The organism is Rhodococcus sp. 15-2388-1-1a (assembly GCF_002259145.1).
In the GTDB taxonomy this organism is placed as follows: Bacteria; Actinomycetota; Actinomycetes; order Mycobacteriales; family Mycobacteriaceae; genus Rhodococcoides.
In genome coordinates, this window is the sequence record NZ_NPFP01000032.1 from 115,344 (window position 1) to 173,014 (window position 57,671).

The 57,671-nt window shown below is 64.7% G+C and carries 50 protein-coding genes and 4 tRNA genes (1 of these 54 only partly in view); 23 read left to right on the forward strand and 31 right to left on the reverse strand.

The features are described 5' to 3' along the window. Together CH302_RS18780 and CH302_RS18785 are read left to right on the forward strand one after the other, a co-directional pair. On the forward strand, positions 1-742 hold the 3' portion of the coding sequence (locus tag CH302_RS18780) for an MFS transporter (RefSeq protein ID WP_037193164.1). It extends 629 nt beyond the left edge of the window; only the last 742 of its 1,371 coding nucleotides appear in the window; its start codon lies off the left edge, out of view; the stop codon is at positions 740-742. Next, positions 739-1,551, forward strand: a complete 813-nt coding sequence (locus tag CH302_RS18785; RefSeq protein ID WP_230596349.1) for an N-acyl homoserine lactonase family protein — start codon at positions 739-741, stop codon at positions 1,549-1,551. The genes CH302_RS18780 and CH302_RS18785 overlap by 4 nt, the downstream gene beginning before the upstream one ends. A 77-nt stretch (positions 1,552-1,628) precedes the next feature. Here the strand turns inward: CH302_RS18785 and clpX are convergent, their stop codons facing one another. The 6 genes from clpX to CH302_RS18810 form a co-directional block, all read right to left on the reverse strand. Continuing rightward, on the reverse strand, positions 1,629-2,909 hold the full coding sequence (clpX, locus tag CH302_RS18790) for an ATP-dependent Clp protease ATP-binding subunit ClpX (RefSeq protein ID WP_027497577.1): 1,281 nt from the start codon (positions 2,907-2,909) through the stop codon (positions 1,629-1,631). Positions 2,910-2,995: 86 nt separating this feature from the next. Beyond that, entirely contained in the window at positions 2,996-3,142 is a 147-nt protein-coding gene (locus tag CH302_RS30170) for a hypothetical protein (protein ID WP_155292938.1), read from the reverse strand. 64 nt (positions 3,143-3,206) lie between these two features. After that, positions 3,207-3,848, reverse strand: a complete 642-nt coding sequence (locus tag CH302_RS18795; RefSeq protein ID WP_008715342.1) for an ATP-dependent Clp protease proteolytic subunit — start codon at positions 3,846-3,848, stop codon at positions 3,207-3,209. Between the two features lie 47 nt (positions 3,849-3,895). Next, positions 3,896-4,528 carry an ATP-dependent Clp protease proteolytic subunit gene (locus tag CH302_RS18800; protein ID WP_032379221.1) on the reverse strand — a complete coding sequence of 211 codons (633 nt, stop codon included), beginning with the start codon at positions 4,526-4,528 and terminating at the stop codon, positions 3,896-3,898. Between the two features lie 100 nt (positions 4,529-4,628). Beyond that, positions 4,629-6,008 carry a trigger factor gene (tig, locus tag CH302_RS18805; protein WP_037193166.1) on the reverse strand — a complete coding sequence of 460 codons (1,380 nt, stop codon included), beginning with the start codon at positions 6,006-6,008 and terminating at the stop codon, positions 4,629-4,631. 112 nt (positions 6,009-6,120) lie between these two features. Then, positions 6,121-6,194: transfer RNA gene (locus tag CH302_RS18810), tRNA-Pro, on the reverse strand. A gap of 169 nt (positions 6,195-6,363) precedes the next feature. Between CH302_RS18810 and CH302_RS18815 the strand changes: the two genes are divergently transcribed. Continuing rightward, a tRNA-Gly gene (locus CH302_RS18815) sits at positions 6,364-6,437 on the forward strand. A 109-nt stretch (positions 6,438-6,546) separates the two neighbouring features. Continuing rightward, entirely contained in the window at positions 6,547-7,317 is a 771-nt protein-coding gene (locus CH302_RS18820; protein ID WP_037193167.1) for a hypothetical protein, read from the forward strand. Here the strand turns inward: CH302_RS18820 and CH302_RS18825 are convergent. Both CH302_RS18825 and CH302_RS18830 read right to left on the reverse strand, forming a co-directional pair. Beyond that, positions 7,314-8,108, reverse strand: coding sequence for an Fpg/Nei family DNA glycosylase (locus tag CH302_RS18825; protein WP_037193168.1), 795 nt, complete (start codon positions 8,106-8,108; stop codon positions 7,314-7,316). The two genes, CH302_RS18820 and CH302_RS18825, sit on opposite strands and share 4 nt — an antisense overlap. Continuing rightward, positions 8,109-8,588, reverse strand: coding sequence for a ribose-5-phosphate isomerase (locus CH302_RS18830; protein WP_037193169.1), 480 nt, complete (start codon positions 8,586-8,588; stop codon positions 8,109-8,111). Positions 8,589-8,604: 16 nt separating this feature from the next. On the opposite strand from CH302_RS18830, the gene CH302_RS18835 reads away from it, so the two are divergent. Beyond that, positions 8,605-9,267 (forward strand): DUF429 domain-containing protein, encoded by a 663-nt coding sequence (locus CH302_RS18835; RefSeq protein WP_082323741.1) that lies wholly within the window; start codon positions 8,605-8,607, stop codon positions 9,265-9,267. Between the two features lie 80 nt (positions 9,268-9,347). On the opposite strand, the gene CH302_RS18840 is transcribed toward CH302_RS18835, so the two are convergent. Then, positions 9,348-9,965 (reverse strand): mycothiol-dependent nitroreductase Rv2466c family protein, encoded by a 618-nt coding sequence (locus tag CH302_RS18840; protein WP_037193170.1) that lies wholly within the window; start codon positions 9,963-9,965, stop codon positions 9,348-9,350. Between the two features lie 158 nt (positions 9,966-10,123). Between CH302_RS18840 and pepN the strand changes: the two genes are divergently transcribed. Next, positions 10,124-12,697, forward strand: a complete 2,574-nt coding sequence (gene pepN, locus CH302_RS18845; protein WP_037193171.1) for an aminopeptidase N — start codon at positions 10,124-10,126, stop codon at positions 12,695-12,697. A gap of 91 nt (positions 12,698-12,788) precedes the next feature. Here the strand turns inward: pepN and CH302_RS18850 are convergent, their stop codons facing one another. The 3 genes from CH302_RS18850 to CH302_RS18860 form a co-directional block, all read right to left on the reverse strand. Beyond that, positions 12,789-13,265: a DUF5130 family protein gene (locus CH302_RS18850; protein ID WP_037193172.1), complete on the reverse strand. Its 477-nt coding sequence runs from the start codon at positions 13,263-13,265 to the stop codon at positions 12,789-12,791. Beyond that, positions 13,252-13,503, reverse strand: a complete 252-nt coding sequence (gene ctaJ, locus CH302_RS18855) for an aa3-type cytochrome oxidase subunit CtaJ (protein ID WP_037193173.1) — start codon at positions 13,501-13,503, stop codon at positions 13,252-13,254. Before ctaJ ends, CH302_RS18850 begins: the two co-directional genes overlap by 14 nt. A gap of 81 nt (positions 13,504-13,584) precedes the next feature. Then, positions 13,585-14,247: an HNH endonuclease gene (locus tag CH302_RS18860; protein WP_170945983.1), complete on the reverse strand. Its 663-nt coding sequence runs from the start codon at positions 14,245-14,247 to the stop codon at positions 13,585-13,587. A 231-nt stretch (positions 14,248-14,478) separates the two neighbouring features. Between CH302_RS18860 and CH302_RS18865 the strand changes: the two genes are divergently transcribed. Together CH302_RS18865 and CH302_RS18870 are read left to right on the forward strand one after the other, a co-directional pair. Beyond that, positions 14,479-15,438 (forward strand): mechanosensitive ion channel family protein, encoded by a 960-nt coding sequence (locus tag CH302_RS18865; RefSeq protein ID WP_052047912.1) that lies wholly within the window; start codon positions 14,479-14,481, stop codon positions 15,436-15,438. Between the two features lie 50 nt (positions 15,439-15,488). Then, positions 15,489-15,884 (forward strand): globin, encoded by a 396-nt coding sequence (locus CH302_RS18870; RefSeq protein ID WP_037193178.1) that lies wholly within the window; start codon positions 15,489-15,491, stop codon positions 15,882-15,884. A gap of 19 nt (positions 15,885-15,903) precedes the next feature. Here CH302_RS18870 and CH302_RS18875 read toward each other — a convergent pair whose 3' ends face one another. Then, the gene (locus tag CH302_RS18875; protein WP_037193621.1) at positions 15,904-16,371 is read right to left on the reverse strand and encodes a cupin domain-containing protein; all 468 of its coding nucleotides are present in this window, start codon (positions 16,369-16,371) and stop codon (positions 15,904-15,906) included. 211 nt (positions 16,372-16,582) lie between these two features. Here CH302_RS18875 and CH302_RS18880 point away from each other — a divergent pair, with 211 nt between their 5' ends. Beyond that, a complete protein-coding gene (locus tag CH302_RS18880; RefSeq protein WP_037193179.1) occupies positions 16,583-18,166 on the forward strand; it encodes a glycoside hydrolase family 13 protein in 1,584 nt (527 codons plus the stop codon). Here CH302_RS18880 and CH302_RS18885 read toward each other — a convergent pair. The 8 genes from CH302_RS18885 to CH302_RS18920 all read right to left on the reverse strand — a co-directional run bounded on the left by CH302_RS18885 (position 18,163) and on the right by CH302_RS18920 (position 29,617). After that, positions 18,163-18,852, reverse strand: coding sequence for a hypothetical protein (locus CH302_RS18885; RefSeq protein WP_037193180.1), 690 nt, complete (start codon positions 18,850-18,852; stop codon positions 18,163-18,165). The two genes, CH302_RS18880 and CH302_RS18885, sit on opposite strands and share 4 nt — an antisense overlap. Further along, the gene (locus tag CH302_RS18890) at positions 18,845-19,309 is read right to left on the reverse strand and encodes an acyl-CoA thioesterase (protein WP_052047860.1); all 465 of its coding nucleotides are present in this window, start codon (positions 19,307-19,309) and stop codon (positions 18,845-18,847) included. Before CH302_RS18890 ends, CH302_RS18885 begins: the two co-directional genes overlap by 8 nt. Positions 19,310-19,373: 64 nt before the next feature. After that, positions 19,374-24,212, reverse strand: coding sequence for an NAD-glutamate dehydrogenase (locus tag CH302_RS18895; protein WP_037193181.1), 4,839 nt, complete (start codon positions 24,210-24,212; stop codon positions 19,374-19,376). A 139-nt stretch (positions 24,213-24,351) separates the two neighbouring features. Then, on the reverse strand, positions 24,352-24,762 hold the full coding sequence (locus CH302_RS18900) for an acyl-CoA thioesterase (RefSeq protein ID WP_037193183.1): 411 nt from the start codon (positions 24,760-24,762) through the stop codon (positions 24,352-24,354). 1 nt (position 24,763) lies between these two features. Then, the gene (ettA, locus tag CH302_RS18905) at positions 24,764-26,443 is read right to left on the reverse strand and encodes an energy-dependent translational throttle protein EttA (RefSeq protein ID WP_032402531.1); all 1,680 of its coding nucleotides are present in this window, start codon (positions 26,441-26,443) and stop codon (positions 24,764-24,766) included. 125 nt (positions 26,444-26,568) lie between these two features. After that, positions 26,569-27,042: a single-stranded DNA-binding protein gene (locus CH302_RS18910; RefSeq protein WP_037193186.1), complete on the reverse strand. Its 474-nt coding sequence runs from the start codon at positions 27,040-27,042 to the stop codon at positions 26,569-26,571. 165 nt (positions 27,043-27,207) lie between these two features. Then, positions 27,208-27,858, reverse strand: a complete 651-nt coding sequence (locus CH302_RS18915; protein ID WP_230596351.1) for an IMPACT family protein — start codon at positions 27,856-27,858, stop codon at positions 27,208-27,210. A gap of 10 nt (positions 27,859-27,868) precedes the next feature. Beyond that, positions 27,869-29,617, reverse strand: coding sequence for an ABC transporter ATP-binding protein (locus tag CH302_RS18920; RefSeq protein ID WP_037193187.1), 1,749 nt, complete (start codon positions 29,615-29,617; stop codon positions 27,869-27,871). 130 nt (positions 29,618-29,747) lie between these two features. Between CH302_RS18920 and CH302_RS18925 the strand changes: the two genes are divergently transcribed. Further along, a complete protein-coding gene (locus CH302_RS18925) occupies positions 29,748-30,173 on the forward strand; it encodes a MarR family winged helix-turn-helix transcriptional regulator (protein ID WP_052047913.1) in 426 nt (141 codons plus the stop codon). Between the two features lie 13 nt (positions 30,174-30,186). Here the strand turns inward: CH302_RS18925 and CH302_RS18930 are convergent, their stop codons facing one another. After that, positions 30,187-32,265, reverse strand: a complete 2,079-nt coding sequence (locus tag CH302_RS18930; RefSeq protein WP_037193190.1) for a cytochrome c oxidase assembly protein — start codon at positions 32,263-32,265, stop codon at positions 30,187-30,189. 44 nt (positions 32,266-32,309) lie between these two features. Beyond that, positions 32,310-33,467: an XdhC family protein gene (locus tag CH302_RS18935; RefSeq protein ID WP_037193626.1), complete on the reverse strand. Its 1,158-nt coding sequence runs from the start codon at positions 33,465-33,467 to the stop codon at positions 32,310-32,312. Between the two features lie 160 nt (positions 33,468-33,627). Between CH302_RS18935 and CH302_RS18940 the strand changes: the two genes are divergently transcribed. The 3 genes from CH302_RS18940 (at position 33,628) to CH302_RS18950 (ending at position 36,039) form a co-directional block, all read left to right on the forward strand. After that, a tRNA-Arg gene (locus CH302_RS18940) sits at positions 33,628-33,700 on the forward strand. Between the two features lie 72 nt (positions 33,701-33,772). Further along, on the forward strand, positions 33,773-34,915 hold the full coding sequence (locus tag CH302_RS18945; protein WP_037193191.1) for a N(5)-(carboxyethyl)ornithine synthase: 1,143 nt from the start codon (positions 33,773-33,775) through the stop codon (positions 34,913-34,915). After that, the gene (locus CH302_RS18950; RefSeq protein WP_052047862.1) at positions 34,912-36,039 is read left to right on the forward strand and encodes a methyltransferase; all 1,128 of its coding nucleotides are present in this window, start codon (positions 34,912-34,914) and stop codon (positions 36,037-36,039) included. The genes CH302_RS18945 and CH302_RS18950 overlap by 4 nt, the downstream gene beginning before the upstream one ends. A gap of 66 nt (positions 36,040-36,105) precedes the next feature. Here CH302_RS18950 and CH302_RS18955 read toward each other — a convergent pair whose 3' ends face one another. From CH302_RS18955 to CH302_RS18965, 3 genes are all read right to left on the reverse strand, one after another. Next, positions 36,106-36,339 carry a hypothetical protein gene (locus CH302_RS18955; protein WP_032394788.1) on the reverse strand — a complete coding sequence of 78 codons (234 nt, stop codon included), beginning with the start codon at positions 36,337-36,339 and terminating at the stop codon, positions 36,106-36,108. Positions 36,340-36,362: 23 nt separating this feature from the next. Then, entirely contained in the window at positions 36,363-37,547 is a 1,185-nt protein-coding gene (locus tag CH302_RS18960) for a fatty acid desaturase family protein (RefSeq protein WP_037193192.1), read from the reverse strand. Between the two features lie 61 nt (positions 37,548-37,608). Next, positions 37,609-38,721 (reverse strand): ferredoxin reductase, encoded by a 1,113-nt coding sequence (locus CH302_RS18965; RefSeq protein WP_037193194.1) that lies wholly within the window; start codon positions 38,719-38,721, stop codon positions 37,609-37,611. A gap of 172 nt (positions 38,722-38,893) precedes the next feature. Between CH302_RS18965 and CH302_RS18970 the strand changes: the two genes are divergently transcribed. After that, positions 38,894-39,544, forward strand: a complete 651-nt coding sequence (locus tag CH302_RS18970; RefSeq protein ID WP_230592413.1) for a TetR family transcriptional regulator — start codon at positions 38,894-38,896, stop codon at positions 39,542-39,544. Positions 39,545-39,573: 29 nt separating this feature from the next. Next, complete coding sequence (locus CH302_RS18975) at positions 39,574-40,398, forward strand: alpha/beta fold hydrolase (RefSeq protein WP_037193197.1); 825 nt, start codon at positions 39,574-39,576, stop codon at positions 40,396-40,398. Here CH302_RS18975 and CH302_RS18980 read toward each other — a convergent pair. Beyond that, positions 40,395-41,717, reverse strand: coding sequence for an MFS transporter (locus CH302_RS18980; protein ID WP_037193199.1), 1,323 nt, complete (start codon positions 41,715-41,717; stop codon positions 40,395-40,397). The genes CH302_RS18975 and CH302_RS18980 overlap by 4 nt on opposite strands. Before the next feature lie 83 nt (positions 41,718-41,800). Here CH302_RS18980 and CH302_RS18985 point away from each other — a divergent pair, with 83 nt between their 5' ends. Genes CH302_RS18985 through cmrA form a run of 3 tightly spaced genes read left to right on the forward strand, consistent with a single transcriptional unit; the run spans position 41,801 to position 45,197 of the window. Next, positions 41,801-42,328 carry a PadR family transcriptional regulator gene (locus tag CH302_RS18985; RefSeq protein WP_037193201.1) on the forward strand — a complete coding sequence of 176 codons (528 nt, stop codon included), beginning with the start codon at positions 41,801-41,803 and terminating at the stop codon, positions 42,326-42,328. Continuing rightward, on the forward strand, positions 42,325-44,370 hold the full coding sequence (locus CH302_RS18990; protein ID WP_037193203.1) for an NADPH-dependent 2,4-dienoyl-CoA reductase: 2,046 nt from the start codon (positions 42,325-42,327) through the stop codon (positions 44,368-44,370). The genes CH302_RS18985 and CH302_RS18990 overlap by 4 nt, the downstream gene beginning before the upstream one ends. 23 nt (positions 44,371-44,393) lie before the next feature. After that, positions 44,394-45,197 carry a mycolate reductase gene (cmrA, locus tag CH302_RS18995; RefSeq protein ID WP_037193205.1) on the forward strand — a complete coding sequence of 268 codons (804 nt, stop codon included), beginning with the start codon at positions 44,394-44,396 and terminating at the stop codon, positions 45,195-45,197. 48 nt (positions 45,198-45,245) lie between these two features. Here the strand turns inward: cmrA and CH302_RS19000 are convergent, their stop codons facing one another. Continuing rightward, on the reverse strand, positions 45,246-46,970 hold the full coding sequence (locus CH302_RS19000; protein WP_037193629.1) for a helicase HerA-like domain-containing protein: 1,725 nt from the start codon (positions 46,968-46,970) through the stop codon (positions 45,246-45,248). A gap of 95 nt (positions 46,971-47,065) precedes the next feature. Between CH302_RS19000 and orn the strand changes: the two genes are divergently transcribed. The 3 genes from orn (at position 47,066) to CH302_RS19015 (ending at position 48,906) form a co-directional block, all read left to right on the forward strand. Beyond that, complete coding sequence (gene orn, locus CH302_RS19005; RefSeq protein WP_082323762.1) at positions 47,066-47,677, forward strand: oligoribonuclease; 612 nt, start codon at positions 47,066-47,068, stop codon at positions 47,675-47,677. A gap of 78 nt (positions 47,678-47,755) precedes the next feature. Then, a tRNA-His gene (locus tag CH302_RS19010) sits at positions 47,756-47,831 on the forward strand. A 313-nt stretch (positions 47,832-48,144) separates the two neighbouring features. After that, on the forward strand, positions 48,145-48,906 hold the full coding sequence (locus CH302_RS19015) for a M23 family metallopeptidase (protein WP_037193207.1): 762 nt from the start codon (positions 48,145-48,147) through the stop codon (positions 48,904-48,906). 19 nt (positions 48,907-48,925) lie between these two features. On the opposite strand, the gene CH302_RS19020 is transcribed toward CH302_RS19015, so the two are convergent. Next, the gene (locus CH302_RS19020; RefSeq protein WP_037193631.1) at positions 48,926-50,119 is read right to left on the reverse strand and encodes a L,D-transpeptidase; all 1,194 of its coding nucleotides are present in this window, start codon (positions 50,117-50,119) and stop codon (positions 48,926-48,928) included. A 259-nt stretch (positions 50,120-50,378) separates the two neighbouring features. Here CH302_RS19020 and CH302_RS19025 point away from each other — a divergent pair, with 259 nt between their 5' ends. Beyond that, on the forward strand, positions 50,379-54,530 hold the full coding sequence (locus CH302_RS19025; RefSeq protein ID WP_037193633.1) for a bifunctional nitrate reductase/sulfite reductase flavoprotein subunit alpha: 4,152 nt from the start codon (positions 50,379-50,381) through the stop codon (positions 54,528-54,530). On the opposite strand, the gene CH302_RS19030 is transcribed toward CH302_RS19025, so the two are convergent. Together CH302_RS19030 and CH302_RS19035 are read right to left on the reverse strand one after the other, a co-directional pair. After that, complete coding sequence (locus tag CH302_RS19030) at positions 54,524-55,450, reverse strand: alpha/beta hydrolase (protein ID WP_037193635.1); 927 nt, start codon at positions 55,448-55,450, stop codon at positions 54,524-54,526. The genes CH302_RS19025 and CH302_RS19030 overlap by 7 nt on opposite strands. 43 nt (positions 55,451-55,493) lie before the next feature. After that, positions 55,494-56,612, reverse strand: coding sequence for an endo-1,4-beta-xylanase (locus tag CH302_RS19035; RefSeq protein ID WP_037193208.1), 1,119 nt, complete (start codon positions 56,610-56,612; stop codon positions 55,494-55,496). A gap of 169 nt (positions 56,613-56,781) precedes the next feature. Here CH302_RS19035 and CH302_RS19040 point away from each other — a divergent pair, with 169 nt between their 5' ends. Continuing rightward, complete coding sequence (locus CH302_RS19040) at positions 56,782-57,489, forward strand: GAF domain-containing protein (RefSeq protein WP_037193209.1); 708 nt, start codon at positions 56,782-56,784, stop codon at positions 57,487-57,489. Positions 57,490-57,671: the final 182 nt, after the last annotated feature.

Genomic DNA, 57,671 nt, shown 5'->3' on the forward strand with positions numbered 1-57,671 from the left:
CTTCGTGATCCGCCGCTCGCTCGACGAGACCCCGGTCTTCGAGGAAGAAGTGGCCTCCAACGAACCGCAGCGCCTGCCCGTGACCGAGCTGCTCAGCGAGCATCGACCGGCCGTGGTCCGCGTCATGCTGGCCGCCATGATCGCCTCCGTCAGCACCATCTTCACCGTCTACGCCCTGTCCTACGCCGTGAACACCGTCGGCCTCGAACGCACCCCCATGCTGTGGGTCGGCGTTCTCGCCAACGTCGTCGCACTCTTCGCGTTGCCCTTCTTCGGCGCCCTGTCGGATCGCATCGGACGCAAGCCGGTGTTCCTGTTCGGCTCCATCGGTTGCGCGATCCTGATGTTCGGCTACCTGTGGTCCATCTCGAGCGGCAACTACGTCCTCATCTTCGTCTTCGGCATCGTGATGTTCGGATTCGTGCACAGCGCCACCGGCGGCGTCTGGCCCTCGTTCTACGGTGAGATGTTCCCGGCCCGGGTTCGCCTGACCGGAACCGCGCTGGGAACCCAGATCGGTTTCGCCATCGCAGGATTCGCGCCGACCATCGCAGGGGCGATCGCCGGAGCCGAGGTCGGTGCGTGGCTGCCCGTCGCGATCGTCACCGCGGTCTTCTGCACCATCAACGTCATCATCGTCGCGACTTCGAAGGAGACCTTCCGTACCCCCACCGACGAGCTCGGTGTCCCGACCCGCACCACCGACAGCGCACGCGTCGCGTCGATCTTACCGAGATCGTGATCGACGCACTTCGACCTGCAGCGGCGGGCACCTGGACGGTGCTCGCCCTGCAGTATGCCGGCCGAACAGCATTGCGCAGCAATCTCTTTCACCAACGTGACGAGCGCAGCACCGAAAACCAGGCGGTGGCCTACTACGTGTGGCTCGCCCTGTCGGACACCCGCACGGTGCTGATCGACGCCGGAATTTCCCCCGCCACAGCAGAATCGATGGACGGGCTCGACTATCACGGGTCACCCATCGACCTGCTCGGCGAACTCGGCCTCACACCGAACGACATCGGCACCTGCATCCTGACCCATCTGCACTACGACCACACCGGGGTCGTCGCGGAACTTCCGACCGCGCGATACGTGGTGCAGCGCAAAGAGCTCGAATACTGGACCGGGCCGTGGGCCGCCCGCATCACCCGAGAACAGTGGTTGCACTCGGGAGCCGACACCGAACACATCGAATCCGCCGATCGAGGCGCTCGGCTCGACCTCGTCGACGGCGATCTGGACCTGTTTCCCGGGCTGTCCGTTCACGCGGTCGGGGGACACACCGCAGGCATGCAGGTGGTCAGGGTGAACACCGAGCGTGGCCCGGTGGTGTTGGCCTCCGACGCCAGTCATTTCTACGAGAACATCGAGGACGACAGCCCGTTCGCGATCCTGCATGCTCTGCCGGACATGTACGGGGCCTTCGACCGAATCCGGGAGCTCGCCGCGGGCACCGGCATCGTCGTACCAGGCCACGATCCACTGGTTCGACGCCGATTTCCCGCCGTGCCCGACGCACCGGGCGCGCACGCGGTGATCATCGGCTGAACACAGCGAGAAACGACAAATCCCCGACCTCGCGATGAGGTCGGGGATTCGTCGTTCAGCTGATGGATCGGCGCGTATCAGGCGGACTTGTCGCGGCGCTCCGGACGTTCGGGCTTGCGCGGCACGATGGTCGGCAGCACGTTGTCGTTGACGGTCTCGGCAGTCACGACGACCTTCTCGACGTCGTCGCGGCTCGGGATGTCGTACATCACCGGAAGCAGAACTTCTTCCATGATGGCGCGCAATCCACGAGCACCGGTTCCGCGCAGGATCGCCTGGTCTGCGATTGCCTCGAGGGCCTCGCTGGTGAACTCGAGCTCGACGCCGTCCATGTCGAACAAGCGGCGGTACTGCTTGACCAGCGCGTTCTTCGGCTCGGACAGAATCGTCACGAGCGATTCCTTGTCCAGGTTCGTCACCGACGCGATCATCGGCAGTCGACCGATGAACTCGGGAATCAGACCGAACTTGATCAGATCCTCGGGCATCACCTCGGCGAAGTGATCCTGCGTGTCGATCTCGGCCTTGGAGCGAACTTCGGCTCCGAAGCCGAGCCCGCGCTTACCGACCCGATCGGACACGATCTTCTCGAGTCCGGCGAATGCACCGGCGACGATGAAGAGCACATTGGTGGTGTCGATCTGGATGAACTCCTGATGCGGATGCTTGCGACCGCCCTGCGGCGGCACGCTGGCCTGGGTTCCTTCCAGGATCTTGAGCAGCGCCTGCTGCACGCCTTCGCCGGACACGTCGCGCGTGATCGACGGGTTCTCGCTCTTGCGCGCGATCTTGTCGACCTCGTCGATGTAGATGATGCCGGTCTCGGCGCGCTTGACGTCGTAGTCCGCGGCCTGGATCAGCTTGAGCAGGATGTTCTCGACATCCTCGCCCACGTAGCCGGCCTCGGTGAGGGCGGTGGCGTCGGCGATGGCGAAGGGCACGTTGAGCATCTTGGCCAGGGTCTGCGCGAGGTACGTCTTTCCACACCCCGTCGGTCCGAGCATCAAGATGTTCGACTTCGCCAGTTCGACGGATTCGCCTCGCACGTCGCGCGCCTTGTCACCGGCCTGAATGCGCTTGTAGTGGTTGTAGACCGCGACGGCCAACGTGCGCTTGGCAGCGTCCTGACCGATCACGTAGTTCTCGAGAAAGTCCTTGATCTCGGAGGGCTTGGGGAGGTCGTCGAGCTTGACTTCGCTCGATTCGGCCAATTCCTCTTCGATGATCTCGTTGCAGAGGTCGATGCACTCGTCGCAGATGTACACCCCTGGTCCAGCGATGAGCTTCTTGACCTGCTTCTGGCTCTTGCCGCAGAAGGAGCACTTCAGCAGATCGCCACCGTCACCGATGCGTGCCATTCGGAGGTTCCTACTTCCTTGTCCGCGTACGACCCACGCCGACCGGGTGTGGCCGAAACCTTCGTGGGCTACTTCTCGGTCTGTCGTCATGCCGACTTCGGTCGACCGAGTTCTTGGATGCGACGGTACCCGTGTTCGCCGAACATGGGCGGGTTGTTTCCGGTGATTCGCCACCCGATTTCGCCGAATGCAGCATTCGGGTCGTCGATCGCGACCGCCGGGCGGAGTTTCACACTCACACCCGGCGTCGGAATCTTCTGCCGGACCGATCCGGTCCGACCGGTGGTACTCGCTCTGCTACTTCTGCGCGGAGAGCTTGCGGTACTCGAACACGGTGTCGATGATCCCGTAGTCCTTGGCCTGCTCTGCGGTGAGGATCTTGTCGCGATCGGTGTCCTTGCGGATGACGTCGGGATCCTTGCCGGTGTGGCGGCCGAGAGTGGTCTCCATGAGTCGACGCATGCGCTCGATCTCGGCGGCCTGGATCTCCAGGTCGGACACCTGGCCCTGAATGCCACCACTCGAGGGCTGGTGAATCAGCACGCGTGCGTTGGGCAGTGCTGCACGCTTGCCGGGAGTGCCGGCGGCGAGCAGGACAGCGGCGGCAGACGCGGCCTGGCCGAGGCAGACGGTCGCAACATCGGCGCGGACGTACTGCATCGTGTCGTAGATCGCCATCAGCGAGGTGAACGAGCCACCGGGCGAGTTGATGTACATGGTGATGTCTCGGTCGGGATCGAGTCCCTCGAGCACCAGCAGCTGTGCCATGACGTCGTTGGCGGACGCGTCGTCGACCTGGACGCCGAGGAAGATGATGCGCTCCTCGAACAGCTTGTTGTACGGGTTCGATTCCTTCACGCCGTAGCTGGAGTGCTCGACGAAGGACGGCAGGATGTATCGGGAGGACGGCAGCTGATTGGGGTCGAACAGGTTTGTCATCGTTTCTCCAAGATGTAAGTGATCGAGGGTCGCCGGGAGCGGCCGAATTACTCGCCGATTCCGCCGGCCTGCTGCGCGCGGCTGACGACGTGGTCCACGAACCCGTATTCCTTGGCTGCTTGCGCGGTGAACCACCGGTCGCGATCGGAGTCCTCGGTGATCTGCTCGACGGTCTGGCCGGTGTGCTGAGCGATGAGCTCGGCCATCTCACGCTTGGTGTGCGCGAACTGCTCGGCCATGATGGCGATGTCGGAGGCGCTGCCGCCGATTCCGGCCGAGGGCTGGTGCATCATGATGCGCGCGTGCGGCAGCGCGTAGCGCTTGCCCTTGGCTCCGGCCGAGAGCAGGAACTGACCCATCGAGGCAGCCAGACCCATTCCGTACGTCGCGATGTCGCACTCGGCGAATTCCATCGTGTCGAAGATGGCCATACCCGCGGTGACCGAGCCACCGGGCGAGTTGATGTACAGCGAGATGTCGCGGGTGGCATCCTCGGCGGAGAGCAGCAGGATCTGCGCGCACAACTTGTTGGCGATGTCGTCGTCGACCTGGGTACCGAGGAAAATGATGCGGTTTTGAAGCAGACGCTCGTACACGGAGTCGCTGAGATTCAGGCCTGCTGCGGCCGAAGTCATGACGGGACTCTGCTCGTGCGAAGCCGCCGGATTCTGAACAGTCACGGTACCTGCCTTTTCATAACAAATCGTTGGTTCCTGACACAGACACTAACGAAAGACGGCGGCTCCGGAGTCCCGGAACCGCCGTCGTTCGCTGTGAGCGTTACTTCTCTTGTTCGCCCTCGGAAGAATCTGCTGCTTCGACCTCGTCGGGAGCATCGGCGGGGCTGCCGAACAGCTCGGCCGTATCGACGCTCGCACCGTTGGTGTCGGTCACGGTGACGCGCTCGACGACCGATGCAAGGGCCTTACCGCGCTTGACGTCTGCGAAGACGGCACCGAGCTGGTTGGCCTGCTGCACCTGCTGAATGAACTGCTCGGGCGGCATGCCGTAGCGCTGCGCCTGGAAGATGATCCGCTCGGTGAGCTCTTCCTGCCCGACCTGCGTGTTCTCGGCCTCGGCGATCGCATCGAGAAGGAGCTGGGTACGCACCGACTTCTCGGCACCTTCCTTGACGTCCTTGTCGAATTCCTCGCGGCTCGAACCCTGCGATTCGAGCAGCTCGGCGAGTGCTTCCTCGTTGTGGTCGAGGCCGTGGATGGCCTCGTGCACCTGGGAATCGACCTCGGCCTTGACGACGGCCTCGGGAGCCGGGATGTCGAGGGTCTCGAGCAGCGTCTCGAGCACCTTGTCGCGGATCTGACCGGCCTGCTCGACCTTCGCGACTCGCTCGACGCGCGTCTTCAGATCGGCCAGCAACTCGTCGAACGTGTCGAACTCGCTGGCGAGCTGAGCGAACTCGTCGTCGGCCTCGGGCAGCTCGCGCTCCTTGACGGACACGACCTTGACCGTGACGACAGCTTCCTTGCCCGCGTACTCGCCGGCGACCAGGGTGGAGGTGAACTCCTTCGACTCGTCGGCCGAGACGCCGATGATCGCGTCGTCGAGTCCCTCGATGAGCTGGCCGGAGCCGACCTCGTGGGACAGTCCGCTCGCGGTTGCCTCTTCCACGTTCTCGCCGTCGACAGTGGCCGAGAGGTCGATCGAGACGAAGTCACCGGACTGGACCGGGCGATCGACACCGGTCAAGGTGCCGAAGCGCTGGCGCAGCGACTGCAGCTGCTCGTCGACGGCCTCGTCCTTGATCTCGAGCGGATCGACGACGACGCTGATGGTCGAGTAGTCGGGCAGATCGATCTCGGGACGCACGTCGACCTCGGCGGTGAACGTGAGCTCGGTGCCGTCCTCGATCTTGGTGATCTCGATCTCGGGCTGGCCGATGACCTTGACCTTCTCGTTGGTCACGGCCTCGGAGTAACGGGAGGGAAGAGCGTCGTTGACGACCTGCTCGAGAACTGCCCCACGGCCGACGCGCGCTTCGAGCAACTTGGCCGGAGCCTTGCCGGGACGGAAGCCGGGGAGGCGGATCTGCTGAGCCAAAGCCTTGTACGCGCGGTCGAAATCAGGCTTGAGCTCCTCGAAGGGCACCTCAACGTTGATACGGACTCGCGTCGGGCTCAGCTGCTCGACGGTGCTCTTCACGGAACATGCTCCTTCTGGTAATTCTTGCTTGCTGGTGGTGCTTACGGTGCTGGCTTGCGGTCTTACCTCGCTCGCCGCGAACACGGCGAACCGTGCCTGCGGCCCTCATTTGTCGGGGTGACAGGAATTGAACCTGCGACCCTCCGCTCCCAAAGCGGATGCGCTACCAAGCTGCGCCACACCCCGTCGTACCCACACCATTGAACAGCAACCGATAGTAGCCCCTCATCGGCGCCCCACCGAAGGCGTTCGGCCGAACCTGCGCGGCATGCCGGTTTGGAATCCGGCAGCGGCGTTGGGTACAGTCTTGAAACGCAGGCGACGGAACTGGCGATCCCACGACTGTTGTTTGCACGCCGATGTAGCTCAATGGTAGAGCCCCTGTCTTCCAAACAGGCTACGCGAGTTCGATTCTCGTCATCGGCTCCATCGAGAAGCCCCGCACTGTCAGTGCGGGGCTTTTTCGTGTCCGCGTACCCTGGACGGTGTCCGAATTGTCCGTACGAACCGGGCATGCACCGTCGGCGGAAGGCCCGCAGTGGAAATAGTCCTGATCATTCTCGTCGTCGCCGCAGTGGCCCTACTGGTGCTGCGAAGCAAGAAGAACTCGGCCGCAGCGGCCGAAACCGCGCTGGCCGACGCGAAGGCCGATGCCCGCCAATCGATCGAACGCCTCGGCGGGCAGGTCTACAACCTGATCGGCACCGACACACCGTCCAAGCAGGCCCTGGCCGACGCGTCCGAGCGCAACATCGCTGCCGGTTCGCAGATCGACCAGGCCACTACCCCCGAACAGGCTCGACTGGCCAAGCAGACAGCGCTCGAGGGGCTCTACTACATCCGCGCCGCGCGCCTGGCGATGGGAATGGACCCGGGCCCGGAGGTGCAGGGCATCGACGGCCAACAGCAGGCGGGTCGAGTCACCGAGGATCGCAAGGTCGACTTCGAGGGCCGTGAGATCGCGGCGTCACCGGATCCGTCCGATCGCACCCCGAACTACTACCCGGGTGGCCGAGTCGCGGGCCGACCGGTGCCCGCAGGCTGGTACTCCGAGCCGTGGTGGCGGCCGGCCCTGGTCGCCGGCGCATGGGGAATGGGTTCGATGTTCCTGTTCTCGGCCATGTTCTCCGGCATGGCCGGAGTGCCCGACGAAACCGCAGCCGGCGGGGACATGGGAGGCGACGGTTCGGACGGGGGTTCGGGCGACGACATGGGCGGCAACGAGGAATACGGCGCCATGGACGACGGCGGCGGCATGTTCGACGGTGGCGGCGACTTCGGCGGCGGAGGCGACTTCGGCGGGTTCTAGGTCGCCTGACACACGGGGCACCAGAACAGGTTTCGCGCCTGCATCACCGAGTGCAGGATGTCTGCTCCGCACACCCGGCAGGGATATCCCTGCCTGCGGTAGACGTACGAGCGTGGCCGTCGTGCACCGTAGGTGTCGCCGTGATCGTCCTCGGGCCGAATGGTGATGATGCGACCGCGTCGAACACCGATCTTCATCAGCTCGACGAGGTCGAACCAGATCGCGTCCCACTCGGATCGGTCGAGGTCTTTGCCCGGTCGCATCGGGTTGATCTCGTGGCGGAACAGAATCTCGGCGCGGTAGACGTTTCCGACACCGGCCAACACTTTCTGATCCATCAGCAAAGTGCCGATTGCTGTGCGCGACTTGGAGATTCGCGCCCATGCCCCATCCGGGTCGGCGTCCTTGCGCAGCGGGTCCGGCCCCAGGCGCGCCACCAGGGCGTCGACCTGCTCCTCTGTGTAGATCTCACAGGCCGTGGGTCCGCGCAGATCGGCACCGTACGTCTCCCCCACCATGCGCAGCCGCACGGCACCCACCGGATCGTTGAGCGGCACAGCCTGTTCGGTGAACTTTCCGTACAGGCCGAGATGGATGTGCACGATCAGATCGGACTCGTATCGGTGCAGCAGATGCTTGCCCCAGGCCTCGGCCTTCTCCAGTACGAGACCGTCGATCAGCGCGGCACCGGAAGTGAAGCGCCCCTGTGGGCTGCTTGCCTGGACCGGTGCCCCGCCGAACCGTCGTTGATGCAACCGAGCCAGTCGGTGCAGGGTGTGCCCCTCGGGCACCTACTCGGGCTTTCCCGGCACGACGGGTGCCTCGCCGCTGCGCTCGTACTCGGACAGGATGTCGATGCGGCGCTGGTGGCGCTCCTCGCCCGAGAACGGCGTCCCGAGGAAGGCGTCGACGATGGCGAGTGCTTCGGGGAGGGTGTGCATGCGGCCACCGATGCCGATGAGCTGGGCGTCGTTGTGCTCGCGGGCCAGCTTGGCGGTCTCGACGCTCCACGCCAGCGCGCAGCGTGCGCCCGGCACCTTGTTGGCAGCGATCTGCTCGCCGTTTCCGGAACCGCCGAGCACAAGGCCGCGGCTGCCCGGATCGGCGACGACGCGGCGTGCTGCGTCGATGCAGAATGCCGGGTAGTCGTCGACGGGGTCGTAGTCGAAGGCACCGCAGTCGACGGGCTCGTGCCCGGTCGCCGTCAGGTGTTCGATGATCTGATTCTTGAACTCGAGGCCGGCGTGGTCGGCACCCAGGTATACGCGCATGCCTAGAGTCTGACAGGTGAACTCCGAAGCCGAGAAATTCGCCGGTGTGGACGGCGCGAAAGGCGCGTGGGTGGTCGCGTTCGTCACCGGGACGACCTTGACGTGGACCGAGTGCGCGTCGGTGACGGAGGTGCTCGAGGCGACACGGGACTGCGCACGGGTGGGCGTGGACATGTCACTGTCGTTGCCCGAGCACGGCTATCGCGTCAGCGAGCTGGAGGCCAAGACGTTCCTGGGCCCGGCACGCAGCTCGATATTCCACACACCCGTCGTCGGCGTACTCGACGCCGCGTCGTACGACCAGGCGTGTTCGATCTCGCGGGCGATCACCGGCAAAGCCATCAGTAAGCAGACGTGGCACATCCTGCCGTCCGTGAAGGCGTGGCGGGATGCAAACTTCGACCCGGACAAGTACGTCGAGGTACATCCCGAATGCTCGTTCCGGGTCATGTCACCGACGACGGTCTTCTCGTCGAAGAAGACCGGCCGCGGAGTCGGACAACGGCTCGCCACCCTGATGCGGTGGAGCGAACACCTCGATCTGGCCGATCTACCACTCGGACCCGCCGTCGACGACTTCCTCGACGCAGCCGCGGCGGCGTGGTCGGCGCGACGCTTCCACATCGGCGAGCACCGAGTGTTCGGCACCGCCGACCCGTCGGATCGGATCGTCGCCTAGCTGTACGAACCAGCGCCCTCGTGCGCGAAAGTTGCACTCCTACCGCAACCGCAACATTCGACGCACGAGGGGTAGCGCGATCAGTCGAACTGCGGATCCTCGTTGCGGCTGCGCTTGAGCTCGAAGAAGTGCGGGTACGACGCGAAGATCACCGATGCGTCCCAGAGTTTGCCTGCCTCTTCGCCTCGCGGGATTCGGGAGAGCACAGGGCCGAAGAAGGCCACGCCGTTGACGTGGATGGTCGGGGTGCCCACGTCGGGTCCGACCTTGTCCATGCCTGCGTGATGACTGGTCCGCAGGTCTTCGTCGTAGTCGGTGCTCTCGGCGGCCTTCGCGAGGTCACCGGGCAGGTCCAGTTCGGCCAACGACTCCGCGATCACGACGTCGAAATCCTTGTTGCCCTCGTTGTGGATTCGCGTTCCCATGGCCGCGTACAGCGGGTCGAGGATCTCGTCACCCTTCAGCTTGGCTGCGGCGATCGCCACGCGGACCGGCCCCCAGGCCTTCTTCATCATTGCGGCGTACTCCTCGGGCAGATCGCGGCCCTCGTTGAGCACTGCCAGGCTCATGACGTGGAAGTTCACGTCGATGTCTCGCACCTGCTGCACCTCGAGAATCCACCGCGAGGTGATCCAGCACCACGGGCACAGTGGGTCGAACCAAAAATCCGCGGTGTCTTTCTGTCCTGAACCGGCCACTGTCCTACTCCTTGGAAGTCGAGGTCAACGTCTCTTCATTGCGTAACAACCGCCCACCGCGCAGACATTCCGCACGGCCCGTCGGCCAGCGCGGGGTACGCGTGACGTGATGGGATGGAAGGCACTATCCATAACTACACGAAGAGGTGTCGACTGAAGTGGTTGCTCCCAACCTGACGCGTGACCAAGCCTCCGAGCGTTCGGCGATCATCGGGGAAACGAAGTACGCGATCGTTCTCGATCTCACCGACGGCGAGGGCAATCCGGGCGAGAAGACCTTCCGCTCGCTCACCACCATCACGTTCGCGGCCACCGCCGGGGCGTCGACTTTCGTCGACGTCATCGCGAGCACGATCCGCTCCGCGACGCTCAACGGCACCGATCTCGATATTGCGAACTACGACGAGTCGACGGGCATCGCTCTCGAGAATCTCGCCGAACACAACGAGCTCGTGATCGACGCGGACTGCCTCTACTCGCACACCGGCGAGGGCCTGCACCGATTCGTCGACCCGTCCGACGGTTCGGTGTACCTGTACTCGCAGTTCGAGACCGCCGACGCCAAGCGCATGTTCGCCTGCTTCGATCAGCCCGATCTCAAGGCCACCTTCGACCTGAAGGTCACCGCACCCGAGAGCTGGACCGTCATCTCCAATGCCGCGCACGGCGCCGAGCCTGCAGCGGGCGAGCACGTGTTCGACACGACCCCGTTGATGAGCACGTACCTCGTCGCGCTGATCGCCGGACCGTACGCGGAGTGGACCGACTCGTACACCGACGACCACGGCACCATTCCCCTCGGAATCTATTGCCGCGCATCACTTGCCGAGCACATGGACGCGGAACGCCTGTTCACCGAGACCAAGCAGGGCTTCGGTTTCTACCACGAGAACTTCGGCACTCCCTACGCCTTCGGCAAGTACGACCAGCTCTTCGTTCCCGAGTTCAATGCCGGTGCCATGGAGAACGCGGGTGCCGTCACGTTCCTGGAGGACTACGTCTTCCGCTCCAAGGTGACGCGCTACTCCTACGAGCGTCGCGCCGAGACCGTGCTGCACGAGATGGCACACATGTGGTTCGGCGACCTGGTGACCATGACGTGGTGGGACGACCTGTGGCTCAACGAGTCGTTCGCGACGTTCGCGTCGGTGCTGTGCCAATCCGAGGCAACCGAATACACCAACGCGTGGACCACCTTCGCCAACGTCGAGAAGGCCTGGGCGTACCGACAGGACCAGTTGCCGTCGACGCACCCCATCGCCGCCGACATTCCCGATCTCGCGGCGGTGGAGGTCAACTTCGACGGCATCACCTACGCCAAGGGCGCGAGTGTGCTCAAGCAACTGGTGGCCTACGTCGGTAAGGAGGACTTCCTCGCCGGGTTGCGCGCGTACTTCGTCGATCATGCCTTCGCCAACGCCACGTTCTCGGATCTGCTTGCCGCTCTGGAGAAGTCGTCGGGACGCGATCTCTCCGATTGGGGCGCGCAGTGGCTGCGCACCACCGGCCTGAACACGCTGAGCCCGGATTTCGACGTCGACGCCGACGGCAAGTTCACCCGCTTCTCCGTGCTGCAGACCGGAGCTGCCCCGGGTGCAGGCGAGCATCGCGTGCACCGCATCGCGGTCGGCATCTACGACGACGTGGACGGCAAGCTGGTGCGCACGGACCGCGTCGAACTCGACCTCGACGCTGCGGAGTCGACGAATGTCGACGCGCTGGTGGGCGTTTCGCGCGGCAAGCTCGTCCTGGTCAACGACGACGACCTGACGTACTGTGCGGTCCGACTCGACCCGGATTCGCTCGACGTCCTCCTCTCTCGAATCGGCGACATCGCCGAGCCACTCCCCCGCACCCTTGCGTGGTCGGCCGCCTGGGAGATGACCCGGTCCGCGGAGATGAAGGCACGAGACTTCGTGGCCCTCGTCCAGCGCGGAATCGGCGGTGAGACGGAAGTGGGTGTGGTGCAACGTCTTCTGCTGCAAGCCCAAACCGCCATCTCCAGCTACGCCGATCCGGCATGGGCAACCGATCACGGTACGCCCGAGTTCGCCGACGCGCTGCTCGAGTTGGCGCGCGGTGCCGAAGCAGGCTCGGATCACCAGCTGGCCTTCGTCAATGCTCTCACCGGCACCGAACTCGGTGACCGTCACACAGACGTGTTGAAGGCTCTGCTCGACGGTGATGTCGAGGGGCAGTCTCTGGCCGGTCTCGATGTGGATACCGATCTGCGCTGGCGCATCGTCACGGCGCTGGCCGGTGCCGGTGCGATCGACGCCGACGGCTCGGACTCACCGGTCATCGACGCCGAGGCGGGCCGAGACAACACTGCCGCCGGAGCCCGGTCGGCAGCGGCGGCACGAGCCGCTCGGCCCAGCGCAGAGGTCAAGGAGCAGGCCTGGACGACAGTGGTCGACGACGACGCCGTTCCCAACATCACCGCGCGCTCGATCATCGGCGGCTTCGCAGGCCCAGGTCAGGGCGAGCTGCTCGAACCGTATGTCGCCCGCTACTTCGACGCCATCGAAGGTGTCTGGTCTCGTCGATCGAGCGAAGTCGCGCAGACCGTGGTGATCGGGCTGTACCCGTCCTGGTCGATCAGTGAGCAGTCGCTGGCCGCCGCGGACGGGTTCCTGGACGGCGATCTGCCGCCCGCACTTCGACGGTTGGTGATCGAGGGCAGGGCAGGCGTCGTCCGCGCTCTCGCTGCGCGGGAGTTCGACGCGAGCTGATCTCGACGGCACAGACGACGAGGGCCGGTTGCTTCACCTGGAGGTGAAGCAACCGGCCCTCGTCGTAGGTGCGCGGTCCGGAGCCGAAGCGCTACGGGCTGAGGATGGAAGCGGCCATCACCCGAACGGACGCGACCAGACCGTCGATGAGGTTGCCGTCGCGGAACGGGCCGAGCGCGGCGGTGACACCCAACTGTGCAACCCGGTCGGTGGCTCGGTTGGACACTCGCTTGCCGGTGCGGATCTCGAGGGCATGCCGATTGGGGTCGACGGCGATCAGGACCGAGCGGATGGCATCGGGTGTGCCGGGAAACACCGAATCTGCACCCGCGGCGGGATCGACGCCGAGATCACCGATGTAGACGTTGAACCGGATCTTGGTCTGCCGGATCGCCTGCGTGAGTGCGTCGTCGAGCGCAACCAGATCCTGCGTCGCGAACGGCAGGTGCTCGGGATTGGTCGTCCCGAACTCGTGAGCAGCCGAGACGCGGCCGCTCGCGGTGAGCGCAGCACCGAAGGGCAGGTCTTCTTCTCTGACGTCACTACGGACGAGTTCACCACTTGCCACTTGCAGAACCTCCGATCGAATCGGCTGTGTCGGCGTCGTGCGAACCGTGGCCTCCGAAGGGAGTCACCTCGTCCGTAGCACTCCACAGCAATGGCTCGCGCGTCCACTCGTCCGTCAGTCGGTAGGGGGGAACGTCCATACCGGGCTGCTTGTCGGTCAAGAAGGACAACGCGCCGATGAGTCCGATCACCGCAACCGGAATCACCCCGAATATCAGCGTGGTCTCAAAAATGCTCACAGGGTGTGACGTTAGTCGACAATTGCGCGTCGGACCACGTCGGGGCCGGTGTTGTGACCCAATTGTGCAGACGCGCCCGCGTCAGGCAGCGCCCTCACCGAGATACGCGAGCCAACTGGGGTCCAGCTCTTTCGTCGTCGCCAGCAGTCGCCAGTGGGGACCCTTCGGCGGCACCAATTGGGCGCGCAACGTCCAACCGATCTCACTGAGCAGCTTGTCCGCCTTGCGATGGTTGCACGAGGCGCAGCAGGCGACGCAGTTCTCCCACGAGTGGCCACCGCCACGGCTGCGCGGCACCACGTGGTCGACGGTCTCGGCCTTGCTTCCGCAGTACGCGCACCGAAACCGGTCGCGGTGCATCAGCGCTGCGCGCGTCATGGGCACTCGCGCTCGGTACGGAACACGGACGAACGTCCGCAACCTGATCACCGACGGCACCTGGACCGAGAAGTCGGCGGATCGAATGAACGGCCCTCCCGGATCGTCGTGCACCACGTCGGCTTTCCCGCAAACGAGAAGAACCACCGCCCGGCGCATGGGAAGCGCGGTCAGTGGTTCGAAGGTGGCATTGAGGAGCAGCACACGGCGCTTGACCCACGCCGGTACGGCGTCGTCGCCCGTGGCACTGTGGGCCGTCGGCACCACACGCAGCGGAGAAGCCCCCGAGGCCGTCTCACGCTGGTCGTGCGTGGTGCGGCCCTCAGTGGGCGGGAGTTGTCGATGGCGGTGTTGCGAGTTCTTCATGCGTTACTCCAGAGACAGTTGGCGCCCGCGCATGGCTTGCGTGGAACACGAGTCACAGTGGAACACGAATGCACCGTCCACGCACAGCCTTTTTCTCGGCATTTTCTGTTGCCGATCGGTGAACATTTCGCGTCCTCGCGTTCACGATCGACGATCGACGGCTCCATGCGCTGCGCGACTGGCAAGATTTCTGCGTCTCCGTAGACTTTTCGGGTGTCCGTATCAACCTTCCTGTCCGCATCGTCCCTTCCCGAACCGTCGCTGTTGCGAGATCTCGACACCCGAGCTTTCGAGCTGACGGAGACCGGACGCGACTGGTTGGTCGATCGTCCGCTGCAGGCTCTGGGCTATCTGGCCCTCGCCATCGTGCTGCGCCTCGTCCTGCACAAACTGATCGACCGATTCACCCGCAACAACGTCGGGAAGGCTCCGACGCTGCTGCGTCCGCTCCGCGACCGGTCGTCGAGCACCGTCAAGGGCGCGATTCTCAACGAGCGACGCAAACAGCGGGCCAACACGATCGGCTCGGTGCTCAAGTCGGCCGTCTCGGTCATGATTCTCACGTGGTTCGTGCTCTCGGTGCTCGATGTCGTGGGAGTCAATGTCGCTCCGTTCATCGCCTCGGCCGGAATCGTCGGTGTCGCCTTGGGCTTCGGTGCTCAGAACCTGGTCCGCGACTTCCTGTCGGGCATCTTCATGCTCCTCGAGGATCAGTACGGAGTGGGCGACGTCGTCGACCTCGGTGAAGCGACCGGCACGGTCGAGAGCGTGGGATTGCGCGTCACGACGATCAGGGATGTCAACGGCACGGTCTGGTACTGCCGCAACGGCGAGGTGCTGCGCGTGGGCAACATGAGTCAGGGCTTCGCGGTCGCCGTTCTCGATCTGCCCGTGTCGCACACGGCCAACATCGACGAGGCCCGCGCAGTCGCCGAACGCACCACACTGGCGGTGGTGGAGTCGAAGGACTTCGCCAGCGACATCCTCGAGCCGCCCGAGATGCTCGGAGTCAACGCGGTCAGCGCCGACACGGTCACCATCCGTATCACGATCAAGACCCGCCCCGGACGCCAATGGGCCGTACAGCGACGACTCCATCAGGAGATACTCCAGGCATTCGACGATGCCGACATCAAGGCACCGTACGCACTGGGCCGTCCGGGTGGGGTTGCGGTCGAACGCAGCAGCTGAGGGACAATGAACGTGACCGACGCCGACCAGGATCGAACAGAGAGAGTGTGATGACCGAACCGCAGCAGACGTTCTACGACGCGGTAGGCGGTGCCGAGACGTTCCGGTCACTCACGGCGAAGTTCTACGAGGAAGTCGCCAAGGACGAGATAGTGCGACCGTTGTATCCCGAGGAGGATCTCGCACCGGCCGAACGGCGGATGCGGATGTTTCTCGAGCAGTACTGGGGCGGTCCGCGGACGTATTCCGACGAGCGCGGTCATCCTCGATTGAGGATGCGCCACAACCCGTTTCGGATCGGACCGATGGAGCGAGACGCGTGGCTTCGTTGCATGCACATCGCGATCGCGTCGATAGGCACCGAGGTCATGGACTCCGCACACCGAGCCCAGTTGATCGACTACATGGAGATGGCCGCCAATTCGATGATGAACTCGGCGATCTGACGGTCCGGAGCGGCGTGGGCTACAGCGATCCGACGCGCTGCGGGCTCTTACCGCCGACGGCGGCCTTCAGCTTCCCCACGCGGGCGCGAACGGAACCGGCCATCTTGAGAGCGAAGCTCACGGGCGCGGGCAGGTGCTGGCGCAGGATGGCGTGCTTGCGTACGTAGTTCTCCACGTGCCACTCCGACCAGGTGCCCGCACGGAACAGTGCGGCATCACCGGGGAGCAGGGTGCGCGGTGCGTGGTCGTCACTCGAGACGGTCACCGAACCGTCCATGATGTGCACGATCTCGTCGACGGCGAAGTACCAGCGGAAGCGTCCTGCCGTGCAGTCCCACACGTTGGTGGTGGTGGTGCCGTCGATGCTCTTCGACCACTCGGCGAGCCGCGCCTGCGGGTTTCCGTCGAGAATCCAGGCCGGCTCGATAGGGCTGTCGTCGAGTGCGATATCGCCGAGTCGTACGGCTTCGATGGTCGAAGTGATCATGGTTTCCGTCGCGTCCTCACCGTCGGGCGCGGCTTCCGCCGCTACTGGTTTCCAGAGCAGAACATACAACACTTTCCCAACGAACTGACAGGAGTCGGTCATGTGAATGAGCACAAAGCTTTACTGTTGGTTGACCTGTAATTCCGCTTTCCGATCGTGCCCAACGCCCCTGAATCGTTCCGCGGCCGATCGTTTGGCACTATTGCCCCTTGTGACCGATCCGATCGAAAGCTCCGAGCTGTTGTGGTGGCAGGATGCCGTCTTCTACCAGATATATCCCCGTTCGTTCGCGGACTCCAACGGCGACGGCATCGGTGACCTCGACGGAATTCGCGACAAGCTCGGCTATCTCGAGCTACTGGGCATCGACGCAGTCTGGATCGGACCCATCACCCGGTCGCCCATGGCCGATCACGGGTACGACGTGTCCGATCCCCGTGACATCGACCCCCTGTTCGGCAACCTGGAGATCTTCGACGCGTTGATCGACGAAGCTCATGCTCGCGACATCAAGGTCACGATGGATCTGGTGCCCAATCACACCAGCAGCGAGCACCCGTGGTTCCGATCGGCCCTGACGGCAGCGCGCGGGAGTGCCGAGCGAGCCCGCTACATCTTTCGAGACGGACGTGGTGACGACGGTTCGCAGCCACCGAACAACTGGCCGAGCATCTTCGGCGGACCGGCCTGGACTCGCATCACCGAGGCCGACGGCTCCCCCGGCCAGTGGTACCTGCACATCTTCGCGCCCGAACAGCCGGATCTGAACTGGAACAATCCCGAGGTGTTCGACGATTTCGCGCGCACCCTGAGGTTCTGGCTCTCCCGCGGTGTCGACGGCTTCCGACTCGATGTGGCGCACGGCATGGCCAAACCGGTGGACCTGGCCGACATGAGTCTCGAACTCAACGCATTGATGAAGAACGACGACGACGATCCCCGGTTCAACAATCCTCGGGTCCACGACCTGCATCGACGCATCAGAGCAGTCATGGACGAGTTCCCCCACGCGGTGACCGTGGGCGAGATCTGGGTGCAGGACAATGTGCGCTTCTCCGAGTACATCAGGCCCGACGAGTTGCACCTGGGCTTCAACTTCCGGCTGGCCAGTGTCGATTTCGATGCCGCGACCATCCGCGATGCCATCTCCAATTCCCTCGCCGCAGTAGAACTGGTCGACGGAACTCCCACGTGGACGTTGTCGAACCACGACGTCGAGCGCGAGGTCACCCGGTACGGCGGTGGGGAGCTCGGTCGGGCGCGCTCCCGCGCCATGATCCTCGTGGAATTGGCGCTTCCCGGAACGATTTTCGTGTACAACGGTGCCGAACTCGGGTTGCCCAACGTGCAACTTCCCGACAGTGCGTTGCAGGATCCGGTGTGGGAGCGATCCGGGCACGCCGAGCGTGGCCGCGACGGCTGCCGAGTGCCGATGCCATGGGAGGGGCACACACCGCCGTTCGGGTTCTCCGCCACCGATCGAACCTGGCTGCCGATGCCGCCGGAATGGGACGGGTACACCGCCGAGGCTCAACTCGAAGACGTCGATTCGATGCTGAGCCTCTACCGGACCGCCTTCGAGCTGCGGGCTCTGCGACCGGAGTTCACCGGCAACGGAATCGATTGGTACGGAGCACCTCCCGGCTGCCTGGCGTTTCGTCGACGCGGCGGCCTGATCTGCGCCTTGAACGCGTCGGAGGAATCGATCCCGCTGCCTCCCGGCGAGTTGTTGCTGGCCAGCGCTCCGCTGGTGGACGGCAGGCTTCCGGCGAACGCTGCTGCGTGGCTCGTCTAACGCTCGACGGTGAGCGACAACTGCTGTCCCGCGCGACGAGCGAAGACCGAGCCGTAGCGGGCATCGAGGCGTAGCCAGACCTTCGACACCCGCACACGAACCACCTCGTCGGGCGCGATCCGATCCGGGTCCACGTCGACTGTCATCGGATCGGTGCCACTATGTGGAACGAAACCCATTGCGGTGAGCGCGAATACCGTCCGCATGGAGATCGAGACGTCGTCGCTGTCGCCCGCGACGTGCAGAACTTCCTGTTCGAGCAACGAACTCGGCGGTCCGTGACTGCTGCCGTGTTCCTTGGCCAGCGCGACGCCACGTTGCGCGAGCTCCACGAGCACCCTGGCGGGCACATCGTCGACGTGGCCGAATCCGCCGTCCGGCGGCAGGGCACCGCGCCAGGCCGAATCCATCGAGAATCCCGGGTCGATCACACCGTCGACCGCCTGCTGGACTGCCGCGACCAACACGTCGGCACCGGCGCTGGTGTCGTCGGGCACCACGGTTCCGGTGATCACCCGAGCCGCGAGCGCATCGAAACCCGTTGCGGCCCAGCAGGACACACCGCCGCCCGCTCGGGTCCGCATACGGATCACCGCAGCTTCGTCCAGACGCAGCGCCCTGGTGCAGAACGTCGCGAGGTTCTCCCGCTCGACCGCATCGGGCACGGTCAGTACGCGCTCATACACGCTGCCAGCTCAGGAGAAACTCACGCTCGGTCGGGGTGAGCCGACGCAGCCGCTGCGCATCGATATCGAACGCCGCGATCTGCGTCGACGCCACCACGGCCGCAGGGGTGTCCAGTGAGGCACCGCGGGCCCGCACCTCGTATCCGACGACGAAGTCCACCGCCCGCACGGCGTCGATCCACATGAAGACATCGAGGGGGCCGTCCTCGTGCCGGAGCTGGCCCCGATACTTCACGTGCAGATCCGCGATCACCGCTCCGTGGCGCAGATTCGCCGTCGGCCTCCCGTCCACCAACAGCCAGGGAATACGCGCCTCTTCGAGGAGCGTGACCATCCGGGCATGGTTGATGTGTTGGTACACGTCCATATCCGACCACCGGACATCGACGGTGGCATGAAAGCCCACTCGTTGGGTGGCAGGTCGTTTGTCGGACAGATGGGCGTCGGGCACACTCACGTGGTCGTTCCCTCTTCTCGGTCGAGTGTCGGCGGTGTCGGCAGTTGCGATGGGGTGCGGTAGGTCAGGGCACCATGTTGCGGACCTGTCGGGCAGCGACCGACAGGGTGGCCAGGTCGAGGGTTCCCGACTCGGCGATCTCGGTCAACGCCGCACGAGACCTCGCCAGGCGAGACGAGTTGGTCGACTCCCATTCCGCGATCTTCTCCGCGACCGACTCGTCCGGCTCACCGCCCGCCAGTACCGCCTGGGTGATGCCTCGCAACGAGGAATACAGATCGTCGCGAAGCGCCAAGCGCGCCAACGAATGCCAGCGGTCGCCGCGGGCCAGCTTGGACACCGCGGTGAGCAACCAGTCGATGCCGATGTGGGCGTCCAGGGCGAAGTAGAGCTCGGCGACCTCGGCTCCGTCCCGGTCGACGATGTCGGCGATATCGATGATGTCGAGCAGGCAGTACACATCGAGCAATCCGTAGATCCGACGAGCCAGCTCGGCCGGCGCGCCGCGTTCGATCGCCGCAGCCGATCGCGAGTCCAGATCGCTCGCTTGATGCCCGGAGATCCACGTGGACACCGACGGCTGCAGCGCCCGCACCTGACCGGCGTACCGGCTGATCTCGGCTCCGACGGCCAGCGGCTGCGGACGGTTGGCGAGCAACCAGCGCGAGACGCGGTCGAGCATGCGCCGCGACTCGAGCAACAGTTCGGCCGACACTGCAGTCGGCACGTCCGCTGCCCTGATCGAGTTCCACACCTCGTCGAGTCCGAATATCTCGGTGGCGGCAGCGAACGCGCGAATGGCATCGGTGCCTGCCGCACCCGAATCCTCGGTCAATCGGTAGGGGAACGTGATGCCGCCGCAGTCGATGGCCTCGTTGGACAGCGTCGTGGCCACCAGTTGCCGCCGTAGAGGATGCGCGGTGATCGCGTCGGCATACGGCTCGCGCAGCGGCTCGGGGAAATACTTGGGTAGCCGCGGAGCGAAGACGTCGCTGTCGGGAACTTCACTGTCGAGCAACTCCGCTTCCAACGCCAACTTCACATGAGCCATCAACGTCGCCAGTTCCGGCGAGGTCAGCCCTCGGCCGTCCTGCTTGCGTTTGCGCAGGTCGGCCTCGGTCGGTAGTGCCTCGAGCTCACGATCGAGCCCTCGTCGCACTTCCAGATCCTCGATCACCCGACTGTGCACGGTGACCAGGCTCGGCGCATCGAACCTCGACGTGCCGAGCAGCTCGTTCTGCATGATGTTGTCCCACAACACCAGCCTGCCCACCTCGTCGGTCATCGACGCGAGCAGCTCGTCCCGATCCTCGCGCGCGAGGTTGCCGTTGGTGATGGCCGTTTCCAACAGGATCTTGATGTTGACCTCGTGATCGGAACAGTCGACACCCGCAGAGTTGTCGACGGCATCGGTGTTGATCTTGCCTCCGGCCGCGGCGTATTCGATGCGGCCCAGCGCGGTGGCACCGAGATTGCCGCCCTCCCCCACCACCGCGGCGCGGACGTCGATTCCGTCGACCCTCACCGCGTCGTTGGCCTTGTCGCCGACCTCGGCATTGGTCTCCGTCGACGCCTTGATGTACGTGCCGATTCCGCCGTTCCACAGCAGGTCGGCCGGAGCCCGAAGGATTGCGTTCACCAGCTCCGGCGGAGACAGCGCGTCAACGGAATCCCCCAGCCCGAGTGCTGCGCGCGCGGCCGCACTGATCGGGACCGACTTGCGCGTCCGCTCCCACACACCACCGCCCGCACTGATGAGCGAGGTGTCGTAGTCCGCCCACGACGACCGCGGCAGCGCGAACAACCGCTCCCGTTCGGCGAACGAGGACTCACGCTCGGGGTCGGGATCGAGAAAGATGTGCCGATGATCGAAGGCGGCGAGCAGGCGAATGTGCCGGCTGAGCAACATGCCGTTGCCGAACACGTCCCCGCTCATGTCTCCGACGCCGACGACGGTGAAATCCTGGCTCTGCGTGTCGATTCCGAGCTCTCGGAAGTGTCGTTTGACGCTCTCCCACGCGCCCTTGGCAGTGATGCCCATGGCTTTGTGGTCGTAGCCGGCCGAACCACCGGAGGCGAAGGCGTCGCCGAGCCAGAAGCCGTACTTCGCGGCGACGTCGTTGGCCATGTCGGAGAATGTCGCGGTCCCCTTGTCCGCGGCGACGACGAGATAGGTGTCGTCTCCGTCGCGGCGTACGACGCCGGTGGGAACCGTCACCGTTCCGGTAGCGCGGTCGAGATTGTCGGTGATGTCGAGCAACCCGGCGATGAACAGTCGGTAGCAGGCCTTGCCTTCCTCGGCATGGGCCTGACGATCTCGATCGGCGTCACCGGTCACGACCGGAGGCCGCTTGACGACGAATCCACCCTTGGCTCCGACCGGCACGATGACGGCGTTCTTGACCATCTGGGCCTTGGCGAGTCCGAGGATTTCGGTCCGGAAGTCCTCACGTCGATCCGACCAGCGCAGTCCGCCACGGGCCACGGCCCCGAACCGCAGGTGCACACCTTCGACGCGGGGCGAGTACACGAAGATCTCGAATTTCGGCTTCGGCTTGGGCAATTCGGCGATCGACTGCGGATCGAACTTGAGCGAGAGGTACTCGCGATGTTCGCCGTCGACTCCCACGACGAAGTAGTTGGTGCGCAAGGTCGCGCGGATCAGCTCGAACATGCTGCGCAGGATTCGGTCGGCGTCGAGACTGACGACCTCGTCGATCAGTTCCCCCAGCTGGGTGCCGATCGACTGCGCGTTCTCCTCCGAGCTCGCCTCGGGATCGAACTGCGCCTCGAACAACCCGACCAGCAACCGGGCAGTGCGCGGATGCGTCAGCAGCACACCTTCGATGTTGAACTGGCTGTAGGGAAAACCGGCCTGGCGCAGGTACTTCGCGTACGCGCGCAACACCACTGCCTGCCGCCAGTGCAGGCCGGCGCGCATGACCAGCTCGTTGAACCGGTCTGCCTCCGCCTGTCCGCTCCACACTGCCGCGAACGCGTCGGTGAAGCGGTGCTGCACGCGGCTCTCGCGATCGGCGGTGCCTGCCTCGGACAACTCCGCGTCGATGTCGCCGTCGATTGCCGAGCGCAGCATCTCACGTGAAGCGGAGAGCCCGAAATCGTATATCCAGCAGGACATTCCGTCCGGCCGCACCACGGGGTACGGCCGTTCGTCGTCGACCTCGACGCCGAGGCTCTGCAGGATGGGCAACACCTGAGACAACGAGACGCCCGCGCCGCCGATGTACAGCGAGAAACGCCAGCTGCCCACGGCGGACTGCTCGTTGCGGTAGAGCTGCATGTCGATCGACTCGTCGCCGAGCGCTTCGAGGCGAGCGATGTCGGTCACGGCCCGAGCCGGACTGAAATCCTGCTTGTAGGCCTCGGGGAACGCCTCGGTGTACCGCTGAATCCGCAGCGGGTCGACGGTGCGGTCGAGCGAGACGGCGTCGCCGAGGGAGTCCTCCCAGGTTCTGGTGGTCTCGGTGAGAGCCGCCTCGATCCGGGTGATGTCCTCGGCAGCGAGCTCCGTCGACGCCGTTCCCGGCGCGCGACGGACGGTCACGTGCAACAGAGCCAGGTCCGATTCCGTCACGCGCGCCGTGTAATCGAGAGAGGTACCGCCCAGCTCGCGGAGCAACCGATCCTGAATGGCGAGACGAACACGGGTGGTGTAACGATCTCGCGGCAGGTACACCAGCGCGGAGACGAAGGACCCGCTGGCATCGGGCCGGACGAACAGCTTGACCTTGCGCCGACGGCCCAGTGCCAGAACAGCACTCGCGGTCTCGAACAGCCAGGCTGCCGAGGTGGCGAAGAGTTCCGAGCGCGGCATCGACTGCAGCACTTCCAGCATCGCCTGACCCGAGAACGACCCGAGATCATGGCCGGCCCGGGCGATCACCGAGCGCACCCGACGCTCGATCACCGGAATGTCGAGCACGTTCTCGTGCAGGGCGGTGACGGTGAAGACTCCGACGAAGCGGTGTTCGGCGGAGTTCTCGGCGTCGAGAACACTCACGAAGTAGGGGTAGACGGCGCGGTGCACCGTGGCCGGACTCGCTCCCTGCGTCAGGGCGACGAGGTCGCGCCGACCGAGCGGTTCCGGGCCGTCCACGTCGTGCGCCGCGTCGCGCAACACACCGAGGCTGCTCGACTCGTCGCCGGTGGCCGTCCGTGCGCCGTCGACGCCGCCGAGCCGGTACCGGCGGTACCCGAGGAGCGTGTAGTGTCCGTCGCCGAGCCAACGCAGCAACGCGGCTGCGTCGCGATGTTCGACGGCGATGTCCGACTCCGCATCACCGGCCCGCTGGGCCGCACCGTCGAGGAGATCGGCCACCTCGGCCTGCACCCGACGCATGCGATCGGTGTCGCCGACCACCTGACGCACGTCGGCCAATACCCGGCTCGCCTCCGACTCGACGCGGGCGAGGGCGTCATCGGAGGTGGAGGGATGCAGCTGAACGTGAATCCAGGATTCGCGTCGGCCGTCGGCGGCCAGACCCGTCAGCTCGCCGTCGGCGTCGCGGGCGACCGACAGAATGGGATGAACCACGTCGGTGTACTCGATGCCGAGTCTCGAGAGCAGCGAGATGACCGACTCGACGAGAAGCGGCATGTCGTCGGTGACGATCTGCAGGTAGCTGCCCGCGGCCTGATGGGCGGCCGAACTCGACTCGCTGGGTCGATGGACCGCCACGTTCGCGGTCTCGGGCAGCCGCCGAGCGGCCAACCGAACATGTCGATGAAAGGACGTGGTGTCGGGAGTGTGCGCGGACGCCCCGACTGCCGTCGTGTCCACGTGCTCGAAATACTCGGTACGCAGTGTCGCCAGCTCGGCCAGGAGTCGGTCGTCGAGGCCGTCGGCCGAGTCGTTGTCGGGCAGGTCCAGCGAGCGTGGCATGGTGTTCGAGTACTCCCTCGTGAGGATTTTCCCGACGCCCGCCGATCGCCGGTCGTCGATGACTCCTCGACCTTAGTGTCGAACACCCTGTTACCGCAGTGACCTCGCGGACCCAGCGCGTCAGAACCGGTCGACAGCTCTATCCGACGTGGAGGTACTCGGCGAGCAGACCGCGCTCGCTTTCGTCCAGAGGACGCGACGACGAGGTATCGAGATCGAAGGCGACCATCAACGCCTCGGCATCGGCGCAGACTTTTCCGTCGCGGTCGGTCACCACGTGCCGGACGCCGTACGAGGTGGTCCCGACGCGGGTGATCCACAGCTCGATCGTCAGCGGACCCGAGTCGTCGAGAATCGGATGCAGAAAATCGGTGGTCAACTTGCGCACCACCGCTGCGCCACGCACCCCCGGCCCCCCGAAGACCGCGTTCAGGAACTGAACGCGGCCTTCCTGGAGGTATTCGACGAAGCGTGTGTTGTTGACGTGGCCGAGACGGTCGGAATCACCCCACCGCACCTGAAGTGTGCAGGTGAAGGTTTTCGCCGGCATGTCAGTCCCTGGTCAGCTTCCGGTGCGTGACGCGATGCGGACGGGCCGCGTCGGGTCCGAGGCGTTCGACCTTGTTGGCCTCGTAGCCCTCGAAGTTGCCCTCGTACCAGTACCACGCGGCCTCGTTGTCGCCGAAGCCACCTTCCCAGGCCAGGATGTGGGTGCAGGTGCGGTCCAGGAACCACCGGTCGTGCGAGATGACCACAGCGCAACCGGGGAATTCCTCGAGCGCGTTCTCGAGCGATCCGAGCGTTTCGACGTCGAGGTCGTTGGTCGGTTCGTCGAGCAGGATCAGGTTGCCGCCCTGCTTGAGCGTCATCGCCAGGTTCAGACGGTTCCGCTCACCACCGGAGAGCACTCCGGCAGGCTTCTGCTGATCGTGGCCCTTGAACCCGAACGAGCTGATGTACGCGCGGGACGGGAACTCGGAGCTGCCGACGGTGATGAAGTCGAGGCCGTCGGACACCGTCTCCCACACCGTCTTCTTCGAGTCGATGCCCGAGCGGTTCTGGTCGACGTAGCTGAGTTTGACGGTCTGACCGATCTTGACCTCGCCACCGTCCGGCTCCTCGAGGCCGACGATGGTTTTGAACAGCGTCGTCTTGCCGACGCCGTTGGGGCCGATGACGCCGACGATTCCGTTGCGGGGCAACGTGAACGAGAGGTCCTTGATCAGCACGCGGCCGTCGAAGCCCTTGTCCAGGCTCTTGACCTCCACCACGACGTCGCCGAGGCGCGGCGGGTTGGGGATCTGGATCTCGTCGAAGTCGAGCTTCCTGGTCTTCTCGGCCTCGGCCACCATCTCGTCGTAGCGAGCCAGACGAGACTTGCTCTTGGCCTGACGCGCCTTGGCACCGGAACGAACCCAGGCGAGTTCGTCCTTGAGTCGCTTCTGCAGCTTCTGGTCCTTCTTGCCCGAGACCTCGAGACGCTCGGCCTTCTTCTCCAGGTACGTGGAGTAGTTGCCCTCGTACGGGTACAGGTGTCCACGGTCGACCTCGGCAATCCACTGCGCGACGTGGTCGAGGAAGTACCGGTCGTGAGTGACGGCGAGGATAGCGCCTGCGTATGCGGCCAGGTGCTGCTCGAGCCACAGCACGCTCTCGGCGTCGAGGTGGTTGGTCGGTTCGTCGAGCAGCAGCAGATCCGGCTTGCTCAGCAGCAGCTTGCACAGCGCCACGCGGCGCTTCTCACCACCGGAGAGGTTGGTGACGGGCGACTCGGGCGGCGGGCAGCGCAGCGCGTCCATCGCTTGCTCGAGCTGAGAGTCGATCTCCCAGGCGTCGGCGTGGTCGAGCTTTTCCTGCAGCTCGCCCATCTCTTCCATCAGCTCGTCGGAGTAGTCGGTGGCCATCAACTCGGCGATCTCGTTGTACCGCTTGAGCTGGACCATCGTCTCGCCGAGACCGTCCTCGACGTTCTCGCGAACGGTCTTGGTGTCGTCGAGGACCGGTTCCTGCATGAGGATGCCGACCGAGGCACCGGGAGCGAGGAACGCCTCACCGTTTCCGGGCTGATCGATTCCCGCCATGATCTTGAGGATGCTGGACTTACCGGCGCCGTTGGGGCCGACGACGCCGATCTTCGCTCCCGGATAGAAGCTCATCGTCACGTCGTCGAGGATGACTTTGTCGCCGTGCGCCTTGCGCACCTTCTTCATGGTGTAAATGAATTCAGCCATGATGCCCAGCTTATCGGTGCGAGCGGGTCTCCGGCACCACCGCCCGAACGGGGCCCGACGCGCAGCCGCCGTCCACACTCGATCGCAGGTTCCGATGCAGCGTGGACGGCGGATGCAGAGAGCCCTCAGGCCGGGACGGACTCGCGCACGTCGTCGTCGATGCGATCGTGATCCCGACCCCCGTCCACAGGTTCGGTCGCTTCCGAATCACCGTCCGTCGGAGCGTCGGATGACACCGTTTTCGTCCGATGGATCGAGACGTTGCAGCGCGCGAGATCCGGTCCGACGGCACTGGCCCGCATCTCGAGATCGGCGCGTTCGACTCCGTCACGGTTGGTGTACTCGTTGGTCCGCAGCTGCCCGTAGGCAACGATCGGGTCGCCCTTCATCAGCGACGCTCCGACGCCGCGCACCAGGCGACGCCAGCACGTGACCGTCAGGTACAGGGTTCCGCCGTCGGTCCACTCGCCGGTGTTGCGGTCCTGGCGTCGGGCGTTGCTGGCCATCCGGAAGCTGAGGACCTCGTCGCCGGTAGGTGTGGAGCGCTTGACGGGATTGGTGATGACCGTTCCGACAACTGCGCACTGTGCTTCGTACATGGTGTCTTCCCCTCGATCGATGTCGCGTGATTGCGATCGAGATCGACACTGCTACGCGGGGAACGTCCGTGGTGAACGAGTTGGCGAAATGTGGACAACCGCCCGTCCTGTGGATGAACGACCCGAATCGGGGCCCGCGCGACCCGATAATGTCGGGGCGGTGTGCTAGTCGGGAATTTCGGCGTACATGTGGCCGTCGAGCGTGGGGATCACGCGACCCGCAGTGAGCGAAGCAACAAGCGCCGCAGTCGAATCGGCGTCCGGAACCGCGACGGTCAGTACCGCGGACGCGCCGTAGGAGGTGTCGAGCACAAGAACTCCGTGCCCGCGTAATTCCGATTCCACGCGACCGACCTCGGCGTGGTCGAGTTCGAGAGTCATGATCTCGCGTCGCTCCCGAGTCAGGAACATCGCTCGGGACAACGCCTCGGTCACCGCTCCGCCGTAGGCACGGGCCAGTCCTCCGGTGCCCAGCTTTGTTCCGCCGAAGTATCTGCTGACGACCGCTACGACGTTGGTCAGGTGATGCCCACGCAGCATGTCGAGCATGGGCGTGCCTGCCGTCCCGCTCGGTTCACCGTCGTCGTTGGATCGCTCGATGCTCTGCATCGGGTCGGCGAGCGGATCGCCTGCCGAGGAATCCACGATGAACGCCGAACAATGATGTCCGGCAGCAGGATCGGCCTTGCGAGCCGCGGCGATCACGGCCCGCGCCTCCGCTTCGGTCGACGCGCGATCGACGACGGCGACGAACCTGGACTTCTTGACCTCGGTCTCGCACTCGACGCGGCTCGCGATGGTACGAAGTGGGGTCACCCGACCACTCTCATGCAGCCACACTGTCCACCACATCGTCTGCGGCTCGGACCAATTGGGCGTACATACCGTCGTTCTCCAACAGGGACTCGTGGGTTCCGACCTCGCGAACGACGCCGTGGTCGAGAACTGCGATGCGGTCCGCAGAGCGCACCGTGGACAGTCGATGCGCGATGAGGATGGTCGTTCGCCCTTTCATCAGGCCGTCGAGCGCGGTCTGCACTGCGCGTTCGGTGCGATTGTCGAGGGCGCTCGTCGCTTCGTCGAGCACCAGGATCGGCGGGTTGCGCAGCACGGTCCGCGCAATGGCGATGCGCTGCTTCTCACCTCCCGAGAAGCGGTACCCGCGTTCGCCGACCATGGTGTCGTAACCGTCGTCGAGGCCGTCGATGAAGTCGTGGATCTGTGCCGTTCGGGCGGCCACGACAATCTCCTCGTCGGTGGCGTCGGGTTTGGCGAATCGCAGGTTCTCCCGAATCGTGGCATGGAACAGGTACGTCTCCTGCGAGACGACACCGACCAGGTCGGCGATGGTCTCCGACGCCATCTCGCGCAGGTCGATACCGTCGATGGTCACCGATCCGGCCGTCGGATCGTGCAGCCGCGCAACGAGATAGCCCAACGTCGTCTTGCCGGAGCCGGTTGCGCCGACGAGTGCGAGCGTGCTGCCTGCCGGTACCTCGAGGTCGATGCCGCTCAGCGTCGGGACCGTTGCTGCGGTGTAGGTGAAGTCGACGGCACGGAAGGCGACGTCTCCGCGGACGGTCTCGCGGGGCAGCGCCACCGGGTGAGTGGGCTCGGCCACGTCGATCGGTAGATCGAGGTACTCGAACACTCGGCCGAACAGGGCGAGCGAGGCCTGCACCTCGACGCCGGTGTTGAGCAATTGCATGGTGGGCCGGAACAATTGGGTCTGCAGAGCGGTGAACGCGACGAGGGTTCCGATCGTCAGTGCGCTCCCCTGCCCGATGGTGATGCCGGCGAACCAGTACACCAGGGCCGGCATGACGGCGAAGCTGATCTGGATCGTGGCCATGCGCCACTTCCCTGCCATCATGGCCGCGAGTTCGACGCCGGCGACCTCGTGGGATCGGTCGGCGAACTTGTCGGTCAACGCCTGGGCGGAACCGGTGGTCTTGCCCAGCAGAATGCCGCTGACCGAGAGCGATTCCTCGATCTGCACCGACAGGTCGCTGAGCAACTTCTGTCGTTTCGTCGAGATCTTGCGCCGCTCGTCGCCGATGCGGCGGGCGACTCGAACGAAGACCGGCAGGATGATCAACGAGAACGTGGCGAGCTTCCAGTCGAGCAGGAAGAGTGCGACCACCGTCGCGGCGACGGTCGTCGCGTTCTGCGCGATGGACGTTGCGGTGTTGGTGACCACCGATTGCATGCCGCCGATGTCGTTGGCGATGCGTGACTGAACCTCGCCGGTGCGGGTGCGCGCGAAGAATCCGAGGGATTGGCGTTGCAGGTGCGAGTAGACCTGGACGCGGAGATCGTGCATGAGTCGTTGACCGACGCCGTTGGACATCCAGGTCTGTACGACACCGAGGGTGTTGGTGGCGACTGCAACTGCGATCATGCCGAGTGCGATGAGGCTGACGAGTGTGACGTCGCGGTCGGGTATCGCATGATCGAGGAGTTCGCGGAGAAGCAGTGGGGATGCGAGCGCGATGATCGCGCTGACGACGATGATCGCGCTGACGACTGCGATCCGGCGTCGGTAGGGCGTGAACAGAGCCAGGACTCGGCGCACGGGTGCTGGGTCGGACGCGAGGAGGGAACGTTCGGGTCGGCTTTCCAAGTAGACCTCCGTGGTAGCTGAAGTAATATGCAGAGGCTACCTCACTATGAGGTAACGAGCAACCGTCGCTATGATCCCGTACATGGAAACCGGACACTCGCCCAACCTGAGCGAGCAGTTCATGGCCGTCGCGCGGCAGATCAGGCGCAGCCACATGACTGCGTTGGAACCGTTCGGGCTCAATCCTTCGCAGAGCCGTGCCCTGCACGTGTTGGCGCGCGAGCCCGAGTCCGTGCGACTGCGCGATCTCGCCGAGCACCTGCGCATCGTCGCGCGATCGGCCACCGACATCGTCGACTCCCTCGAGGCGGCGCACCTGGTGACGCGGCAACAGGATCCGAGCGATCGGCGAGCCGTCCTGGTGGAGCTGACCGACACCGGCCGTGCGCTGCTGGACAGAATCGACGACGCGCGCCGTCAGGTGTCGTCGGAAATGTTCGACGGCCTGGAGCCGGCGGAACGCATCGAGCTGAACCGATTGTTGAGCAAGATCGCCGAGACCGGCTGAACCGACCCGCCGACTACTGCTCGCCGGTCCGATCACGTCGAGCGAGCTCGGCGAACATCGCATTGTGCGCGGCCAGTTCGGCATCGTGATCGCGCTCGGCGGCGCGGTCGCCGCGGCGGGCATCGCGATCGTCGCTGCGAGACCACTGGATCAGCAGCGCCAGCATGACGAGCACCAGCGGCACCTCGCCCGTGGCCCAGGCGATACCGCCGCCGAGCTTCTGATCCCCGAGCAGGTCGGAGTTCCAGTCCAGCCCGAGCGTCCGGTAGAACCAGGCACCCATCACGGTGTTCATGCTCATCAGCGCCACACCGAAGAAGGCATGGAACGGCAGCGAACCGAACACGACGGCGAGTTTGGTGACGGGCGCGATCTTGCGCGGAGACGGATCGACGCCGATGACGGTCCAGTAGAACAGGTACCCGCTGAGTACGAAGTGCAGGTTCATCAGCAGGTGTGCGCCGTGACTGTCCAGGACCGCTCCGAAGATGCCGCCGAGGTACAGCACGTAGAAGCCGCCGACGAAGATCAGCGAGGCGACGAGCGGATGGGTCAGGAACTGCGAGATCCGGCTGTGCAGTCCGATCAGCAGCCATTCGCGCAGTCCGGGCACGCCGTCCTTGCCTGCCGCAGGCAGTACCCGCAATGCCAGAGTCAGCGCACCACCGAGCGCGAGGAGGACCGGCGCCAGCATCGAGAGCATCATGTGCCCGGTCATGTGCACGCTGAACACGGCCGTGGAATAGCGACCGATTCCCGAGGACGTGCTGATCAGAAGCGTGAGGCAGCCCAGGACCCAGGCGACGGTACGACCGACGGGCCACGCGTCGCCGCGCAGCCGCAGACGGCGGACTCCGATCAGATACACCACGGCCATGACGATCGCGGCGGTGCCGAAGATCAGATCGAAGCGCCAGTCGAGAGCCATGCGCGCGAACGTCGGTGGGCCACTCAGGTTGTACCCGAGGGCCGCCTCCGTGGTCGTGAGGTCGGGGTCGATCTCGGCGGGGGGCGGTGTGCGGCCGAGCCCGACGGCCAGCCCGATGGTCGCCGCGAGGACGAGTACCTCGGCACCGGCGAAGCGGAGCAGCGGCCCGCGGGCCGAGGGATCGGCGACCAGGGCCGGTAATGCGCGGCGACGCTGCATCCAGCCGAAGCCGCCCAGCACGATCAGGGCGACGATCTTGCCCACGATCAGCAGGCCGTAGGTGGTGGTGAACAGGTCTGCGATCGAGACGCGGACCAGGGCGTTGATGACGCCGCTGATGCCCATCACCACAAAACAGACTCCGGCGATCGTGGAGAATCGGCGAGCCGCGACATCGGCATGCGCACCGCGCCTGCGAACGTGAGCCAGCAGCGCGAACAGTCCGCCCGCCCACAGCGACGCGGCCCCGAGGTGCAGGATCAGGCTGTTGGTGGCGATGTCGTGCGATCCGCCCGCCGAGGAGTGTCCGCTCAGCGCGATGGGCAGCAGCGTCGCCAGGGAGAATCCGAGCAGTGCGGGCGTCCAGGCCCACCGCAACACCGTGCGTGACGCGATGGCGAGCACAACGGCCATGATGGCCGTCCAACGCCAGGCACTGGCGATCTCCACCTGGTCGAGTGCGATCCAGAGGTTCGCCGGCTTGATGGCTTCGGAGAACGGCTGCCCCGAGGTGTCGGACAGTGTCAGCGGCACCAGGAGCAGTGCACAGACTGCCCAGACGATCGAGGCGACCGAACCGGTGCGCACGGCACGGTAGCCGTCGACGTCGAGCACGCCGTTCTTCTGCGGCGGCACGAGGAACGCGGCCAGCAGAAACGATCCGATGGCGATGACGGCGGCGATCTCACCTATTGCCCGCAGGGCAGGCAGACCGTAGGTCGTGGCCGGGCCCGGATCCGGAATGCCCAACAGCACCAGCGCGTCGGAGGCCGACAGCATCACGATGAGCGCGGCCACCACACCGGCGATGACCCCGGCAGTGACGAACACCGTCGTCGTGGTTGAACGCGGATCTTCGTTCGTCGAACCATCATCCGTCCGGACATCGTCCGCGCGGAGTTCGGCGGTCGAGGGTTCGTTCTTCTCGAGATCCGGTGTTGCCATACCACCAGAGTAAGAGGTGATCGACGGTACTCGAAACGCGAGTCCTACAGAGCGTCGTACTCGGTCGTGCGCGCGGCTTCGGTCACGTCGTGATGAATGCGCCCGTGTCGGGCGCGCAGCGGTTCACCGGTACCGCCCCAACGGTGGGCGATGATCTCCGCTGCGATCGATACCGCTGTCTCCTGAGGCGTCCGAGCCCCGAGATCGAGCCCGATCGGACTGGCCAGACGAGTGAGCTCTGTCTCCGTCAGACCCGCCGCTCGCAACCGTGCCGTGCGGTCGTCGTGGGTACGGCGCGATCCCATCGCACCGACGAACGCCAGAGAGGGAATGCGCAACGCCACTTCGAGCAGCGGCACGTCGAATTTGGGGTCGTGGGTCAGCACACAGACGACGGTGCGTTCGTCCACTTCCCCTGCTGCGAACTGCTCGGACAGATAGTCGTGCGGCCACGCGACCACGACCTGCTCGGCGGCGGGAAACCGCTGCGGGGTGGCGAAGACTGCCCGTGCGTCGCAGACGGTGACGCGGTAACCGAGAAAGGCACCCTGCTGCGCCACCGCGGCAGCGAAATCGATGGCTCCGAACACCAGCATCCGCGGCGGCGGAGCGTGGCTCGAGACGAACACCTCCATCCCCTCCCCCCGTCGCTGGCCGTCGGGCCCGTAGGTCAGGACAGCCGAACGGCCCGCGGCGAGAAGTCCTTTCGCATCGTCGGCGACGGCAGCGTCGGCGCGCTCGCTGCCGAGCGAGCCTCGGGTGCCCGATTCTCCGACGACGATCCTGCGGCCGAGCCGTTCCGGATCGGCGTGTGCGACGACTGTCGCCATCGCCACGGCCACGTTGCCGCGAACATCCGCGACGAGAGCCTCGAATTCGGGAAACGAGCGCCGGGAGATCCCCTGCACGAATACATCGAGCGTTCCGCCGCACGTGAGCCCGACGGCAAAGGCATCGTCGTCGGATATCCCGTATCGAGTGAGTACCGGGGCGCCGGAATCCAGCACGTCCTGTGCGAGTTCGTAGACCGCACCCTCGACACAGCCGCCCGAGACCGAGCCGGCAACCGCGCCGTCCGAGCCGACGACCATGGACGCTCCGACGGGACGCGGTGCGGAATCGAAGGTGCGGATCACCGTCGCGACCGCTGCCACGTCGCCGGACTGCCAGATGTGCAGTACCTCGTCCAGGATGTCGTGCATCGAAACTCCTTCGGCATCGGTCGGAACGATTCCGAGTTCACAGTCTGACCCGCGCAATCGGTATCCACCCATTTCCGTGCGAACCCATGCCTGCGCCGACCCAGTATGCAGGGAGGTACACTCGTCAACCGTGCTCGCGCGGGTCCGCCCGCATGCGCCAGCCTCCGTAGCTCAGGGGATAGAGCAAGGGCCTTCTAATCCCTTGGTCGCAGGTTCGAATCCTGCCGGGGGCACCGAACATGACCAGCACGAACGCGTGACGCTTCGCCGCACTGTGGTTGACTTCGGGTAACGAAGGGTCACACGTGCATCAGCTCACTCTCGGAGTCCTCTCACGTTCACGCAAGCCGAATGAGCGGCGACTTCCGATTCATCCACTTCATCTCGATCGCATCGATGCCGACATCCGAGCCCGCATGTTTCTCGAATCCGGCTACGGCGAGCCGTTCGGAATTTCGGACGAGCACTTGGCCGGCCAAGTCGCAGGCATTCGCACACGCGAGCAGCTCATCGCCGAATGCGATGTGATTCTGCTGCCCAAGCCACAGGCCGAGGATCTCGACGCACTTCGACCCGGGCAGACGCTGTGGGGCTGGCCGCACTGCGTACAGGACGAACAGCTCACCCAGATCGCCGTCGAACGCAAGCTGACACTGATCGCGTTCGAGGCCATGAATCACTGGACGCCGGACGGCTGGTTCAATCTCCATGTGTTCCACAAGAACAACGAACTGGCCGGCTACTGCTCGGTGCTGCATGCGTTGCAGCTGATCGGTTCCACCGGCGATTACGGCCGAAGGTTGCGTGCCGCCGTCATCGGCTTCGGAGCCACGGCGCGCGGTGCGGTCACCGCTCTGAACGCGCACGGCATCCACGATGTCGACGTGTTGACCCAACGCGGTGTCACTGCCGTCGGTTCGCCCATCCATTCGGCAAACATCGTGAACTTCGATCTCGACGACGCCGATCCCAGACAGAGCCGCGCTCTCACGCCCGAGGGACGGGTGCCACTCTCCCAGTTCCTCGCCGACCACGACGTGATCGTCAATTGCGTTCTGCAGGACACCAATGCACCGTTGACGTTCCTGATGAACGACGATCTGCCCACTCTCGCACCCGGCACGCTCGTGGTCGACGTTTCCTGCGACGAGGGAATGGGTTTCGAGTGGGCCAGGCCCACGTCGTTCACCGATCCCATGTTCACCGTCGGCGACAACGTCAAGTACTACGCCGTCGACCACAGTCCTTCCTATCTGTGGAACTCGGCCACCTGGGAGATCAGCGAATCACTGCTGCCGTATCTGCGAACCGTCCTCGACGGCCCCGCGGCCTGGAGCGGTGATGCCACCATCGAGCGATCGATCGAGATCAGGAACGGCGTCATCGTGAACCCCAATATCCTTGCGTTCCAACACCGCAGTGCGGAGTACCCGCACACCGCAGCATGAACGAGAACGCAGCATCGAGCATCACGTGGACCGAGGACGGGAGCGAGCGGACGTCCCGCTGGCAGTCCGAGAACGGTGCACCCCCGCCCCGTGTGGTGCGGATCGTGAACGATTCGACCACCGCCGACGTGGCGTACAAGATGGCCACGATCGGTGAGGCCCTGCTGTGGCGCGGCGATTACAACAATGCTCGACAGCTGTTGTCGGCGATGACCCGGCGGGTACCGGCCGCCAAACACATGCCGGACGCGTCGGGCGCGGAGCGATTCCATCTGCACCGCCAGTACCAAGCGCGACGTGCACGAGTACTGGGAATGCTTCTAATGGAACTCGATTCGGAAGTCCGTCTCGATCTCGGCCGGGCACCGGACGTATCGGCGGCGGTGACCGAAGCTCTCGGCCCTGACGCTGCGCCGTGCGTGCTCTCGTTGCGCGAACTCCTCGGCATGGTCGGCGCACACGAGTGGCGACGCAAGGGCGTCTTCGTTCCGGCGCTCGACGCTTCGATCCACCCGCACTACGGTGTCTTCTCTCCCGTCCGCGGCGAGTACGTTCAGCTCGTCGCCGCCGCACCACTGCCGGATACGGAGCGAGCGTTCGACATCGGCACCGGCTCGGGCGTTCTGGCTGCAGTACTCGCCCGCCGCGGCGTGACCTCGGTGGTCGCGACCGACAAGGATCCACGGTCGGTCGCGTGCGCACGAGCCAACATCGATGCGCTCGGGTACGCCGATCGGGTCGAGGTGGTGCAGGCCGACATCTTTCCGTCCGGGCGTGCGGGGCTGATCGTGTGCAATCCGCCGTGGATTCCCACGAAACCGACGTCGGGCATCGAACATGCGGTGTACGACCCCGGCTCGCGGATGCTCAAGTCCTTCCTCAGCCGACTTCGCGGGCACTTGGCACCCGACGGTGAGGCATGGTTGGTGGTCTCCGACCTCGCCGAGCTACTCGAATTGGTTACTCGCGCAGACCTTCTCACGGCCATCGACGCGGCAGGGCTGGCGGTCGTCGGCCGCACCGACACCACTCCGACGCATTCGCGCGTCACCGACAGCTCCGATGTGCTGCACGAGGCGCGCTCGCGCGAAACCACGTCGTTGTGGCGGCTACGCGCACGCTGACCGTGGGTACACGAAAGCGCCGCCCGAGCAATGCTCGGACGGCGCTCTCCTCTATCGGGTACTGCTCTACCGTTCGCGGGTCTCGAACTCGCCGTTGATCACGGTGCCCAGCGGCGCGTCACGCTCCGCCTTCTTCGCCGCCTCACGCATCTCGATTCCGTCGGTGATCAGATCGCCGATTTCACGAGTGACGTCGCGGACGGCTCCGGCGATGATCACCACGATCCGGCCGACATGAGTCGCGGCCGATTCGGTGAATTCCTGCACGGTGTCCTTGTTGCGCTCGAACTTTCCTACCAACAGGACCGCCCCCTTCGAAGTCGTCACGCTGCGCTGGTCTTCTTACGCTCGACGATAACACCGGCCGGAGCCGCCGATCCCGTGAGCGAGTTGGGCAGCGCGAGCTTGAAGATCTTGCCCCACACGGTGCCGATCTGGTGGAAGAAGCCACCGGTGTTGTACGGCAGGTCGTACTTCTCGCACAGAGCCTTGACCTCGGGCGCGATCTGCGGGTAGCGATGCGCGGGCAGATCGGGGAAGAGGTGATGCTCGATCTGGTGCGAGAGGTTGCCCGACATGATGTGGAACAGCGGGGTGCCCTCGATGTTGGCGGATCCCAGCATCTGACGCACGTACCACTCGCCGCGGGTCTCTTCGGCAGTCTCTTCCTGGCTGAAGGTCTGGACTCCGGTCGGGAAGTGACCACAGAAGATGATCGAGTAGGTCCACACGTTGCGGATGAGGTTCGCGGCGACGTTGCCGACCACGGTGGAAGCGAAGAACGGACCGGTCAGCGCGGGGAAGATCACGTAGTCCTTGAGCGCCTGCTTGCCCGCCTTGCGCCACATCCCCTGCAGCAGCGGCTTGACGTCGTGCCACTTGCGCTTGCCCGCGACGATGTTCTCGGTCTCGAGGTCGTGCAGCATCACGCCCCACTCGAAGAACGTCATCAACAGGAACGCGTAGACCGGGTTACCGAGGTAGTACGGGTTCCACTTCTGATCCTGGTCCATGCGCAGGATGCCGTAACCGATGTCGCGGTCCATGCCGACGATGTTGGTGAAGGTGTGATGCATGTAGTTGTGCGAGTGCTTCCACTGATCCGCCGGGCAGACGGTGTCCCACTCGAACACCTCGGAGTTGAGGCCGGGCTCGCGCATCCAGTCGTACTGACCGTGCATGACGTTGTGCCCGATCTCCATGTTGTCGAGGATCTTCGCCACACCGAGTGCACCGACGCCTGCCAGCCACGCAGGCGGGAGGAAGGGCAGGTACATCAACGCGCGTCCGGTGATCTCGAGGCCGCGCTGCGCCTTGATGATCTTGTAGATGTACTCGCGATCCTCGTCGCCGAGCTTGGCGACGGTACGGGCACGCAGTGCGTCGAGTTCGCGGCCGAGCTCTTCGACCTGCTCGAAGGTCAGCACGGTCGGCTGGTCCGGCAGGGTCTCGTTGCGGCGAAAGGGCAGGACGGCGGTGGGCAGGATCGAGAGAATCGTTCCGAGCATCTGATGATCTCCAATTCGATCGGGTCGAGATGGGTCTGGGTTGTCGGTGTTCGAGGTGGATCTAGATGTCGATGTCGACGTCGCCCACGGCGACGGACACACACAACTGGATCTTCTTGTCGGATTCGGTGTCGGTCTCACCGGTCTTGATGTTCTTGGTGCAGCCGGACTTCTTCACCGAGGTGCAGGTGAAGCAGATACCCATCCGGCAGCCGTTGGCCGGTGAGAGCCCTGCTGATTCGGCCTGCTCGAGCAGCGTCTCGCCGTCGTTCTCCGAGGACACATCGCTGCCGGAGAACGTGGTGGTTCCGGTGACGTCGTCGCTGACGGTGGCGAACGAGGGCGTGAATTCCTCGAGGTGCAGCCGCTCGCCCAGACCTGCGTCGTCGAAGAACGACGTCACACCCTTCATCAGTCCGGGAGGTCCGCACAGGAAGGTGTCGGCCTCGGCGAACCACGGGGCCACTGCGTCGAGATGTTCCTGGCCGAAGAACCCGTACAGATCACCGCCCGTCTTCTGCTCGGTGTACGCGAACACGATGTCGACGTTCTCGTGCTCGGCGGCGATCTTCTCCAGATCCTTCTTGTACGCCACGTCGTTCTCGGTGAACGCGTAGTGCAGGAAGGTCAGGTCGCTGCTGTACCCCTCGTCCAGCAGCGACCTGAGCATGGACAGCACCGGCGTGATGCCGCTGCCACCGCTGATCAGCAGCGTCTTCGCCGGGCGTGGTTCGGGAAGCTCGAACGTGCCGTCCGCCTGCGACAGGCTGACCACGAGGCCGATGTGCGCGTTCTTGTGCAGGTACTGCGACACCAGGCCCTCGGGATGCGCCTTGATCGTCAGTTCGATCCGCCCGTCCTTGCGGTACTGCGAGCACGCGGGTGAGTAGCAGCGGGTATGCCGTACTCCGTCGATGACGACCCCGACCTGAACGAACTGGCCGGCCTTGAATCCCTTCCACTGACGCGTGGGACGGATGGTGAGAGTCAACGAGTCTTCGGTGGACCGGTGTATCTCGGTCACTTCGCCGCGAAGGTCACGAACGGTCGTCATGGGGTCGACGAGTTCGAGGTACCGATCGAGCGCGTGGGGCGTGGCCATGGCCTCGAACAGGGAAAGAAGTGAGAACTTGCGCGAACCCGAGGTCCGCGACGGACGTTCTTGAAGCGTCATTCCATCCTCCCTAACCGGATCGAAACCTACGACCCATTCAGTGAACGATTGTGCACTAACATGAGTGTGGCAGAGCGACACCGGTACCTGTCAACGTTTATGTGACGGCCGTTACAGGACGAATCGACAGTTCTGCGGGGTGCCGGGGAGGAACCGGAAGGGAGATCACAGAATGCGCGCCCATAAACTGGACGTTGTGACAGAACCGGGGACCCGCGCCGAGCGCAAGGAGCGCACCCGTCAGGCCCTGATCGAGGGCACCCTCGATCTGCTACGCGAGCGATCGTTCGCCAGCGTCAGCCTGCGGGAGGTCGCTCGATCCGCCGGAATCGTCCCCACTGCGTTCTACCGGCACTTCGCCTCCATGGAGGATCTGGGCGTCGCCCTGGTCGAGGACAGCATGCGCATGCTGCGACAGATGCTGCGCGATGCCCGACGCAACCCGAGCGCCAAGACGGCCACCGAATCCTTCGGCATCCTGGTCCGCCAGGTTCGTAGCCACGAGGATCAGTTCCGTTTTCTCAGTCGCGAGCGGTACGGCGGCGTCACCGAGGTCCGGCGTGCCTTCGCCACCGAGCTGCGACTGTTCGTCAGCGAGCTGACCATCGACCTCTCCCGCATGCCCGGCCTCGAGCAGTGGGACGTCGCCGATCTGGAGATGACCGCCGATCTCCTGGTCTCGACGATGCTCACTGCGGTGGTCGGCCTGTTGGAAATCGACAGACCGGGTAGTCAGAACGAGAAGGATCTGATCGAGCGGACCGAGAAGCAGATCCGCATGATCATGCTCGGGATGAGCCGATGGGAACCACGACGGGCTTGACCGTTCGAGAACGAGACGGCCACGAAGGGATGTTCATGACCGAGGTAAGTGTCGGCGAGTACGTGTTCGACGTTGCGATGTCGGGACCACCGGACGGTGTTCCGGTGGTTGCGCTGCACGGCTTTCCGCAGACCAACGCATCGTGGACCGCGGTGACACCCGGCTTGGTCGGCGCAGGTTGTCGCGTGATCGCCCCGAACCAGCGGGGCTACTCCCCCGGTGCCCGTCCGATCGGCGTCGAGCACTATCGCATCGAACGTCTCACCGGTGACGTCCTCGCCCTGCTCGACGTACTCGATCTCCCGTCGGCGCACCTGGTCGGACACGACTGGGGTGCGGTGGTCGCCTGGCATGTCGCAGCCGAGCATCCGGACCGCGTCCGAAGCCTCACTGCCGCATCGGTGCCGCACTCGGCCGCGTTCAACTGGGCCATCCGCGAGGATCCGGATCAGCAGGAGCGGTCGCAGTACTTCGGCCTGCTTCGAGAACCGGAGAAGGCCGAACGAGTTCTGGTCGAGAACGGTGCACAGCGTCTGCGCGCGATGTTCGGTGCGGACAGCCTCGACGACGAATACGTTCGGCATCTCACCGTCCCCGGGGCGCTGACGGCCGCATCGAGCTGGTACGCCGCGATGACCAAGGAGTTCGCGAACCTTCCTCCGGTGACCGTGCCCACCACCTATGTCTGGAGCAACGGCGACACAGCCATCGGCCGAGCGGGAGCGGAGCGCTGCGGCGAGTTCGTCGATGCGCCGTACCGATTCGTCGAACTCGACGGCATCTCGCACTGGATCCCGGAAGAAGCGCCCGAGGAACTGACGGCCGAGATCCTGGCCCGTATCGACTCCGTCTAGACCCGCTCCGGAGCCCGCACCTTCAGCAGCGCCAGCAGTCCGGCAGCGAGGACGATGATCAGCCCGGCGATACCGGCGCGGTCGGAGTCGAACATCCACACGAACAGACCGAACAGCGACGGCGCGAGGAACGACGCGGCGCGCCCCGTCGTCGCGAACAGCCCGAAGAACTGACCTTCTCGTCCCGGTGGAGCCAGCCGCGCCAGGAACGTGCGCGCGGACGACTGCGCCGGTCCGACGAACAGGCACAGGATCAGCCCGAAGATCCAGAACATCGTCGGTCCCGAGACGAACAGCAGAATCGTCCCGGCGGCGATCATGCATGTGAGGGAGAAGACGATGACTTTCTTCGGCCCGATTCTGTCGTCGAACCGTCCGGCGACGATGGCTCCGAGGCCCGCGATGACGTTGGCGGCGACGCCGAACAGCAGGACGTCACCGGCACCGATGCCGTAGACGCTGACGGCCAGTACTGCCCCGAAGGTGAAGACGCCCGCCAGTCCGTCCCGGAACAGTGCGCTGGCTATCAAATAGTGGACGGCGCGGCGGTCCGCGCTCCACAGCTCACGGACATCGCGAAACAGCACCCGGTACGAGGCCGCGAATCCGGCTTCGGCGGCCTTGGGATCGGCGACGGCCCGCGGTACCTCGGGAACGGCGAACAACACCGGGATGGCCGAGACGGCGAACCACACGGCGGCGAGCAGAGCGACGAGCCGAATGTTCAGTCCGCCGTCGGTGCTCAGACCCAGAACACCGCGGGTGTCGCCGTCCCCTGCAATGAAACCGACGTAGCACAGGAGCAGCAGTACGATTCCACCGAAATAGCCCATGGACCAACCGAACCCGGATACGCGGCCGATGTTCGCCGGCGTGGAGACCTGCCGCAGCATCGAGTTGTACGGGATGCTGGCCAGCTCGAACATGATCGATCCGAGACCGAGCAGCAACAGGCCCAGCCACAGATAGTGGTAGTCGTCCTTGACGAAGAACAGGCCGGCCATGGCGACGACCGTCAGTGAGGTCAACACCCCGAGCAGCCACTTGCGCTTGCCGCGCGCGTCGAAGTATTGCCCGCACACCGGCGCGAGGAGTGCGATGACGACGCTGGACACGGCAATCGTCCAGCTGAACCAGGTGGTGGCCGAGATCGAACCGGGCAGGTCGTCGCCGACGGCGTCGGTGAGATACACCGAGAACACGAACGTGAGAACAACGGCGTTGAACGCCGCCGAGCCCCAGTCCCAGAACCCCCAGGCGGTGACCTGCTTACGCGTTGTGGCGACTCCGACGACAGCGGCCTCCGGCTGGGTTCCCATGGTTGCCAACACTAGACCGCGGCGTCGTCGGGTTTTACTGCACCTAGTTGCATAGTCACCGTGTTGCATACATACTCTCGGGTGTGGCTTTGGAACACGCGATTCTGGTTTCCCTCACCGAGCTCAGTGGCTCGGGATACGAACTCGCCCGCCGCTTCGACAAGTCCATCGGATTCTTCTGGAGCGCAACGCATCAGCAGATCTACCGGACGTTGACGCGGATGGACGGAGCCGGGTGGATCACCGGTGAGGCAGTCGCGCAGGACGGTCGACCCGACAAGAAGGTCTACTCCGTCAGCGCTGCGGGTCGCGCCGAGCTCGATCGCTGGATCGCCGCGCCGACCGATCCCTCGCAGTTACGCGAGGAGCTCGCCGTCAAGATCCGCGGTGCCGCCAACGGTGACATCGATGCCCTCAAGGTCGAAGTTGCCCGCCATCGCGATGTCCATGCCACCCGCCTCGATGTCTACCGACTGATCGAGAAGCAGGATTTTCCGGCCCCCGCTGCCCTCACCGGCACCGCGTTGCATCAATACCTGGTGCTGCGCGGCGGAATTCGCGTCGAAGAAGGATTCACCGAGTGGTGCACCGAGGTATTGGAGAAGCTGTGAAGACCGAGCAGACCGCTGGCCCGTATCCGATTCTGTTGTCGCCGTTGAATGTCGGCGCAACCACGCTGAAGAACCGCGTGATCATGGGATCGATTCACACCGGCCTCGAAGATCGCGCCCGCGACACCGGACGCCTGGCTGCCTATTTCGCCGAGCGTGCCCGCGGCGGAGTCGCACTCATCATCACCGGGGGTTATGCCCCCAATCGCACCGGTTGGCTGTTGCCGTTCGGAGCCAAGCTGACCAATCGGATCGAAGCCCGTCGGCATCGCCGGATCACCGCGGCCGTCCATCGCGAAGGCGGCAAGATCGCACTGCAGATCCTGCATGCCGGACGCTATTCCTATCAGCCGCTGAGCGTGTCGGCGTCGTCGATCAAGGCTCCCATCAATCCTTTTCGGCCGCGGCGACTGACATCGAGGGGCGTCCGCTGGCAGATCCGCAACTACGTACGCTGCGCCCGGCTCGCCCAGAGCGCCGGCTACGACGGCGTCGAGATCATGGGCGGCGAGGGCTACTTCATCAACCAGTTCCTCTCCGAACGCACCAACAAGCGACGCGACGAGTGGGGCGGTTCGGCGGAGAATCGCCGTCGGATTGCCGTCGAGATCGTGCGGCAGACGAGGGCAGCCGTCGGCCCCGACTTCCTCATCGTGTTCCGGCTGTCGATGGCCGACCTCGTGGAACAGGGCCAGAGCTGGCCTGACATCGTCGCGCTGGCGGAGGACGTCGAGGCTGCGGGCGCGAACATCATCAACACCGATATCGGCTGGCACGAGTCGCGGGTGCCGACCATCGTCACCTCGGTTCCGCGCGCCGCATTCGCGGACATCACCGGCAAACTCGAGAAGCACGTGGCCATCCCCGTCGCCGCGTCCAATCGCATCAACATGCCCGAGATCGCCGAGAACATTCTGGCGCGCGGCGACGCGCAATTGATCGCGATGGCCAGGCCGATGCTGGCCGATCCGTTCTGGGTCGAGAAAGCCGCCACCGACAACGCCGACCAGATCAACACGTGCATCGCGTGCAATCAGGCCTGCCTGGACCACGCCTTCGTCCACAAGAAGGTCTCGTGCCTGGTCAACCCGCGTGCCGGACGCGAGATCGACCTGCAGCTACTGCCGACCAAGAGGACCAAGAAGGTTGCGGTCGTCGGAGCCGGACCCGCAGGCCTGGCCGCCGCACTCAATCTCGCGCAGCGCGGACACGCCGTCAGCCTGTTCGAGGCCAGAGCAGAAATCGGCGGGCAGTTCGGAATCGCGCGACTGATTCCCGGCAAGGAGGAGTTCGCCGAAACGATCCGGTACTTCTCCAGCGCACTTCGTAGCGCGGACGTCGCCGTTCACCTCGGCACCCGAGTCACCGCCGCCGAACTCGTCGCAGGCGAGTTCGACGAAGTGGTGCTCGCTACCGGTGTCACCCCGCGGATTCCCCGCATCCCCGGCATCGAGCACCCGTCGGTGCTGTCGTACGCGGAACTGGTGCGCGACGGCAAGCCCGTCGGCGATCGGGTCGCGGTCATCGGAGCCGGCGGTATCGGTATCGACATCTCCGAGTTCCTCACCACCGACGCCTCCCCCACGTTGGATCTGAAGGAATGGAAGCAGGAGTGGGGCGTCACCGAGCCCGAGGCCGCGCCGGGGGCGTTGACCACACCGGTGCCCGCGCAGTCACCGCGCGAGGTGTATCTGCTGCAGCGCAAGCCGGGACGCATCGGCGCAGGCCTGGCCAAGACAACCGGCTGGGTCCATCGCGCTGCACTGAAATCCAAAGGCGTGCATCAGCTTTCGGGTGTCAACTACGAGAAGATCGACGACGCGGGGCTGCACATCTCGTTCGGCGAGAAGCACGAACGTCCGCGCGTTCTCGAGGTGGACACCATCGTGATCTGCGCGGGCCAGGAGTCGGTTCGCGACCTGGTCGACGAACTGAAGGCCGCGGGCACCGCAACGCACATCATCGGCGGTGCGGACGTCGCCGCGGAGCTGGACGCCAAGAGGGCCATCGAGCAAGGCACCCGGCTCGCGGCCACGATCTGATCTGTCCGCTAGCCTGTCTCACCGTGAGCCTGCCCAAGCCCAGCCCCGATGCCCGCGCCGTCGTCACCGGAGCCTCCTCCGGTATCGGTGAAGCCCTGGCCACCGAACTCGCCGCCCGTGGTCACTCGCTGATCGTGGTGGCGCGACGCGGCGAACTGCTCGAGGCGCTGGCCGCGAAGCTCACGGCCGAGCACGGCGTTGTCGTCGAGGTGCGTCAGTCGGATCTGTCGAACCGCGAGCAGCGCCAGGAACTGGTCACCGAACTGTCCGAGCGTGAGATCTCGATCCTGTGCAACAACGCAGGCATCGCGACGTTCGGACCGGTGGCCGGGCTCGATCCCGCGTACGAGCGCGATCAGGTGGAGCTCAATGCCGTTGCCGTACACGACCTCACGCTCGCGGTCATGCCCGGCATGATCGGTCGCGGAGCAGGCGGCATCCTCATCACCGGATCTGCGGCAGGCAATATGGCCATCCCCAACAATGCGACGTACGCGGCAACCAAGGCCTTCGTCAACACGTTCTCGGAGTCACTGCGCGGTGAGCTCGCGGGCACCGGCGTCAACGTCACACTGCTCGCTCCGGGCCCGGTTCGCACCGAGACACCGGACCCGGCCGATGCGTCGATCGTGGACAAGATGGTTCCCGACTTCCTGTGGATCGACAGCGCCTACACCGCGAAGCTGTCGCTCGACGGCCTCGCGAAGAACAAGATGCGCGTCGTGCCCGGCCTGCTGAGCAAGGGCATGTCGGTAGCCGGGCAGTACAGCCCGCGCAGCATCTCCGCACCGATCATCGGCAGCTTCTACAAGAAGCTCGGCAACTAATACCCGAATCCTGGTCGTTCCGCGGGCTCCACTCCCGACTGAGCAAGCTCAGCGCCGCCGGCGGCGTCCGGTTCCGAAGATGCTGCGCGAGATCTCGCGGCCGGCCGCCGAGGCAGCCGATCGTAGGAAGCTCTTGACTGCTGGGTTGCCCATGATGCGCTCCGCGGCCGACGGCCCGTCCGGCTCGCTCGGAGGCAGATCGGGCAGATCCGCAGGCAGGGGCGGGATGTCGAACTTCTCGGCCGGAGCTGGCACGTTCGCCACCCGCGCGTTCATGCGCTCGTAGGCGGACTCGCGGTCGATGGTCTCGCGGTACTTCGCGGACAGAGTGCTCGACGACGCGGCCGCTGCGATGGCGTCGTTGCCGATGGTGTCCATCAGGGAGCGGGGTGGACGAATCTTCGTCCACGCCACCGGTGTCGGCGCGCCCTTCTCCGAGAGCACCGTCACGATGGCTTCGCCGGTCCCCAACGACGTCAGGGCTTTTTCGAGGTCGTACGCGTCGGTCTTGGGATACGTGCGCACCGTCTTGTTCAACGCCTTCTGATCATCGGGCGTGAAGGCGCGCAGGGCATGCTGAATCCGCGCCCCCAACTGTGAGAGAACATCGTTGGGGACGTCGGTGGGCAGCTGCGTGCAGAAGAAGACACCGACGCCCTTGGATCGGATGAGCTTGACGGTCTGCTCCACCTGCTGCAGGAACGCCTTGGACGCATCGGCGAACAGCAGGTGTGCCTCGTCGAAGATGAAGACCAGTTTGGGCTTGTCGATATCACCGACCTCGGGAAGCGTCTGGAACAGGTCGGCGAGCACCCACATCAGGAAGGTGGAGAACATCACCGGACGTGACGCCTGCGCCCCGAGCTCGAACAGAGTGATGACCCCTCTGCCGTCCGGTCCGACGCGCAGCAGATCCTCGGTCTCGAGTTCCGGCTCACCGAAGAAGGTGTCTCCTCCGTCTGCTTCGAGGTTGACCAGCGCGCGCAGAATGACGCCTGCGGTGGCCGAGGAGACCCCGCCGATGCCTTTCAGGTCGGCTTTGCCCTCGTCACTGGTCAGGTGCATGATCACCGATCGCAGGTCTTTGAGATCGAGCAAGGCGAGCCCCTGGGAGTCGGCCCAGTGGAAGATCAGACCGAGGGTCGATTCTTGAGTATTGTTCAGCCCCAACACTTTGCTCAGCAAAATCGGACCGAACGCCGTGATGGTGGCTCGGACCGGCACTCCGATTCCCTCGGTGCCGAGAGAAAGAAACTCCACCGGGTGTCCGGCCGGAGCCCAGTCCGAGATACCGGTGTCCGCAGCGCGGCTGCGAATCTTCTCGTTGTCCCCGCCCGGCGCGGACAGGCCCGACAGGTCGCCTTTGACGTCGGCCATGACGACGGGAACGCCTGCGGCAGAGAGCTGTTCGGCAATGCCCTGCAGGGTCTTCGTCTTACCGGTTCCGGTGGCCCCGGCCACGAGACCGTGCCTGTTCAACGTCGCCAACGGAATTCGGATGCGAGCAGCCGGATCGGTGACGCCGTCGAGAACCACGGTTCCCAGCTCCAAAGCTGCACCCGCAGAGGCATATCCGGCAGAGATCTCGGCAGCCTTACCGTTCGCAGTCGGTGTCGACCCTTGTTCCGCGGCAAGCGCCTCGGCTTCGGCCGCGTCCGCTGCAGCCAGAGCTTCGGCAGCCACCCGTGCGGCTTCGACGGCCGCCGCCTTGGCCGCCTTCGCCCTCTCGGCAGGACTGAGCGTGGGTGCCGGCTGCGTCGGGTCGACTGTCATGTCCGCGTCCTCCATGAACGTGTGCTGGTGCTGAACTGGTTTCGATCGCCACCGCAAACCCTAGTGGCATCGCAGCTCGCACTAGGGTGGAGCGCGTGCAGGACAAACTTGTGTGGATCGATTGTGAAATGACCGGCTTGGACCTGAGCAAGGACAAGCTGATCGAAATTGCGGCGCTGGTGACCGACAGTGAGCTGAACATCCTCGGAGAGGGTGTCGACATCGTCATCCACGCCGATGACGACGCGTTGGCGAACATGCCTGCCGTCGTCACCGACATGCACGCCAAGTCGGGCTTGACCGACGAAGTGCGCGCATCGACGGTGACGCTGGCCGAAGCGGAGCAGCGCGTACTGGCGTACATCAAGGAGCACGTCCCAGTGGCCGGAACTGTTCCGCTCGCGGGAAACTCCATCGGGACCGATCGCGGATTCATCTCTCGCGACATGACCGCGCTCGACACCTACCTCCACTACCGAATGATCGACGTCAGCTCGATCAAGGAACTTTCCCGACGGTGGTACCCACGGATCTACTACGGGCAGCCGGCCAAGGGCCTTGCGCACCGCGCCCTGGCGGACATCAAGGAGTCGATCAAAGAGTTGCAGTACTACCGCCGGACGGCCTTCGTGGCTCCGCCGGGGCCCTCTACCAGCGACATCGCGGCAGTTGTTGCCGAACTCGACACGCAATCGGGGGCGGATTAGCAACCTCGGATTCAACCCGCTAGTATTGTCGACGCTGCTGATGCAGAGCCCAAAAAGGTTCTGCGGACGCGTGCAATGGTGGGCGTAGTTCAGCTGGTAGAGCACCAGGTTGTGATCCTGGATGTCGCGGGTTCGAGTCCCGTCGCTCACCCCATACGAAGAAGGCCGGTCTCCTCGCGAGACCGGCCTTTTTTGTGCGTCCTTTTCCCGGTCCGCGCGCCTTCCCGGTTCCGACGCGACCACCCTGACCTCGAATTACGTTGTTGTAATTCAACTTTCAGGTTTCCTGTGGGGTTAATGTGACGTACGGTTACCAATGGCACTTTTGGGGAAGAAAAGTACCAATGTGATTCATGTGTTTTCTGTTACGTGAGTTCAGCGTGCCCCGAAGCGTCACCGAACATGTTCTTACGTCCTGCTCGCACCCATCCGACGGTGCGCGGAGGACGCAGACGAGGAGGCTTTTCGTGGGTCGCAGAATGCACAGAGTCATAGCGGGTTCGATCTTGTCGGCAGCACTGTGCATCGGCACAACCGGCTTGCTCAGCCCAGCGGTGGCCACCGCTCAACCCACGATCGAACTCCCCCAGATTCCGATACCGCAGCCCGACGCGCAGCAACGGGCCGCGATTCTCGCTGCTGTCCTGGACGCCACCGGCGTCCTCATCAACCAGGTGGCAGCCATCGTTCTCGACAGCGATGTACTCACCGCACCGGACTCACCGGACGCCCCGAGCACAGTGGACGTACCCGAGATCGAACTCCCGACCGCGGCCCCGACGGTAGGGCTCGGCGGGGCAGTGCTCCCCATCGACGCAGGCAAGTACCGCATCAGTTCGGGCTACGGCGGACGCAACAACCCGACCGGCAACGGAGCGCAGTACCACCAGGGCGTGGACTTCGCGGCAGACAGCGGAACCCCCATCCACGCGGTGACCGGCGGAACCGTCGTTCAGGCCGGAGACGCAGGCGACGGCTACGGCAAGCTCGTCCGGGTCAAGAGTGGCAACACCGAGACCTACTACGGCCACCAGTCCAGCATCGCCGTCGCGGTCGGCGACGAAGTGGCACCGGGCGACGTTCTCGGCGCAGTCGGCAGCACCGGAAATTCGACCGGACCGCATCTGCACTTCGAGGTCCGCAACAACGGTTCGAGCATCGAACCGGTGGCGTACCTGAAGACCCTGGGCATCGATCCCTCGCTGTACCAGACTCGCGACCGAAGCTGATCGGCCGAATCGGGTCCGATCAGACCGTGGTGGCGTTCCCGGCTTTCCACTCGTCCCACGGGACGTTCCAGTCACCGAGGCCGTCGGTACCCGACAGCGTTCCACCGACGGTGTTCTTCACGACGACGATGTCGCCGCGCTTGGTGTTGTCGTAGACCCACTTCGCGTTGGTGGGACTCAGGTTCAGGCACCCGTGCGAGGCATTGGAATAGCCCTGCTGTCCCACCGACCACGGTGCGGAGTGGAAGAAGATGCCGCTGTAGGACATCCGCGTGGCCCAGTCGACCGGAGTGCGGTATCCGCTGGACGAATTCACCGGCACACCGTAGGTCGACGAATCCATCACGAGATGCTCGAAGCGGTCGCCGATGATGTAGACGCCGTTGTCGGTGGGAGTGCTGTCCTTGCCCATCGACGTCGGCATGGTGATGACGTCCTGGCCGTTGACGTTGAACGTCACCTGCTTGGTGTTGTCGTCGGCGGTGGCGATGACGGCGTCACCGATCGTGAACGATGTCGTGGCGTTCTCCTGGCCGAAGATGTCGTCCCCGAGATCGCGCCCGTACACGTCGACCGCCACGTCGACCTTGGTGCCCGGTGCCCAGTAGTTCTGCGGACGCCAGCGAACTTCCTTGTTGTTGACCCAGTAGAACGCGCCCTCGACGGCAGGCGTCGTGGTGACCGTGATGGCGTTCTGCGCGGCGACCTTGTCGGTGATCGGTTCGTCGAACTGAACCGCGACCGGCTGACCGATTCCGACGACGTCGCCGGGGTTCGGCAGAACGTAGGGCTTGGTGAAGTTGCCGGGTTGGCTGGTGGTGAAGCTCGATACCGTGCTCGACGCTCCCCCGAGTCCGTACGCATCGGCCTGGACGCGGTATTCGCGGTCGTAGCCGAGCGGTTCGGTGTTGGTCCACGACAATCCGTCGGGCGAAATGGCTCCGGAGACGGGCTTGCCCTCCGGGTTGAGCATCGTCACCGAGGACAACTTGCCGTCGGCAACCGAGACGGTCACCGGGTCCGCCGGCGAGAATCCGACGGCTCCGTCGAGGACGCTCGACGTCAGCTTCGGCTTCATCAGCTCGGTCATCGGGTTGGAGTCGATCGGAACCGACGGCTCGGAGATGTCCGACGCAGAACTACATCCCGACAGGACTGCCACCGAAGCAACCACTCCCACCGCGGCGAGTACGAATCCGCGATACACCCTCATGAACCACACCACTTCCCACTTCGAGCCCGACCCGGACGATTGTGCCAGCGGAAAATCGGACACTCCACTCGACAGCCCGTTCGATGAGTAACGTTCGAGTACCAATCGCGTACCGGGAAGTTCGTGTTACCTCCCATCCGCCTCTCATCAGCTCCCGAGCGGACATCACCGCCCCTGGCGGGGCACGGTGAGGACAACGTCATATCCGGCTAACTGACGTGTAATGACGGCGCACCCTGGGCCGGGCACTGTGGAATCCATGGTCACCACGGTGAAGACACTCTGCGCGTACTGCGGCGTGGGATGCGGCATGGTGCTCGAGATCGGCGGCCCGACCACATCCTCCGATGCCACCCCGACCAGGCCTGTCGTCACCAAGTCCGTCGGCGACAAGTCCCACCCGGCCAACTTCGGCCGGCTGTGCACCAAGGGAACCACCACCGCGGACATGCTCGCCGGGCCCGGACGGCTCGAGAAGGCCCAGATCAGGCAGCGCCGCGGCGAGCGCCCGGAGAGCACGGACACGTCGGTGGCGATCAACGACACCGCCCGGCGGCTGCGAACCATCATCGACGAACACGGCCCCGATGCGCTCGCGCTGTACGTGTCGGGGCAGATGTCGATCGAAGCCCAGTACCTGTCGAACAAACTCGCCAAGGGATTCATCGGCACCAACCAGATCGAATCCAATTCCCGACTCTGCATGGCGAGCGCAGGAACCGGGTACAAGCAGTCGCTGGGAGCCGACGGTCCGCCCGGGTCGTACCAGGACTTCGACCACGCAGACGTCTTCTTCGTCATCGGCTCCAACATGGCCGACTGTCACCCCATTCTGTTCCTGCGGATGATGGACCGCGTCAAGGCAGGGGCGAAGCTGATCGTCGTCGACCCCCGTCGCACCGCCACCGCCGACAAGGCCCACCTGCATCTGCAACTCGAGCCGGGTTCGGACCTGGCGCTGCTCAACGGACTGCTCGCGCTCATCGTGGAGAACGGCGACATCGACCCCGAGTTCATCGCGGAGTTCACCGACGGGTGGGACGCCATGCCGGACTTCCTCGACGGCTACACCCCGGAGAAGGTCTGCGCCGCAACCGGTCTCGATGAGCAAGACCTGCGAGCCGCGGCCGCGATGATCGGCGGTGCACAGAACTGGATGAGCTGCTGGACGATGGGCCTGAACCAGTCGACGCACGGAACCTGGAACACCAACGCGCTGTGCAACCTCCATCTGGCGACGGGTGCCATCTGCAAGACCGGCAGCGGCCCGTTCTCCCTGACCGGGCAACCGAACGCCATGGGCGGACGGGAAATGGGATACATGGGCCCCGGGCTGCCGGGACAGCGAGCGGTGTTCGATGACGCCGACCGCGAATTCGTCGAGGACCGATGGGGAATTCCGCACGGAACGTTGCGGACCGATGTCGGCGGCGGAACCATCGAGATGTTCTCCAAGCTCGCTGCCGGTGAGATCAAGGCCTGCTGGATCATCTGCACCAATCCGGTTGCCTCGGTGGCCAACCGAACGACGGTGATCGACGGTCTCGAGCGCGCCGAATTGGTCATCACTCAGGATGCGTTCGCCGATACCGAAACCAACGACTACGCCGATGTGATGCTGCCCGCCGCGTTGTGGACGGAAGCGCACGGAGTGATGGTCAATTCCGAACGCAACCTCACGCTGTTCCAACCGGCGGTCGAGGCACCGGGCGGTGCATTGCCGGACTGGAAGATCATCGCCGACATGGCGTGCGCGCTCGGGTATGCCGATGCCTTCACCTATGCGAGTGCCGAGGAGGTGTTCGAGGAGATCAAGCAGTTCTGGAACCCGAACACCGGCTACGACATTCGCGGTGTCACCTACGACCGGTTGCGCGAGAGTCCCATCCAGTGGCCGTGTCCGCCCGACGCGACAACCACTCGGCACCCGATCCGCTACCTCAACGACGGGGTCAGCCAACGGCAACGGGTGTCCGATGACGGTTCGATCCCCGCACTGTCCTTCCCCACCCCGAGCGGTCGGGCCCAGTTCTTCGCCCGGCCCAGCATGCTGCCGGCGGAGATACCCGACGACGATTACCCGTTTCTACTCAACACCGGACGCCTGCCACACCAGTGGCACACCATGACCAAGACCGGCAAGGTCGCCAAGCTGAACAAACTCGATTCCGGCCCGTTCGTCGAGGTGCACCCACTCGACGCCGAGCGGCTCGGTGTGATCGACGGCGACAGCATCGAGGTCGCGTCCCGCCGAGGCCGAGCCGTCCTCCCAGCCGTCGTCACCGATCGAGTGCTCCCGGGCGGTTGCTTCGCGCCCTTCCACTGGAACGACGAATTCGGTGAGTATCTCGCCATCAATGCCGTCACCAACGACGCCATCGATCCGTATTCTCGACAACCCGAATTCAAGGCGTGTGCAGTCACACTCACCAGAGTTGCTGCAGCCCAATCGCCCTCACCCGTCGGCGACGACCGTTCCCACGATCCGGTCGAGGCGCTCGCCTCGATCGTCGGCCGCCCAGCACGTCCGTCGGAACCGCTGACCACCGTCGAACAGCGTTACATCGCAGGATTTCTCGAAGGTCTGGGCAGTGAGGCCGGTCGCAGCGCAGCCGGAACGCCCACCCTGCCGTCGCGGACTCCCCTGTCCCCCGAAACCCACGCATGGCTCGACGGTATTCTCGCCGGACTGTTCTCGCGTAGACCGGACACCGACGGCGCTGCTCCCGGCGTCTCGGCCGATACCGCCGATGCGGGGCGACGCCCGGTGCTGCTGCTCTGGGCCTCGCAGACCGGCACCGCCGAGGAGTACGCCCAGTCCTGCCTTTCCCACCTACGTGGAGCCGGTCTGACGATCGCCGAACACTCGATGGACGGTTTCACCGTCGATCGTCTGCCCGCCGAGGCAGACGTGCTGATCGTCAGCAGTACCACCGGTGACGGCGAAGCGCCCGACAACGGTGAGACGTTCTGGGACAGCCTCGTCGCCGAGTCCGCTGCGACGCTTCCGGAAATCCGTTATGCCGTACTCGCTTTCGGTGACTCGAGCTACGCGGACTTCTGCGGCCACGGCCGCAGGATCGATGAGCGCCTCGCCGAGCTGGGTGCACAACGGCTGCTCGAGCGGGTCGACTGCGAGCCCGACTACGAGAGCGAGGCCGCGGCGTGGCTCGATGCGGTGGTCGATCGGCTCCGGCACGATGCCGATTCCACCACCACCACCACCACCACCGACGACGCACGGGTGGAGTCGGCCGCGCGCACCGTCCCGCAGACCCGAGCGGAACCGGAGCGGTACAGCAAGAAGTCACCGCTGGTGACGACTCTCGTACGCAATCGAGTACTGACCGAACGCGGATCCGTCAAGGACGTACGCCAGTTCGGATTCCATCTGCCCGACGGGACCCTCGAGTACGAGGTCGGCGACGCGCTCGGAGTATGGCCGCGCAACAGCGACGCCTACGTCGACGAGTGGCTCGAGGCCACCGGCCTTGACCGTGACACCGCTGTCGACCTCGCTGGATATGGCCCGATGTCGCTGCGCACAGCGCTGAGCAGCAATCTCGAAATCGCTCGTGCAACACCGGATCTACTGAAGTTCGTCCACCGACGAACTGCGGACGACGACCTGGAGGCGATGCTGCATCCCGACAACAAGCATGCGCTGTCCGACTGGATGTGGGGTCGCCAGTCGATCGATGTGCTTGCTGCACATCCGGTTCGGGCCTCGGTGGACGACTGGTTGGGAGTTCTCAAACCCTTGCAACCACGGCTGTACTCGATCTCGTCGAGTCCGAAGGAGAACCCCAACGAAGTACAGGTGACTGTCTCGGCGGTGCGGTACAACGTGCACGGAGTTCCCCGGCGCGGGGTGTGCTCGACCTACCTGGCCGACCATGCGTCGAACCACGATGTGGGGATATTCGTGCAGAAGACCTCGCACTTCAAACCGCCGGACGATCCCACCACCCCGATGATCATGGTGGGCCCGGGTACCGGCGTCGCCCCGTTCCGCGCATTCCTGCACGAGCGTCGCGCACTCGGGCACACCGGCCACAATTGGCTGTTCTTCGGTGAACAGCACGCCGACACGGACTTCTACTATCGCGACGAACTGACGGCGATGCTCGGCGACGGTTCGTTGAACCGGTTGGACGTCGCATTCTCGCGCGATCAGAAGGACAAGGTCTACGTCCAGGATCGAATGCGTGAGCACGGGGCAGAGCTGTGGAACTGGATTCACCGCGGTGCGCACTTCTACGTGTGCGGCGATGCGTCCAGAATGGCCAAGGACGTCGACGCAGCTCTGAAGGGCGTGGTGGCACAACACGGCAAGCTCGCGCCGAGCAGTGCCGAGGCCTATGTCAAAGCCCTTGCCGCAGAGAAGCGATACGTTCGCGACGTCTACTGAGTCGGCGGAACCGTGCGGGTGAGGAACTCGATCTGGTCCCCCACGACCCGCTCGAACGCCTCGCCCAGGTAGATCTCGAAATGGCCGGCGTCGTATGTCTTGATCTCTCCGTGCGGTGCCGTCCGCGCGTAGCGCAGAGTGGCCTTCGCCGGCGCAACCGAATCCGTCTCGCAGACGACGAACAGGATGGGACAGCGAACGTCCTTTGCCCGACGCCCGGGCCGGTGCCGCACGATCTGCAGCGCGACTCTGGCTGCGACTCGGTTGTGGAACGTTTCGTCGGCGTCCGGCGCGAGTGCGAGGTACCCGTCGTAGCTGTCGGGCGAGGTCATCAGTGCGGTCGTCCCCGGTCGTCCGGCCGTGTTCACCATCAACGGCGGTCGCCCGATCACCGATCCCGCCAGATCGCCGAGAGCCCGGCCGGACAGCTTCGTCGACGTCCAGGTGTTCGACGCGAGTCCGGAGGCAATCCCGTCGGTGAACGGGCACTGCGAGATCACTGCCGCGACCTTCCGGTCTCGGGCGGCGGCGGCGATGACGTGACCACCACCGAACGACGAGCCCCACAACACGATTCGCGAGGTGTCCACATCCGAACGGGAACGCGCGTGGTCGATGGCCGATGCCCAGTCCTGCAGCTGTGATTCGATGTCGAGCAGCTGCCGTGGCTCGCCTCCGCTGGCCCCGAAGTAGCGATAGTCGAACACCAGGCAGGCGTACCCCGCGGCGCGGAAACGCTCCGCGTAGGCGTCGAGCCGCATTTCCCGAGTTCCGCCGAGGCCATGCGCCATGACCATCACCGGAGCGGGGCCGGTGCCGGTGCCGGTCGGAAGATATAGCCACGCCGCGCAGACGTCTCCGTGAGAATCGAACGTGACATCGATGCGATCTGGGATCGAGCCCCCCGGCTGCGAATTCATGCGCAGACAGTAGCCCATTGCGGTCGCCGGTGGAACAGGTCGACTACCGACCGGAATGCTCCGCTGCGTAGGCGTCGACGCGTCCGTAGGCGATCTTGGGCGTCCAGTCTCTGTGCACCAGACCGAAGTTCTGTTCGGTGTCGGCGGTGTTGGAACCGGCGTCGCGCAGGCTGTAGACGTAGGCCGGTCCGAGCCAGTCGTTGCCGAGGACGGCATCGAGGACGATTCCTATGCTGTCCGATTGCGTCTGCTCGCTGACACTGTTGGGGGCCGTCCCGGTGGGAGCTCCGAACTCGGTGATCCAGATCTGCTTCGCACTGTCGCCACCGGCGACCATGGTGTCTCGCATCGGCCACATCTTCATGGCGGTGTTCCACGACGCCGTGTCCGGATCGTTGGGTAGATACGGCCACGTGTACGGGTGAACGTTGAAGGCGTCGAAATACTTGTTGGATCCTTGCGCGTACATCTTCGACAGGAACGTCGTACCCGCGATGTTGCCGTCCTTGTCCTCGGACGGTGCCATCCCGCCTGCAAGCACGGTGGAATCGGGTTGCTCTTGCTTGATCACCGTGTAGGTCGCGCGCAGCAGCGCCGAGTACGCCGTTACGTCGGGAGCGGGCTTGAAGAACGTCACGATGTTCGGCTCGTTCCACACTTCCCAGATGTTGATTCGGCTCTGGTATCGCTGAACCACGGTCTTGGCGAACGCCGCGAAGGTGGCGGGGTTCGCAGGACGGGAGTGCGAATCGTTGACGGCAGCAGCCACGCGTGCCCACCTCGGGGTGTACGCGACAATGCCGTGCACGCACATCCCGTGGGCCACAACGGCATCGATCACCCGATCCGTTCGGCTCCAATCGAACTTGCCCCGGGTCGGCTCGATTGCAGACCAGTCGATGTCGAGACGAACCGCGAACGTCCCCGCGTCACGGGCGAGTGTGAGTTCCCGATCGAGATCCGCTGCGGACAGAGCACCTATCGTCGCTCCGGGTGATATTCCGATCCGCACCGCGTCCGATTGCCGAGCACACGAAGGACTACCGCCCGGCGTCTGCTGCTGCCGCAGGACCGATGCAGCAGCGGGCACCGTCCCGGCCGAGAGCGACAACAACACGACCGTCAGTGCCGCAATCGCTCGCCGCGGTGAACTCCGTTTCATCGGCAGATGTTAGCAACTGCCGTGATTCAGAAAACGGGTACCGGCAAAACTTTATTGTTGCTCACTTTGTCTCACTCCTCGGCTGCGGAACATCCCCGGAAATACGAATAGTGGAATGCGCCGACTCGAGCGTCGGTGTGACAACTCGGCCTGTACTACCATCTGGACAATGACGACAGGATTTCCCGGTTTCGACGACCGCCTGAGCGATGTGCTCGCCCGACAGGCGGACAGATCAGGCCAGTCTCCCGAGGCATACATTCGGCGAGCTGTTGTCGATCGAATCGTGCGAGAACTGTCCGAGGATCCTGATTCCGAGGTCGGTGCGCTTCTCAGAGCATTGGAGGACAGTACCGAGAACGGTGCCGGTCCGGCCGAGCCGACCAGAGAGTTCGGCACTCCGATCGACGACCCGGATCGGCTTGCTGCAGTGGCTCGAACAGGGCTGATGGACACCGGCTCCGATGCCGGATACGACCGGGTCGTCGCCATGGTGGCCGACGCGCTCAGTGCCCCTTCTGCTGCATTCTCGCTCCTCGACGACAGGCGTCAGTACTTCAAGAGTGCCGTCGGGCTTCCCTCGGAACTCGATGGCGCGCAGGAGGTTCCCCTCAAGGGTTCGATCTGCCGATACGTGATCGACACCGGTCGGCCGTTGGTGGTCGAGGACGTTCGATTGCACGACGTACTCAAGGACCATCCTTCGGTACAGGCGAACATGTTGGTCTCGTACCTCAGCGTCCCACTCACCGACGACGACGGTCATTCGGTGGGCACTGTGTGCGTGTGGGATCAGCGACCACGGCAATGGACGACCGGTCACATTCAGATTCTTCAGGACCTTGCCTGGATCATTCGCGAGCGGATACTCGGATAAACGACGCGAATCAATATTCGTTCCGTAATCGGGACTCTCAACAAACTCTTGGTCTTTTTTGCGTGACTCGATCGTTAGCACGCGCCCGTGTCGGTATGAATTGATTGGGATATCTTTACCGAATCCGAATCGATCCGAGCCCCCCGGAAGTGGTTGTGCCCCAAATATTGGAACCAGCGCGA

Bases quoted from the DNA above. Each gene is read 5' to 3' on its own strand.
- CH302_RS18875 (WP_037193621.1), bottom strand. From the start codon at position 16,371: ATGATCACTTCGACCATCGAAGCCGTACGACTCGGCGATATCGCACTC.
- CH302_RS19020 (WP_037193631.1), bottom strand. From the start codon at position 50,119: ATGAGGGTGTATCGCGGATTCGTACTCGCCGCGGTGGGAGTGGTTGCT.
- clpX (WP_027497577.1), bottom strand. From the start codon at position 2,909: ATGGCACGCATCGGTGACGGTGGCGATCTGCTGAAGTGCTCCTTCTGC.
- CH302_RS18970 (WP_230592413.1), top strand. From the start codon at position 38,894: ATGCGCGCCCATAAACTGGACGTTGTGACAGAACCGGGGACCCGCGCC.
- ettA (WP_032402531.1), bottom strand. From the start codon at position 26,443: ATGGCTGAATTCATTTACACCATGAAGAAGGTGCGCAAGGCGCACGGC.
- CH302_RS18975 (WP_037193197.1), top strand. From the start codon at position 39,574: ATGTTCATGACCGAGGTAAGTGTCGGCGAGTACGTGTTCGACGTTGCG.
- CH302_RS19000 (WP_037193629.1), bottom strand. From the start codon at position 46,970: ATGACAGTCGACCCGACGCAGCCGGCACCCACGCTCAGTCCTGCCGAG.
- CH302_RS18965 (WP_037193194.1), bottom strand. From the start codon at position 38,721: ATGACGCTTCAAGAACGTCCGTCGCGGACCTCGGGTTCGCGCAAGTTC.
- CH302_RS18895 (WP_037193181.1), bottom strand. From the start codon at position 24,212: ATGCCACGCTCGCTGGACCTGCCCGACAACGACTCGGCCGACGGCCTC.
- CH302_RS19025 (WP_037193633.1), top strand. From the start codon at position 50,379: ATGGTCACCACGGTGAAGACACTCTGCGCGTACTGCGGCGTGGGATGC.
- CH302_RS18860 (WP_170945983.1), bottom strand. From the start codon at position 14,247: ATGAAGAACTCGCAACACCGCCATCGACAACTCCCGCCCACTGAGGGC.
- CH302_RS18925 (WP_052047913.1), top strand. From the start codon at position 29,748: ATGGAAACCGGACACTCGCCCAACCTGAGCGAGCAGTTCATGGCCGTC.
- CH302_RS18900 (WP_037193183.1), bottom strand. From the start codon at position 24,762: ATGCCGGCGAAAACCTTCACCTGCACACTTCAGGTGCGGTGGGGTGAT.
- CH302_RS19035 (WP_037193208.1), bottom strand. From the start codon at position 56,612: ATGAAACGGAGTTCACCGCGGCGAGCGATTGCGGCACTGACGGTCGTG.
- CH302_RS18910 (WP_037193186.1), bottom strand. From the start codon at position 27,042: ATGTACGAAGCACAGTGCGCAGTTGTCGGAACGGTCATCACCAATCCC.
- CH302_RS18870 (WP_037193178.1), top strand. From the start codon at position 15,489: ATGACCGAACCGCAGCAGACGTTCTACGACGCGGTAGGCGGTGCCGAG.
- CH302_RS19030 (WP_037193635.1), bottom strand. From the start codon at position 55,450: ATGAATTCGCAGCCGGGGGGCTCGATCCCAGATCGCATCGATGTCACG.
- CH302_RS18950 (WP_052047862.1), top strand. From the start codon at position 34,912: ATGAACGAGAACGCAGCATCGAGCATCACGTGGACCGAGGACGGGAGC.
- CH302_RS18930 (WP_037193190.1), bottom strand. From the start codon at position 32,265: ATGGCAACACCGGATCTCGAGAAGAACGAACCCTCGACCGCCGAACTC.
- CH302_RS18795 (WP_008715342.1), bottom strand. From the start codon at position 3,848: ATGACAAACCTGTTCGACCCCAATCAGCTGCCGTCCTCCCGATACATC.
- CH302_RS18935 (WP_037193626.1), bottom strand. From the start codon at position 33,467: ATGCACGACATCCTGGACGAGGTACTGCACATCTGGCAGTCCGGCGAC.
- CH302_RS18980 (WP_037193199.1), bottom strand. From the start codon at position 41,717: ATGGGAACCCAGCCGGAGGCCGCTGTCGTCGGAGTCGCCACAACGCGT.
- CH302_RS18960 (WP_037193192.1), bottom strand. From the start codon at position 37,547: ATGCTCGGAACGATTCTCTCGATCCTGCCCACCGCCGTCCTGCCCTTT.
- CH302_RS19040 (WP_037193209.1), top strand. From the start codon at position 56,782: ATGACGACAGGATTTCCCGGTTTCGACGACCGCCTGAGCGATGTGCTC.
- CH302_RS18830 (WP_037193169.1), bottom strand. From the start codon at position 8,588: ATGCGCGTATACCTGGGTGCCGACCACGCCGGCCTCGAGTTCAAGAAT.